Here is a 54,320-nt window from a genome sequence, read left to right as displayed (position 1 = left end):
CAGTAAATAAGTGATCAGAAATAGCGTAGGGAAAATGCTTGAGAACAAGGCGCAATTTTTCGATAAGTAGTTATTCTGCAATCAAAAATTGCGACGCAGTTATCGAGTATTTTAACAAGCTAGAATGACCAGTTATTTACTACGATTGGTATAACCTATACTCAATCTCACTAAAGCAACCAACCCCATGTGAAGCTCCACAAACAAAAGGCTGAGGAGCAGATCTTTACCCTACAAACAATGTACTAGCTATTTTGATTTTGTTAGTTCGTATGGCCTTAATATGAATGTTCAATATAACTAGGAAAACACTTGAGGACTTACTAGAAAAAGTGGGTTCGCAAAATTACCAAACGGACTCAATTAGTGATGTTTGTATAAAAACACGTACAAGAAATATAAATGATAGATACAAAAAATCCCGCAAGGGATGCGGGATTTTTACTAGTGACTAAATTGGTTTAAAGGTGACTAGCCTTGAATACCAACGATTAACCATGGCGCATTAGGCGCAGTCAAGTCACGCTCTAGGTGCCAGATATCTTCGATTTCTTCTTCAACACCTTCTACTGTGTCACGGTAACGACCGCTAAACTGCAGACTAAGCTGTGCTTTATTTGCATCGTAATCAGCACGGACGATCTCCGCATCAACGTACATTACGTCAGTATGCTGCTCACCGTCGAGCTTCGCGCGCTCTGCTTTTAGGTCTTCAAACAAGCTTGGAGAAACATATTCTTCAATAGTTTCTAGCTGGTTGTGATTCCACGCACCTTGCAGGATTCGATAGTGTTCACGAGAACCATTAATGAACGCTGCTTGGTCAAAACCCGGTGGGTAGTTATGTGGTACGTCTGTTTGAGCGCCAAAACCACCAAAGCCACCATTATTTGTGTTTGGTTGTTGCTCAAAGTTTTGCATGTTTGGTTGCTCAAACTTAGATGCGTTGCCACCAAATGCAGGCTGTTGACGATGCTGGTTCATACTGCCCTGCTTCGCACCTAGCATACCGCGCATTAGTTTAAAGATGACAAAGGCAATCAAACCAATAATTAGGATATCCATAAACTGGATACCTTCAAAAGCACCGCCAAAGAATGCAGCAAGTAGACCACCAGCAAGAAGTCCGCCTAGCAGACCACCCATAAGGCCTTTCTTACTTGAAGACTTTGTCGTCTGATCTTTGCCGACCGTATTGGTGTTTTGTTGCTGTTGTTTCGGTGCTGGTGCAGTTTTGTAGCTCTTACCGAAAGACTTACTGCCACCAAACTTCTTCGCTTCCGCGATAGGCGTTACAGCAACAGTAAACATCAATAAAGCAACAATAGAAAATAAACGTTTCATCGTTATCCTTAAAGTTAGCTATCTAAGATAGTGCCCCATTTTCAAGACGAAACAATCGTTGTTTCAAACAGTAGCACGCCAAAGATGATTTTTAAGTCATCATACTCTGTATACCGATTGATGAAAATAGCTTATAGAGGCTGACATGTATCAGAATATTGCCAAAAATGCAGACTGCTCACACTGCTTACAATTCAGCTGAAGGCGCTTGATCAATGTAAAAAAAGTATGGAATAAGTTCACTAATACTCCAGATTGTTTTACTTGAATTAGAATCAGTGACACAGCTCAGAATCCTACACCTTGAGGACACTTGGATACATTGCCTTGTTGACGGTTAATAGGTAGCTGACTATCATATTGAACGATGTTCAATAAAGTAGTTTGAGAGTATGGCGCGCAGAAACGATCACACCCGAGAAGAGTTAGTGAATTTGACGTTAACAACGGTCAAAAACTTTTTAGATGAGAATTCTTACCACGAACTCAGTCTTCGTAAAATCGCTAACATGATTGGTTACGTGCCAAGCACATTGGTAAATGTTTTTGGTAATTATAATTTGCTACTGCTTCATGTTGTCGCTCAAACTTTAGATGAGTTATCTCAAGAAGCACGCAAAGCGACTAATGACAGCAAAGACTCCCATCAAGCGCTTTTTGAACTCGCTTATTGCTACCACGATTTTGCTCAAAAACACCCATACCGTTGGCAGTTAGTGTTCGAACACAACATGAATGGAGCAGAACTTCCGGAATGGCATGCCAAACGTATCGATGGTATGACGGGAATGCTAGAGTCACTATTGGCTCAAATCGCACCACATCGTACTGAATCCGAAGTGATTCAAGCGAGTCGAGTCCTTTGGTCTGGCGTACATGGCATTACTTTACTCAGTGTTGATGATAAGTTTTTCTCTAGTGAACCGATTGATGGCAAAGAGTTGATCAGTAATCTTCTTTCTAACTATCTCACGAACTGGTAGCAAAGGATTATCCATGTCATCCGACAGACAGCCGTCGTTACTTACGCAGAGAAAGTTCCTGCCCTATTTCATTACTCAGTTTTTTGGCGCTTTCAACGACAATATTTTTAAAAACGTTTTGCTGTTGTTTGTCGCATTCGCGGGCTCCAGTGCACTGCCTATTTCGAGCAATTTGTTCATCAACCTTGCGGCAGGCTTGTTCATTCTACCGTTCTTTCTGTTCTCTGCTTCCGCTGGCGTATTAGCCGACAAATATGAAAAGTCATGGTTTATTCGTAAGGTCAAACTATTTGAAATAGCCATCATGCTGTTGGGTGCCATCGGATTCATAACCGAAAGTTATGGTGTGCTTTTATTGCTACTGTTTTTAATGGGCACACAGTCAGCATTTTTTGGCCCAGTTAAATATGCCCTTTTGCCTCAAAAGTTAAATGCTAAAGAGTTAGTGCCCGGCAACGCTCTTGTTGAAGCTGGTACCTTTATCGCCATCCTTATTGGCACCTTAGGCGCTGGGATTATAGCCTCTGCAGACAACGCAAAATACCTTGCCGCATTTTGTGTCGTGATCTTCGCATTGTTAGGCTACTTGTCGAGCCGCTCAATCCCCTTTGCTGCAGCCAGCGCGCCCAATCTCTCTTTTCGTTGGCAACCATACAAGCAAACCAAACACACGCTCTCTATCGCCAAATCCGATCGAGTTGTTTTTCAATGCATAATGGCAATAAGCTGGTTTTGGTTTTTAGGCGCCGCATATCTAACACAATTCCCGAATTTCACTAAGATTTACCTAAATGGCACCGAGAGTGCGGTGTCTTTCTTGCTCGCTCTATTTTCCATTGGTATCGCGCTAGGGTCGCTACTTTGCAATTGGATCTCAAACCATCGTATCGAAGTCGGTATTGTGCCAATTGGTGCCTTTGGCATTACGGTATTTGGGTACCTAATGGCCACTTCCATTCCCAATGATCTACCTACTTTCCATAACTTTGTAGACTTCTTTAGATATGAGCCTTTTTGGCCATTATTTTTCTACCTATTGATGATTGGCGCTTCGGGCGGTTTGTTTATCGTGCCGCTTTACGCATTAATGCAGCATCGAGCAAAGGAAACCGAACGTGCTCAAGTCATCGCAGGGCTCAACATCTTTAACTCTCTGTTTATGGTCGGCAGCGCTGTCTTAGGTATTGTGTGCCTAAGTGTAATCAAGATGACAATTCCTCAACTGTTTGCATTGTTAGCCATTTTAAATTTCTTAGTCGCCGCTTACATCTTTTTGCAAATTCCTATTTTTGTAGTTCGCTTTGTCATGTGGATGCTTACGCACACCATCTATCGAGTTAAGCATAAGAATCTACACAACCTACCCGAGCATGGTGGGGCATTGATTGTATGTAATCATGTAAGCTACATGGATGCATTGCTACTTAGTGCCGTATGCCCAAGGTTGATTCGTTTTGTGATGGAGGAAGATTACGCCAACCTACCTCCATTAAGGCGCTTTTTACGTCGAACTGGGGTAATTCCAATTTCAGCGAGTAACAGAAGCTCTATCAGACGTGCATTTAACGATGTGGAAGCTGCGCTAAGCGAAGGTCATATCGTCTGTATTTTCCCTGAAGGAAGATTAACTTCAGATGGTGAAATGAATGAATTCATGCGCGGTATTGATATAATCCTACGTCGTAGTCCAGTACCTGTCATACCTGTTGCACTTAAAGGCTTATGGGGAAGCTATTTCAGCCGCGCAAAAGGTCGCGCATGCTGTGGCTTACCGACTCGATTTTGGTCAAAGCTAGAAATAGAGGCAGGACAACCGGTGCCACCAAACGAGGCAACGGCAAAAACAATGTTCGATAAAGTGCATCAACTTAGAGGCGACTGGCGATAAATACACTTGAACACATGTTTAGGATAACTGAACATGTGTTCAAATCATTAAGACAAACTGACCACACCCAGTGCGATATACTCTCCCTTTCATTCACAACAGCGAATAAAAACCTTGAATAGAAACTACCTCCTGTTTGGATTGGCGTTACTTTTTTGTCTAACCCCTCTTGCCTCCTCTCCCATTGCTCTAGTTATCGGTTTTCTACTCGCAAGTTTTGGTTTTGTGCCTTCCGAGCTGCCCATCGCTTCTTTTACTAAAAAGCTGCTGTCTTACTCGATTATTGGCTTAGGCTTTGGCATCAACTTCGAGCAAGCGCTTACAGTCACATCGGATGGTATCGGCCTGATCATCGCCACTATTACAGGCACACTGATCATGGGCACTCTCATTGCCAGGGTGCTTAAATTGGAGCGAGTAACCGCTTACTTAATCTCATCAGGTACTGCAATTTGTGGTGGTAGCGCAATTGCTGCTGTGGCACCGGCGATTAAAGCGAAAGACGAGCAGATTGGATTAGCACTGGCAACGGTATTTGTCCTGAACTCCATTGCACTCTTTGTGTTTCCTGTGATTGGACATGCTTTAGGGCTAGATCAACACACGTTTGGCACATGGGCTGCGATTGCCATTCATGACACATCTTCTGTTGTCGGGGCTGCCTCGGCCTATGGGGAAGAAGCACTAACGACGGCAACAACATTGAAACTCGCGCGCGCTTTATGGATCATTCCTGTTGCTTTGATCAGTGCCGTCATCTTTTCAAGAGGCCAAAAAGAGAATGGAAAGAAAAAACTAGCTATCCCTTATTTCATTTTTTGGTACTGTGCAGCTATCGCGTTTAGCGACTTCTTTCCTCAATTTGAAATGGTCTATCACGGCATTTTCATTGGAGCAAAGCAAGCGTTGGTTGTATGTCTGTTCTTGATAGGTTGCAGCATTTCAATTTCAAAACTAAAGTCAGCTGGAGCTAAGCCGCTGTTGTTTGGTGTGACTCTGTGGGTGTTAATTTCGACCACTTCTCTAAGTTGGTTACTGTTTTAGATATTGGTGGTCTGCTTATCGCGTTGAGGGGACGGCATTTCCCGTTTGCTATTTTTGTATATAACGACCAACGCAATAGCGATCAAAAATGCCGTTAGCTCTGCAAGAGAGCGGGCTAGCCCTTCACTACTTATCGCGATACCAATTTGTAGTGCTACTGCCGCAATTAAAACTAGCTTTGCCATCCTGAACCTTATGCATTTTCTCTCCACTAAGAAGCATAATTATGATTCAGAGTTATAAGGATACGAAATTCTCTTTATGACTAATACATAGCAAAATTGACTAATGCTGAAGTGATGACAACAGCCACTCTTTCACGGCCTTACGTGAAATTTTGATCCCACCTTCTAGTAGAGTTTCTGGCATTACATGGTATTCCACTGGCCATTTAAACTTCTCTAACTTTGATTGCAAGTGCTGGTCATACTCCGACTTGCTGCGCAATCCATTGGTCTGAATCACAGCTACTGGTCTATGACCAAACTCCGCGTCTTCGACTGGAACCACTATACTCTGCACTACACCATCAATTTGGTTCAAAGCGGCTTCAATCTCTTCACAATGGATATTCTCACCACCAGAGATAAACTGATTGTCGGCACGGCCGATTATCTTTAATTCATTACCTTGCCACTCGCCAAGATCTTTGCTGTCAAACCAGCCTTTCTCATCCAGAAATGGGGTAACATGTCCTTGATGGAAATACCCTGCCGCTAATGTCTTACCGCCAATAAAAATGCGTTGGTCAACTAATTTTATCTTACGGTGCTTCAATACATGTCCAGCATTACTGGTGCTGTCAATTCTCTTTGCGGTAACGGTAGAGGCCGCCTCCGTCATCCCATAACCTAACCACGTCTCAATGCCTTGCCCTGATGCTCGTAGTGCCAACTCATGATCAACGTGACTGCCGCCCAGTAGCACATGTGTCAATGACAAATGTGCATCATCATCCAATAACCGTTTGAGCTGAGTCGCAACCAAAGAAGCGTGTGATACGCCCTGAACATCATCAACAAGTTTCCCTGAACCGACTTTTAGTGTTGCTCCGACATATAGCCAACGATAGACAATCGCTAATCCAGAGACGTGATACAGCGGAAGCGATAACAGCCAAGCATCTTGCTGAGTGAAAATGAACTCCTGCAACAAGCCCTCTGCAGACGCAAGATGCTGTCGATGTGTATGAACCACAGCTTTAGGCTCCCCTGTAGAGCCAGAAGTAAATACTACTGAAGCGAGCCGGTCATGATGATAGCTATCTTCAGTCAACGAATCACTCTCTTGCTGTGATACTACAGGCGATGAAAGCAATGTTGCCTTGAGTTTTTGTATATCATGTTCAGAAAAGGTCGAAGCGCACTCCTGAGAAAACCAGATAAACCGAGTTTGATCAGGCCTGTAAAGTGTAGCAAGCTTACCCTGCAACTTATCTAGTGGTTGTTCCATGGTCAGCGCAGCGAGCGCACCTAACTGTTTGGAGGCAAGATAAAACAACAGTGTTTCTACTTGGTTCTTGCCAACCAAAGTCAGCACATCCCCCCGAGTTACACCCAAGTCATTCAAATAGTGAGTGTATTGGTCAATACGCTTCGAGAGTTGTTGCCAGTTTAATACTTCTGTTGATGTCTTGAGTGCAATAGAAAAAGGGCTCGTTTGAGCCCAATATTTCCATGGTGCCTTCGCAATATTGTCTACGCAGAATGCCACACAATCTCCTGGTCTTTTAGAGGAAGAACGGGAAGTTCACACTTAGGCCAGCCCTGCTCTAGCTGAGCTTTGAGTAAGCCAATCGTATCCAAACCTGGAACTTCATCAGGCAGCTGCCATTGGGCAAAGCGCGCTAATTGAGTTAAACCGAGACTGGATTCAATGCTCGAGCTAATCACTGCTTTCATCCCCAGTGACTTCGCTTTCTCTATCAGTGTAATACAAAAATCCACTGAACCAATGAGTGTGGGTTTGATGATGATCGTTTTCACACCAGTTAGATCTTCAAGACGGAAATCTTCTCGACGAACCGCATCTTGCAATGTTTCATCCCAAGCGATAGCAATACCAGTATTAATCGCAAAAGAGAGACTATCGCCAGGAGAGCGGCACGGCTCTTCTAGAAACGTGATTCGTTGACGCAGAGACGGAGCAATGTACTTAGCGAACTGCTGCGCTTTTTCTGGTGTCCAAGCGCGATTGGCATCGAGTCGAAGCGTTAATTGAGGGATTGATTCAAGAAAAAGGTTCACAAGCATGCCATCGCGAATTGGCTCATAAAGTCCAACTTTCACCTTAGCGACTTTCTCACCTTCCATTTCGTTCAGCTTTGGAATGAGCTCATCTGGGTCGCCAGTGCATAGTGGCGCTGTTTGGTATTTACCTTGTTGTGGTAAGCCACCAGCTAATTCAAGCTGTGCCATCGATAAACCAAACGCAACCGACGGGTACATCTTGGCATAATCCACATCCAACTCTGCTACCCAACGCTCCGCCTGTTCTTGTAGCTGAACACCCGCATCTTCGGTGCTCTCTAAGCTAAAACCAGGAAGAGGAGCGACTTCTCCAAGCCCTGTTTTACCATCTTCGGAAAGCGCAACAACATAACCAACACGTTCGGTTAGCTTGTTGTCACGTAGGATGACACCACTATCCATGGGCAAGCTATAACGATAAATTTTCGCTTCACGCATAATTCAAGTCCTATGTAATGCCGTATATTTGAGCGTTCTGACGAGCAATCCCACCAGCCTCCCAGAGGGCGAGGCGCTCAGGAAAAAAGGAACAGAGGAGCTAACACGCTCCTCATTTAGACGGATTATGGGTTGCGAGGGAATTTATCGAAGTCTGGGCGACGCTTCTCGTTAAAGGCATTACGACCTTCTTGGCCTTCATCAGTCATGTAGAACATCATCGTTGCGTTACCCGCTAGCTCTTGCAGACCCGCTTGACCATCACAATCTGCGTTTAATGCAGCTTTCAGGCAGCGCAATGCCATTGGGCTGTGCTGTAGTACTTCACGACACCAACGAACGGTTTCTTTCTCTAGATCCGCTAGTGGTACAACTGTGTTTACTAGGCCCATGTCTACCGCTTCTTGAGCATTGTAGAAACGACATAGGAACCAAATTTCGCGAGCTTTCTTTTGGCCTACGATACGAGCCATATAAGATGCGCCCCAACCGCCGTCAAATGAACCCACTTTAGGGCCTGTTTGACCAAATTGAGCGTTGTCAGCTGCAATTGTTAGATCACACATCATATGCAGTACATGACCACCGCCAACAGCCCAACCAGCTACCGATGCGATCACTGGTTTTGGACAAGTACGAATATCGCGTTGGAAGTCCAATACGTTGAGGTGATGTGTGCCTTGGTCGTCTTTATAGCCGCCGTAGTCGCCACGGATCTTCTGGTCGCCGCCAGAACAGAATGCGTCTTCACCTAGACCTGTCAGAATGATCACGCCAACACCAGAGTCGTAACGCGCATCTGCCAACGCATCAATCATCTCTTTTACCGTTTGAGGACGAAACGCGTTACGCACTTGAGGACGCGCAATGGTGATTTTCGCGATACCATCTTCAGACTTATGGTAATGAATGTCCTCGTATTTCTCGCCGCAATCTTTCCATTGAACCGGAGCGTAAAGTTCTTCTTCAGAAATGCCTACTGTTTTAGCCATGGTGATTCCCATTGTTCTCGTTACTCTCACCAAAGTGAGACTGAATTATTTGCTTGGTATGTATCGCAAACTGTTTGGGCTGCTCTTGATGGACGTTATGACCAGCGCCTTCAACTTGTCGATACGCCAACCCGCTACGTTGTGCCAGTTGGCTAAATTTTTGGTCTTTCTCACCACACAAGTAATACACTGGTATGTTCTGCTTTTGCAGTGAGGGCAACAAATATGCCTGTTTGGCTAACGATGTCGCCATCAACATATTCGCCACCGCTGAGCCAAGATTATCACTTCGCTTCGCAATGAATGTTTGTCTTTGCTCATGGTTTAGTGAAGAAAACACCGCTTGTTGGTACCAATCGTTCAAAACACGTTCAAGTGGTTCAGTTTTGAAACGCATTGCCCAGCGAGCATCATTCTCTAATCTCACCTGTTTCTCTGACTCAGTTTGAAGCCCGAAGTTTCCCCCTTCAACAATCGCGCCCGCAATATTGAGATCTGGAAAGCATTGATGGGCAATACCATGCATCGCAATGCGGCCGCCCATAGAGTAACCAATCAAAATAAGTGGTTGTTGTGAGGGAAATAATAAAGATAGTGTGGAACCAAGAAGTTTGCAGCAATCATTTAAATCGCAGCAAAAAATAGATTGGCTGCGTCCGTGACCAGGAAGGTCAACCGTAACACGCTCATATTCGGGTAATGCATTTAAACACGCGAGCCAATCGGCACCGCTACCGAGTAAGCCATGCAAAAACACCAAAGTGGGCAACGTTCTACTTTGGTGTTTTTCTAATACAGGGAAACGTTCAAAGTAAAGCATTCAGACTCTTATTAAATGCCTTGAGTCTCTCAGCAGCTTGGTTAGATGGGGTTTGAACCTCGACCAGCAACGTTCCTTGGCCGTGACATAAATGCTCTTTTACAGATGATTGGAATTGCTCCAGTGTAGAAACATGCAAATACGCCAAACCAAACTGCTTTGCCGCGTGTTCAAACTGATAACCATGAGGCATTTGATAATATGTCGTTCTGCGCTCTGGTGGTACTGGCAACATATCAAAAATCGCACCGCCGTCATTATTAGTAACAACAAGTATCGCCGGCAGTTTATTGTGAGAAAATAGCGCCAGAGAATTGAGATCATAAAGTGCTGCTGTGTCACCGATATACATTAGTAACGGATTACCTCTTGCCCGTTGCACGCCTGATGCCGCAGCAAACAAACCGTCAATCCCTGACGCGCCTCGATTAGTGAAAACCTCTACACCATCCAATTTTCCGTACATATCAACAAGCCGAACAAACAAGCTATTACCCAAGAAAACATCTACGTTCTTTGTGCGCTCGTTGATGTCTGCTGCCAACGCAATTTCGTCAATGGCAGACGCTGAATCAGATAGGAAGGCTTCTTCGATACGTTGATGAACTCGCTTAACGTCATTCGCTAACCTATCAGCCCACCCAGCAAATATTGACTTCTCAAAACTAATGCGAGAAACCCACGTTTTAGGAGGCTCAACCCAGTGCATTTGCGCCAGATGATTTTGGTTATTCCGGTCCATACAAGGTGAGACATACCAATACTGAACGTCTTTACTTTGTTGATTTTTCGATACTTGTTTATCAATCCATTGGTTCAAACGTTTGGAGATGATTCGGCTACCAAATTGGATAATAAGTTCACAAGATTCAAGCTCGTTTGCAAACTCGGGAAGTTGAAGCCATACATCGTAATACGCCCAATCCGAACTGAGGCCACTTTGCGGGTCTGCAAGTACTGGCCATCCCATCTTTTGTGCAAATGCCTGCGCCGAACGCGCTTGTTCAAGCGGTAAGCTGCCAATCACAACCAAGCCTTTTTTGTCCGAAAAAGGCGGGATGTTCGCCTGTGACAAATGGCTAAAACGCTGAGTATAAGTGCCGCTTCCTTTTCGCCATCCGGCGACCGAATCTAAGTAGGTTTGATAATCCGCTTTTGCGCCGTTGGAATACAAAGGCTCTGGAAATGCACAATTAATATGAACAGCACTACCCTGCAATTGCTGAGTAAACATCACTTCGTCAACAGAGGTCAGCAACCAGTTAAGCGACGTTGCTAAATTTGGGCTTGGTAAATTCAAACTGGCCGAAACATGATGTGAAAAAATACCCAATTGATTTATCGCTTGGTTTGCACCACAGCCGACAAGTTCTACTGGACGATCTGCTGTCAGCAGCACCAGTTTTTCACCAGTAAGTTTGGCTTCGGCAACCGACGGTAATAGGTTCGCCACTGCCGTACCAGAGGTAACGATAATTGCCACTGGCTCCTGAGTAGCTTTCGCTAAACCAAGAGCCATAAAGCCCAGTCCACGCTCATCAAAATGAGTATGAATGGAAAAGTCGGACTGTTCTGCCGCTTCTAAAGTTAAAGGAGTAGAACGAGATCCGGGAGCGATACAAACATGCTTAACGCCAAATCGCTGAAGCTCAATCAATATGGTTTCTGACCAAACTCGATTGAGCACCGCTTGGTCATGACTCATGATGCGACTCCCAATGGCGGATGATCAGAAATCAGCGTAAGTAACGTCGACATTTTCTTATCAAGTTCTGCCCACTCATGTTCTGCAATGGAGCCTGGAACAATCCCTGCGCCCGCAAACAGTTGTACTTGCTCACCGAGCACAAGCGCACTTCTGATTGCGACACAAAACTCTGCTCGTTCATGGCTGATGTAACCCATTGACCCCGCGTACCAGCCGCGTGCAAAGGGCTCATTATCAAGAATAAACTGCATAGACTCTTGTCGGGGTAAGCCAGCAACCGCCGCTGTTGGCTGAAGCGCCGATAACAACTGAACACCATTTATCCCCGCTCTTAGACTAGCGTGAATATTTCGCTTAAGGTGCTGCACTTTTCGTAGTCTGACCAAACTCGGTTCAGCTTCCACTTCAACCATTTCAGAATGCGGTGATAGACGATCAATGATGTCGTCCACCACATACTGGTTTTCGTTGAGGTTCTTTTGGTCTTGGGATAACCAATTCGCCAACTCCATATCTTGAGTGGCATTGTCTCCCCGACCAATCGTACCTGCTAACGCTTCGGTATGTAGCTCATGCCCTACGCGAGAATACAAACGTTCTGGCGTAGACCCCATAAAACTGTGCTTACTGTCTAAGCTCAGCATGAAATGGAAGCTATGATGGTTATTTAAGTAACTTGCTTTAAGTAGCTGTGCAGCACTTAATGTGTTATCAAGCTGCACGGTAGAGCGACGCGCTAAAACCACTTTCTTAAAATCATCATTCTCTATACCAGTCAGAACCTTATGAACTAACTCATTCCATTGAGGCTGACTTGGCGTATGAACAATAGAGCGGATGTGAGACGAAATTGGAGCTAAGGTTGCGACCTCACAAACCAGTTTATTCAACCCAGCTAGAGTTCGCGCTTTGTCTTCTGAAATATTAACTGCGAGAGACCACTGTTGGTCAAAACGAATTAACTCAATTTGAGGCAAAAAGAAAAAAGAAGGCATACAGCGACGATTCTTCTCATGCTGTCCATCAAAAGAGCGCCCGCCCCAGACTCTTTGCCCTTCACCTAGAATGGTATAAGCAGGACCTGGCTCAACAAAAGCGTGCAATTGCCCTAGTGCAACGACCTCTTCACGTGTATCGCGGGACTGCCAATAAAACTTAGGGAAAAGTGGTTGTGCATCAAGCCAATCAATAAATGAGAAATTAGGTTTCTCGCTAAGGGGCTCGACCAGACGTGTTTGATTGCCTTCCGATTGCTGAACTCGCTCGATAATTCTCTTTACGGCTTGATGGAACTGTGACAAATCAACCTCGTTGTATGTGAGGATAAATGGTAACTGACGGCTACTCTAAGTTTAGACCCAAAGCAAATCAAGGTCGTATGCGATCTTTTGCGAAATCCTGTGATAGCAAGCGAGCAAAACTCAACCAGCAGACAGATTATTTACAGATATATATTCTAATAAAAAACAAATTATTGTATTTTAATAAAGAAATTAACGAATTTTTAGGAATTAAACAATGCAAAATATCGGGATGTCGTCAAAACTCGACAATGTCTGCTACGACATTAGGGGTCCTGTACTCAAACATGCTAAGCGCATGGAGGAAGAAGGGCATAAAATCCTAAAGCTAAACATTGGTAACCCTGCCCCATTTGGTTTTGACGCCCCTGATGAGATTTTAGTCGACGTGATTCGTAATCTGCCGACTTCTCAAGGCTATTGTGATTCCAAAGGTATTTACTCTGCTCGTAAAGCTGTGGTCCAACACTATCAGCGTAAAGGTATACGCTCGCTAGATGTCGAAGATGTGTATGTAGGTAACGGCGTGTCTGAGTTGATCGTAATGGCCATGCAAGCGCTATTAAACAATGGCGACGAAATGCTGATCCCAGCACCAGACTATCCGTTATGGACAGCTTCAGTTGCACTATCTGGTGGTAAGCCGGTTCATTATCTATGTGATGAAGAGGCTGACTGGTACCCAGACCTTGAAGACATCAAAAAGAAAATCACACCAAAGACACGTGGCATTGTTCTGATCAACCCGAACAACCCGACAGGTGCGGTATACAGCCGTGACTTCCTACTTGAAGTGATTGAGATAGCACGCAAGCACAAACTGATCATTTTCGCAGATGAGATCTACGACAAAGTGTTGTACGACGGTGCAACACATACCTCAGTCGCCACACTCACTGAAGACGTGCTAGTCATGACATTCAATGGCCTTTCAAAAGCCTACCGTGTTTGTGGTTTCCGTGGTGGCTGGATGTTCCTAACGGGGCCTAAACATCTGGCTCAAGGGTACGTGAATGGCTTGGAGCTGCTTTCATCAATGCGTTTATGTGCAAACGTACCAATGCAACATGCCATTCAAACCGCGTTAGGTGGATACCAGAGTATCAATGAACTGATTTTACCTGGCGGACGCTTATTAGAGCAGCGCAACCGAGCGTATGAATTGATCAATCAGATTCCTGGTGTTTCTTGTGTCAAACCTAAGGGTGCGATGTACCTCTTCCCGAAAATCGACACTAAAATGTACAACATCAAGAACGATCAGCAGATGGTTTTAGATTTCTTAAAACAAGAGAAGGTCTTACTGGTGCAAGGTTCTGGTTTTAACTGGCCAAAACCAGACCACTTCCGCATCGTGACACTACCGCACGTTGAAGATCTAGAAATCGCCATTGGACGTTTTGAAAGATTCCTATCAACCTACAGCCAGTAATGAATCACTGGTAGTAATTAGTGCTGATCTCTCATATGCTTAGAGGAACTCCTAGTGAGTTCCTTTTTTACACCAGAAACGGAGAAAGCCATGAAAGAAAGCCATTTTTTCGCCCACCTGGCTCGAATGAAGCTGATCCAACGCTGGCCTTTAATGCGGTCCGTCTCACCAGAAAACGTTTCAGAGCATAGCTTACAAGTTGCTTTTGTCGCTCATGCCCTTGCCCTAATTAAAAACAAAAAGTTCGGCGGCAACCTTAATCCAGAACGCATCGCGATTCTGGCCATGTACCATGACTCCAGTGAAGTATTAACGGGTGATCTTCCAACTCCAGTGAAGTATTACAACCCTGAAATTGCCAAAGAATATAAGAAGATAGAATCGGCAGCGGAACAAAAATTACTCTCAATGTTACCGGAAGAGTTCCACGATGATTTTGCCCCCTATCTTCTTTCTCACTCTGCACACGAAGAGGACGCAAAAATCGTTAAGCAAGCCGATTCCATCTGTGCCTATTTAAAATGTCTTGAAGAACTAAGCGCCGGCAACCATGAGTTCGCTCTGGCAAAAAAACGCTTAGACGTCACTTTGCAAGAACGCAGAACGCCTGAAATGGATTACTTTCTCAATACCTTTGCCCCAAGTTTCGAATTATCGTTAGATGAAATCAGTTAGCTTACGGAGATAATCGTGTCGTTTGAATTACACCCGCAATGGCAAGAGCGCCATGATGATGAGCATAAAATCCGTCGAGACGACCATCGGAGCCCGTACCAACGAGACCGAGCGCGCATTCTTCACTCGGCTGCATTTCGACGCCTACAAGCAAAAACCCAAGTACACGGCAATAGCTTGGAAGACTTTCACCGCAGTCGGTTAACGCACTCCTTAGAAGCGTCGCAACTCGGGACCGGTATCGTCGCCCAGTTAAAGAAAAAACAACCAGAGTTCCGTGAACTATTACCATCAGACAGCTTAATTGATTCATTATGTTTGGCGCACGACATCGGGCATCCTCCATACGGTCATGGGGGAGAAGTCGCTCTAAACTACGTAATGCGCGAACATGGCGGCTTCGAGGGGAACGCCCAAACCTTTCGTATCGTCACTAAGTTAGAGCCTTATACTGAGCATTTCGGAATGAATTTATCACGCCGCACACTGCTTGGTTTGATTAAGTACCCTGCCCTCATTAGTCAAACACGCTCCGTCAAGTTGCCTCAACCAGCCGAGCATCAACGTAAACTAAAAGCAAAAGATTGGAGCCCAGCTAAAGGCATTTATGATTGTGATAAAGACTTATTTGATTGGGTAATTGCACCGCTTTCTGACAACGACAAGGCATTGCTTAGTCTGATGCGTTCAACGCCAGAATCGGAGTTTGAGCACAGTAAAACGCGTTTTAAATCACTCGATTGCTCAATCATGGAGCTAGCAGATGATATCGCCTACGGTGTTCATGATTTAGAAGATGCAATCGTACTTGGTATGGTGACACGTCAGCAATGGCAAGAAGGCGCAGCAAGTCAATTAGCGGACTGTGGCGACCCGTGGTTTGAAGCTCATATCGATTCCATCGGACAGATGCTATTTAGCGGTAAGCACCATGAGCGGAAAGATGCTATCGGTGGTATGGTTAACGCGCTACTGACCAGCATTTCAATCAAAACGGTGGATGAGCCGTTTAATAACCCGTTACTGTCTTGGAATGCGTGTTTAGAACCACAGATGGCACGTGCACTTGACGTACTCAAGCACTTTGTCAGCACCTTCGTTATCCAAGTCCCGCAGGTCCAGATCGTTGAGTATAAGGGTCAGCAAATTATTATGGATATTTTTGAAGCGTTAACAGCAGACCCAGAGCGATTACTACCCGTTCATACAAGAGATCTGTGGTGTCAGGCGAAGAGCGAGAGCAATAAAATGAGGGTCATCGCCGATTATATTTCTGCAATGACCGATGGTCACGCGCAAAAGCTACACCGCCAACTTTTCTCTTCCATCGTTCTTTAGTAACACTCAACCTTTCAAGTAATTCTTTTCAAAAACGCCCGGAGGCATCTGGGCGATTTGGAATTCGATCATCTTTTCAAACGCACGCATCAGCGGTGTAAAGTCTCGCTCGGGTTCAAGCAAGCGAAGCGAATGATAACCAGCCTCGACTGTCGATAAGCTATTCTCAGAGGGCGCCTTACGAATGGTGTAGTGCCCTTGTAGTTGCTTAGGCAACTGCACGGTTGGGAGTGGATGTAAGTTGCTTGAGAGTTGCCACATTTTGTACGCTTTTTTCCACGTACCATCGAGCAAAATCAAACGTATTTTCTTAGATACACTATGACTCGCTTGAGTGATTTCAGAAATGCATCGTGACTCTTCTGATGGGTAAAGAACAAAATGTTGATATGACTCATCCGCTAATAAGTGATTTAAGGCATCATCACAAGAAAAGTCCTCTCCTATCAAACAAATACAGTTATCTAAACTCAAATTGAGAATCCGTGCCGTACCAAGCGGACGATGTTCTTCACTCGTGTGCTGAAGAATGATAAGTTCTACCTCGCTTGCCAGCGGTACAATCCATTGGCAAATACACGCTTTTTGCGATTTTCCACAACGAGAACAATAACGAGACATAGAGTGAACCTTTATACCTTGCTGAGTATTATCAGCGTGATCTGTTTGATACTTCAATTTGAACCAATGGCAAGCCTAACCGAGTGGCACAGCTACAATATACGCCATGGTGAGTGGTGGCGAATCGTAACAGGAAATCTCACACATACCAACTTTGCGCACTTAGGAATGAACCTCGCCGGATTGTGGATCATTACTTTTATTTTTCGCCCAAGCACTCGTAACTTCCTTATCGTTTTTTCAATCTTATGTGCATGTGTTGGTGCGCTGAATTTGTTTACCAACATGTCGGTATACGTGGGTTTATCCGGCGTATTACACGGATTGTTTGGATTTTGGGCGCTCAGAGAAGTCTTTGAAAGCAGAAGAAGCAGTGTGTTGTTAGTTGGAGGACTAATCGCCAAAGTAGCATGGGAGCAGGTCTATGGCCCATCCAGCAGTACTGCTGAGCTTATCGGTGCAAACGTTGCTATTGATGCTCATATGTTTGGCGCACTCGGTGGGTTAGTAATGGCTTTACTGGAAAAAGGCCTTCGCCGTCGTTTATTCGGATAAAAAATCCCGAACCACGAAAGAGGGGCTGGTTCGGGAAAGCAGTAATAGGGAAACAGATATTGTTCTGAATTCAGACTCAATATCTGCAATACATCAAGCTACAGTAAAATGCGGTCTTCGTTTTTCTTAACTGTCGCTTCACCTATGCCTTTTACGCTCTTCAAATCTGCTGCCGTTTTAAAAGGGCCATGTTCCTCGCGGTAGTCCACTATACTCTGCGCTTTCTTCTCACCTATACCTTTCAACATGGTCGCAATTTCTTCAGCAGTGGCCGTGTTGATATTTACAGTAATTTCAATTCCTTCATATTTGTCAGTGGCTGAATCCGCAGCCATGCTAAAAGGTGCAAAAACAAATAAGCACAATGTCAAAATCCATTTCATATTGAACATACAATCTCCAAAATAGTAGGCTAAAAACAGTCGTCGAGAGCGAGTCACTATCAAGTTTGCAATGGAAGCAATATGGTTATGCATTTAACAAACTGAGATGACCCGGAATTCACAACGGCCGCTATCACTTAAACGCGCACTAATTTAAGTAATGCCTATTGATGATTGAAGTTCATAAAGACAAAAATAAAACGGACCGCTTATGCGGTCCGTTTTATTCAACATACAAATTACACTAATTGTGCTTAGTTGCTCACAACAAAGTACTCAATGTCAGTATTTGCACGCAGTACGGCTAGTACAGATGATAAATCTTGCTGAGAAGATGCACGCTGCATTTGCATCGCAACTTGATCTTCTAACTCACTATCTAGCTCTGCGTTTACAGCATCAAGCTCGATGATAATGATGTTACCTTCAAGATCTTTAGACTGACCGTATACTGGTTTACCATCGACTGGTTTTGCCATCGCGAATACCGTTGTTGCTAACGGAGAACGACGATCTACTGTCTCTTGTTCACCAAAGGCAAGATTGTTTTCAGCAAGCACGTTCGTCTTACCTTCTTTCAATGCCGCAACGACTTGTGTTCCAAGTTCCATCGCTTCTTGCTCACCTTTAACACGAGATAGCTCTGCAACAACCTGATCTTTCACTTCTTCTAGTGGAAGAACTGTCTCGTCACGCGCATCTTCAACACGAACAACGATAATATGCTCAGGCGCAACTTCGATAGCTTCAGAGTTTAGGCCATCTTCTTTAACTTCAGGACTTAGGATAGCTTGCATTACCGCAGGGCTACGAAGCACTTCAGGTGCATCAACCTGAGAAATAAAGTCCGTTGTCTTCACTTCTTGGTTAACCGCTTGAGAAGCATCATACAATGAGTCTGGGTATTCAAACGCTACGCGCTCAAGCTCATTTTGCAACTCGTAGAATTGATCGATCGCTTGTTGGTCGACCATCTCTTGTTTGATTTCAGCAGCGACTTCTTCAAATGGCTTCGCCACAGAATCTTTTAGCTCTTCAAGCTTGATAATGTGATAGCCAAAGTCCGACTTTACTAGACCCGACGTATCGCCAGGATTCTTCAGTGCGAATGCCGCTTCTTCAAAAGCAGGGTCCATCACATCACGCTCAATCCAACCTAGGTCACCACCGTTTTCAGCGCTGCCAAAATCGTCAGATTTCTCTTGAGCAAGCGTCGCAAAATCTGCACCCGCGTTTAGCTCATCTAGGATAGCTTGCGCTTTTGCTTCATCGTCCCCTTCTACAAGAATGTGAGCGACACGTCGTTGCTCTTCTGAAGAGTATTTGTTTAAGTGCTCGTCGTAGTACTTTTTCACCTCAGCATCAGAAACATTAACTTGTTCCTTTAGCGCTTCAGCTGACAGTTCGATGTAAGAGACTTTAACCTGCTCTGGACGTGTAAAGTTGTCTGGGTTTGCTTTGTAGTACTCTTGAATTTCTTCGTCGGTCAATTCAATATTTTTCGCAAACTCCGCTAAGTCGATCTGAATCGTGCGAATATCACGAGTTTGAGTGAACAGCTTGCCTTCTGCTTGTACTTCACCCGGCAGAATAAATTCACTGTTTTGTAGCGCATTCAGCAGTTGCTCACGAACCAATTCACGACGCATGTACTCAGCAAAAGAGTCTGGCGAAAAGCCTGCACGACGCAAAGAAGCTTGATAGATCTCTTGATCAAACTGACCATTAGATTGGAACTGAGGCATGTCTAGAATCATGCTACGCACTTGAGTGTCGCTGATTCGCAGACCCAAAGCTTCAGCTTGTTGGTCAAGCAACACGTCATTGATCATTCGATCTAAAACGGATTTGCGGAAAGATTCAACATATGCAGGGTCAGCCAGCATTTGAGAGAAGTAGTCACCCAACTGAGCTTGCATACGGTTACGCTCATTTTGGTATGCCATCTCGAACTCACCACGAGGAATCTCAGTGTTACCGACTTTCGCTGCAGAGTTGTTGCTACCACCAACGATGTAGCTACCTACACCTGCAAATACGAAAGACAGGATGATAAGTCCAAGGATAATTTTGACCGCGATGCTATTCACGCCTTCGCGTAGTCGATCCATCATAATTTAACTGCTCTCCACAATTGAAGCCTACTGCTTCTATCTAATAGAAATAATGGCGCAATAATATCAGAAAAAGAAATGCGCATCAGTATGATGCGCATAATTTAAGAAAGTTCGGCTCGAAGTTTGTAAATTTTTGTTCGAAACTTATTGTTTGAGCAAAAGTTAAGCAAATGGCCGGTTACAGAAATAACGCCGTGATTAGTTACAAGCGTCTTTCAGTGCTTTACCAGCTTTGAAAGCTGGTACTTTTGCTTCTGCGATTTGGATTTCTTCACCAGTTTTTGGGTTACGACCAGTACGTGCAGCACGAGTACGAACGCTGAATGTACCAAAGCCAACTAGAGCGACTTGATCACCAGATTGAAGAGTTCCGCTTACTGCTTCGATGAATGCATCTAGAGCACGACCCGCTGACGCTTTAGAAATATCTGCATTTTCTGCGATTTGTTCTACTAACTGAGTTTTATTCACTGTAATTTCCCCTTTGTGTCATCTGTGATTATTTTTGTGATGACTTTCGTTCCATTGTTAAGAAAATATGCTCCACCCCTTATTCATCAAGGGCTGGCAGCTATCGAAACTAACTTAGCGCCCAAAAAAAACGCTGACAAGCCTTTTTGGGCTTATCAGCGTAAACTTTTACTTATTTTTGCTACACATCACTATTTTTGAGACTCAAACTCAACGCCCGTCGGGTCTCGCTCTAGTGCGACTTTCAGTACTTCATCAATCCACTGTACAGGGATAACTTCGAGATCCGCGATAACATTATCAGGAATCTCTTCCAAATCACGCTCGTTATCTTTTGGAATTAGCACTGTCTTAATGCCACCACGGTGTGCCGCAAGTAACTTCTCTTTTAGGCCGCCGATAGGTAGAACCTCACCACGCAGTGTGATTTCACCCGTCATCGCTACTTCTGCTTTCACAGGGTTGCCTGTTAGAGAAGAAACCAATGCTGTACACATTGCTGTACCCGCACTTGGGCCATCTTTTGGTGTCGCGCCTTCCGGGACGTGTACGTGAATATCTTTCTTCTCGTAGAAGTCAGTATTGATACCTAGCTTTTCTGCACGAGAGCGAACCACTGTCATTGCTGCTTGGATAGACTCTTGCATCACATCACCAAGAGAACCCGTTTGTGTCAGCTTACCTTTACCTGGCATTGATTGAGTTTCAATCGTTAATAGATCGCCACCCACTTCGGTCCAAGCTAGGCCAGTTACTTGACCAATTCGGTTACTTTCATCCGCTTTACCGTAATCGAAACGTTGAACACCTAAGTACTCTTTTAGGTTGTCCATCGTTACCGTTACTGACTTGATGTCCTTATCCAGCAAGATGTTCTTCACCGCTTTACGGCAGATCTTAGAAATCTCACGCTCTAAGTTACGGACACCCGCTTCACGCGTGTAGTAACGAATGATGCCAATAATCGCAGAATCTTCAATGACGATCTCATCCGCTTTCAAGCCATTACGCTTCACTTGTTTATCAACAAGGTGACGTTTTGCAATGTTCAGCTTCTCGTCTTCGGTGTAACCAGATAAACGAATAACTTCCATACGGTCTAACAATGGACCCGGGATGTTCATCGAGTTCGATGTCGCAACAAACATAACGTCAGAGAGATCGTAATCCACTTCTAGGTAGTGATCGTTGAACGAGTTATTCTGTTCAGGATCAAGTACTTCTAGTAGAGCCGATGCCGGATCACCACGCATATCGGAAGACATTTTGTCGATTTCGTCCAATAAGAACAGCGGGTTCTTCACACCAACCTTCGACATCTTCTGGATCAATTTGCCTGGTAATGAGCCGATATAAGTACGACGGTGACCACGAATTTCCGCTTCATCACGCACACCACCCAACGCCATACGAACATACTTACGGCCTGTAGCTGAAGCAATTGAACGACCAAGAGACGTTTTACCTACACCAGGAGGACCAACAAGACAAAGGATAGGACCTTTTAGCTTGTTGATACGGTTTTGAACCGCCAGGTATTCAAGGATACGTTCTTTGACGCGTTCTAGACCGTAGTGATCTTCATTAAGAACCTCTTCTGCTTTCGCTAAGTTTTTCTTAACTTTTGAGCGCTTAGCCCAAGGAACGCTGACCATCCAATCGATGTAGCTACGAACCACTGTTGCTTCAGCAGACATTGGAGACATCATCTTAAGCTTTTGCAGCTCTTGCTCTGTCTTTTCACGTGCCTCTTGAGGCATTTTTGATTCGTCAATCTTCTTCTGTAGCGTTTCGAACTCGTCTGGTGCGTCTTCCATCTCACCAAGTTCTTTCTGAATCGCTTTCATTTGCTCATTCAGATAGTACTCACGCTGAGATTTTTCCATTTGCTTTTTAACGCGACCACGAATTCGTTTTTCAACTTGCAGCAAGTCGATCTCTGATTCCATCTGGCCCATCAGGAATTCCAGACGCTCAGTGACGTCAACAATTTCAAGCACTTGCTGCTTATCCACCAACTTCAACGGCATATGAGCCGCAATGGTATCCGCTAAGCGTGCGGCTTCGTCGATACCATTAAGTGACGTTAGCACTTCTGGTGGAATCTTCTTGTTTAGCTTAATGAACCCTTCAAACTGATTAATCGCGCTGCGAACAATCACTTCTTGCTCACGCTCATCCAATTCTGGCGTAACAACAAATTCAGCTTCCGCTAGGAAGAAGTCACTCTCTTTAAAGTGATTGATTTTTGCTCGCTGCTGGCCTTCGACCAATACTTTTACTGTGCCATCCGGAAGCTTCAAGAGCTGGAGAATGGTGGCTACCGTACCTACGTCAAATAGGTCGTCAACCGTAGGCTCGTCAGTATCCGCTTGCTTTTGTGCCACAAGAAGAACTTGTTTGTTGGTTTCCATCGCCGTTTCTAGACAGCTAATCGATTTCTCACGACCAACAAACAATGGAATAACCATGTGTGGGTAGACCACTACGTCACGTAGAGGTAGTACCGGGATCTCGATACGCTCGGAACGTTCCAAGTTCATATAATTCTCTCTTCCGCTTTCACGTTTAACGTATTACTTAAGGCAGTATATGGGGGCTAATTGTTTGGATTCAATAAGAGAAATAAAAAAAGGAGGTAATTACTTACCTCCTTTTTCATTATGGCTGAATTTACTCTGCTCCAGCTGCCTGATTGTCTGCGTTACTGTAAATAAGCAGTGGCTCTGACTCGCCATTAATGACGGACTCATCAATCACGACTTTACTAACGTCTGTTGCAGATGGTAATTCGTACATGGTTTCAAGTAGCACGCCTTCAAGAATCGAGCGTAAGCCACGAGCACCTGTTTTACGCTCCATTGCTTTTTTCGCGATAGCGCGCAGCGCATCTTCACGGAATTCAAGTTCGGCGTTTTCTAGCTCAAACAATGCTGCATATTGCTTGGTCAGTGCGTTCTTCGGTTCACATAGGATCTGAATCAACGCTTCTTCATCAAGCTCAGTCAGTGTTGTTGTTACAGGTAGACGACCAATGAATTCTGGAATGAGGCCGTACTTCACTAAGTCTTCAGGTTCAACTTGAGTAAATAGCTCACCTACTGTCTTCGATTCATTCTTCGAACGAACTTCAGCACCAAAACCAATACCTGTACCTGTTGCAACACGCTGCTCAATCACTTTGTCTAAGCCAGCAAAAGCACCACCACAGATGAACAGGATCTTAGATGTGTCCACTTGTAGGAATTCTTGCTGAGGATGCTTACGACCACCTTGAGGTGGAACCGATGCAACCGTACCTTCGATAAGTTTTAGTAGCGCCTGCTGAACACCTTCACCAGATACGTCACGCGTAATAGATGGGTTTTCAGCTTTGCGTGAAATCTTATCAATTTCATCAATGTAAACAATGCCGCGTTCCGCTTTAGCTACATCGTAATCACATTTTTGCAGAAGCTTTTGGATGATGTTTTCAACGTCTTCACCTACGTAACCGGCTTCGGTTAGTGTCGTCGCGTCTGCCATTGTAAATGGCACATCCAAGAATCGAGCTAATGTCTCCGCAAGTAGTGTTTTACCGCTACCTGTAGGACCAATTAGAAGGATGTTACTCTTACCAAGCTCCACACCTTCGCTCGTTGTATCACCATTGCGTAAACGCTTGTAGTGGTTATATACCGCAACTGCGAGCACTTTTTTCGCGTAATCTTGCCCGATCACATAGTCATCAAGGTGTTCACGGATCTGTTTTGGCGTTGGTAACGCTTCAGATTCTTTCTTAGGGAGAACATCCTTGATTTCTTCGCGAATAATATCGTTACATAAGTCGACACATTCGTCGCAAATGTACACTGACGGACCTGCGATTAGCTTGCGAACTTCGTGCTGACTTTTGCCGCAGAAAGAACAGTACAGCAATTTACCGCTGCCACTTTCTTTGCTTTTATCTGTCATTCGCTAACCTCTTAGCCTTTACTCTTCATGAATGAGTGTATATCAATTTTTGCCAAAATGCGCTGGCTAATTACTCGCCACGGTGGCTTAACACTGCATCCACGATACCGTATTCCACAGCCTGCTCTGATGACATGAAGTTATCACGATCAGTATCGCGCTCAATGACTTCAAGAGGTTGGCCTGTATGTTCTGCTAACAACTTGTTTAGCTTCTGTTTAATCGTCAGGATTTCCTGAGCATGGATTTGGATATCAGAAGCTTGACCCTGGAAACCACCCAATGGTTGGTGGATCATTACACGTGAGTTAGGCAGTACGTAACGCTTACCTGGCGCACCACCTGCAAGCAGGAAGGCACCCATTGAACATGCTTGACCCATACACACAGTGCTGACATTTGGCTTAATGAACTGCATGGTATCGTAAATAGACATACCAGCTGTTACGCTGCCGCCTGGCGAGTTGATGTATAGGAAAATATCTTTATCTGGATTTTCAGATTCTAGGAAAAGTAGCTGAGCCACGACAAGGTTTGCCATGTGGTCTTCCACTTGACCCGTTAAAAAAATCACGCGCTCTTTCAGCAGACGTGAGTAGATGTCGTAAGAGCGTTCGCCTCGGGAAGTTTGTTCAACCACCATTGGTACTAGCGCGTCCATAATTGGCGACATTGCATTTTTTTCTTGGTAGCTCATATTCTTATGTCCCTAAAATAAATGGCCCGGATGATGACTATCATACGGACCATTGTTAGCAGAATAGTTAACGTTAAGTCAACCTTCTACGCAAGATATTGCTTATTAAGCAGCAGGTTGTTGTTGGTTAAGTAGCTCGTTGAAGCCTACTTCTTTCTCAGAAACCTGTGCTTTAGCGATGATCGCGTCGATTGCTTGCTCTTCTAGAGCTACGTTGCGCATGTTGTTCATCATTTCTTCGTTTTGCTCGTAGTAAGCAATAACTTCTGATGGATCTTCGTATGCAGTAGCCATTTCTTCGATTAGCGCTTTAACTTTCTCGTCGTCCGCTTTTAGCTCTTCAGATTTGATTACTTCACCTAGTAGAAGACCAACAACTACGCGACGTTTAGCTTGTTCTTCGAACAGTTCACGTGGAAGCTGAGCAGCAGCTTCTGGGTTACCACCGAAGCGTTGTGCAGCTTGTTGACGTAGAACTTGGATTTCTTGCTCGATAAGCGCTGATGGTACGTTGATGTCGTTTTGCTCAACTAGACCGTCAATCGCTTGCTCTTTGATGCGGTTCTTAACAGCTTGCTTAAGTTCGCGTTCCATGTTCTTACGAACTTCAGCTTTAAGTGCTTCAACACCACCTTCAACAACACCGAACTTAGCAACGAACTCGTCGTTTAGTTCTGGTAGTTCACGAGCTTCAACTTTGTTCACTTTGATTGCGAACTTAGCTGCTTTACCTTTTAGGTTTTCAGCGTGGTAATCTTCTGGGAAAGTCACGTCGATGTCGAATTCCATACCAGCAGTTTTACCTGCGATACCGTCTTCGAAACCAGGGATCATGCGACCAGCACCCATTTCTAGAGGGAAGTTCTCAGCTTTACCGCCTTCGAACTCTTCACCGTCGATAGAACCAACGAAGTCGATGCTTACGCGTTTGCCATCTTCTGCTGCTTCTTCAACTTCAACCCAAGTTGCTTGTTGCTTACGTAGAGTATCGATCATCTCTTCTACGTCTGCATCTTTAACTTCTGTTAATGGTTTTTCAACAGTGATGCTCTCTAGGCCTTTAAGCTCAACTTCTGGGTAAACTTCAAAAGTTGCAGTGAAAACTAGGTCTGAACCTTCTTTGTTCTCTACAGGAGCGAAAGTTGGAGCGCCAGCTGGGTTGATTTTCTCTTTAACGATAGCTTCGATGAAGTGGCGTTGCATTACTTCACCAAGAACGTCTTGACGTACTGCTTTGCCGTACATCTTAGCAACCATTTTTAGAGGCACTTTACCCTTACGGAAACCATCGAAACGACGGTTTTTAGCGATGTTGCGTAGTTCAGCTGTTACAGCGTCTTCGATGTTTGCAGCTGGAACAGTAATGTTTAGACGGCGCTCTAGGCCCTCTAGCGTTTCAACAGTAACTTGCATTATATATAAACCTCTAAAGTGGCTCGGTTTTCCGAGCGTATGAGCGAAACTCAGAGGAGCTTACGCTTCATCCTTGTGTAGTGTTCTGTCCGAACACCTAATTTAAAATCGAGTATCGATACTGGTTGTCAGTACCGGACTAATCAGTGATATCTTCGATAAAATAACCAAAGGTATCTCCTATTAGCCTCAGGACAGAATTTTTAGACGCGACATTCTAGCGATCTGTCGCAACCCTGTCGAGCCAATAGCCACTATGTGGACATTGTCTGCGCTAAATTCTCGAATGCTGACCCATTTTTTCTTCAAAAATGCGATTCAGACACCGTCTAAGCATCGCCAGCATATCTAAAATGGGGACAATAGCGACTTTTTCAAGAGAATCGACCGGTTTTTTTATCGAAAAGCCTAAAAAGAGATCTTGCTCTTGTTTTACTCCACAGAGTTGAAAACTAAATCCCTAATCCTTCCTACAAACTATTAACATTTTCTTACGTGACCAAAGGAAGTTGTAAGGAGTGTAAGGATGTCGCAAAAAAAACGGATTCTGCTGACATTTTTTACTTTCTATTTCCTGTGCGCAATTATCGGTGGCCATTGGGTTTGGCAAACCAGTTATCAATCTCTACTTGATAAACACCAATCACAGCTTGAGCAATTTTCTGGCCATATAAAAAATAAACTCGATAAGTACGCCCATATTCCAAATCTTCTCGCTAAAGATGATCCACTTTATCAAGCGCTTCTGCACCCCAACAACAGTGCGCAACTGGAAATCACTAATCGGTATTTAGAATCCGTTAATGGCGTGATTGAAGCAGCGGATACGTACTTAATCGATCAATGGGGTACAACGATCGCAGCCAGCAACTGGCGTAAAGAGCGCTCCTTTATCGGGCGAAATTTTGCATTTCGCCCTTATTTCAAACAAGCCATTGTAGGTAAACGAAGCCAATACTACGCACTGGGCTCAACATCTGGTAAACGTGGCTACTACTATTCTTATCCCATCGTATACGCTGGCGGTGTACTTGGTGTCGTCGTGGTGAAGATGGACCTAAGTAAGATAGAGGACAACTGGCAGCAACCTAACAGTGTTTTTGTCGCCAGCGACCCATACGGAATTGTTTTCATGAGTAGCCGAAGTGAATGGCTACTCAAAAGCTTACAACCACTGACAAAAAAAGAGAAAAAGCAAGTTTGGGCAAGCCAACAATATCTTGATGCGCCAATTGAAACGCTTGGATTAGTAGGTAGTTTGGACGAGGTGCATTCTGAGCTTAAACAGGGTTACCCATACAATAAAGGAACCTTGGTGGTCTCTTCGCTGCCCCTTCCCGAACTCAAACTGACAATTCGTGTGCTGTCTCCTAAACAGTCGATCGTTTGGTTCACCATGGGTTACATCTTTGTACTCACTTTAGCATTCATGGTTTTGTTTTTAATTGGTCAGCTTATCTATCACCGTCAACAGCGTCACTTGCAAATTGAACGAATTCAACAAGAAGCCAATCAAAAGTTGGAATATCAAGTCATGGCACGGACTGCCGAGTTGCAAGCTGAGATCGCACAGCGTATCGATACCGAGCAAACTTTACGCGTTACTCAAGATGAATTGGTGCAAGCAGCGAAACTCGCGGTGTTAGGACAAATGTCAGCCAGTATCAGCCATGAACTGAATAATCCACTTGCGGCAATTCGTAGCTTTGCGGAGAACGGCAAGCTGTTTCTAAAAAAAGAAAAATATGAGCGAGTGGAAGATAATCTCACTCGCATTTCTGCTCTCACTGACCGTATGGCAAATATCAGTCAGCAACTTCGCTCTTTCGCCAAAAAAACCAGTGGTGACGAGTTGGCTCAATCTCGATTGTTCCCTGTGATAGCCTCTGTAAAAGAACTGATGAAGCCCGCATTTAAATCAGGGCGCGTCACGTTAGAAACAAATTTGCCAGAGCATGATGTTGAAGTGCAGATCAATATTATTCAACTGGAGCAAGTGTTGGTCAATTTACTGACTAATGCGATAGAAGCACTCAAAGAACAACAAGACAAACAGGTAGAATTATCTGTAGAACACGATGAGCACACTGATTTAGTTTGGATTCATGTTGATGATAATGGCCCAGGACTTGGCTCTTTCTCACTTTCTGATTTATGTGAGCCGTTTCTAACCACTAAACTGAACGGTTTAGGTTTGGGTCTCTCTATCTCGCAACAAATCTTAGCCAGTATGAATGGAAAATTATGTGCCCATAATCGAGAACAAGGCGGCGCTCGATTCTCATTGTGTTTACCTATCACTTCTTACAACACTGAACCATCAAAAGGATAAGATCATGTGTCAGGTGTTTTTTATTGATGATGAGGCCGATCTCAGAATCGCTATAGAACAGACCTTTGAACTGGCGGATATCGACGCCAAGTTTTTTGTGGATGCAGAATCGGCTTTAATAGCGATGCAGCAAGGAGAAGAAGCTGGCGTCGTGGTCACTGATATCTGTTTACCGGGCATTTCTGGTATGGATATGCTAACAACTTTGACTCAACGCGATGCAAACTTACCCGTCATCATGATCACTGGACACGGTGATATTTCCATGGCAGTGCAAGCCCTTCATCAAGGCGCTTACGACTTTATTGAGAAACCTTTTGCGCCAGAGCATTTGGTTGAAACGGTTAAGCGGGCGATTGAGAAGCGCAAACTAACCAATGAAAATGAAAAACTGCGCCTGTCACTTAAAGCCAGTAAAACCCTTGGTCCACGAGTTATTGGTGAAACCTCTAGCATCCAAATATTACGAGAGACCATCACCCAAATCGCCGATACCGACGCCGATATTTTATTGTTTGGTGAAACCGGTACAGGGAAAGAGTTAATCGCTCGTTCTTTACATGAGCAAAGCTCTCGCCGGAACCAAAACTTTGTCGCCGTAAATTGTGGAGCGGTTCCAGAGAACTTAATTGAGAGTGAACTCTACGGCCATGAAAAAGGCGCATTCACTGGCGCCGAAAGCCGTCGTATCGGTAAATTTGAGTTTGCACAAGGCGGCACACTTTTCTTGGATGAGATCGAGTCGATGCCTATCCAAGCCCAAATTCGTTTATTGAGGGTATTACAAGAGCGCGTGATTGAGCGTGTCGGTTCCAATGAATTATTGCCTTTAGATATTCGAGTGATTGCCGCAACAAAGGTCGATTTAAAACACGCAGCTGAAGAAGGTACTTTCCGTCAGGACCTCTATTATCGGCTCAATGTCGTGACCTTGGATCTCCCGCCACTACGCGAACGAAAAGAAGACATTCCCGCCCTCTTTCACCACTTTCTGTTGGTAGCAGCTTCACGTTATGGCAAAAGCTCACCTAGTTTGTCACCCCAAGATCTAGCGCAACTGATGAGCCATGACTGGCCTGGTAATGTTCGAGAACTCAGAAATGCTGCAGAACGTTTTGTACTATTGGGTAAGTTAATTCAGTTGGGAGAATCGAACCCAGTTGCTAAGTCTTCCTCAAGCCTTGCAGAGCAAGTGGCGGAGTTTGAGAGAGCAGCCATTGAAGGCGCTTTATTAGAAAACAACGGTAGTATTAAACAGACAATGTGCCAATTAAATGTGCCAAGAAAAACCCTTTACGACAAGATGCAGCGTTACCAAATAAATAAAGACCTTTACAAATAAAACACGTTCAGATAATTGGCATTATATTCAACTTGAATCATAATTTTTAACAACAGGTTTATCATGGTTGTTACAGATATGAACGAAAAAGTGAGAATACCGATTGTTACAGATACCGTGCTCGTAGACGGTTGCTATCAAGAAGAGAGAAGACTCGGTGAAGAGCGTCGTAAAAATAAAAAGAGGTGGCGACACTATGAACGTCGAATTAATTCAGACCCGCGCAAAACTTGTTACAAATCAATAGATGAAGAGGTGTGAATTCTCACACCTCTTTCTACTTTCTGGCTTCCATTACTTGGTAATGATCTCCGGCCCCATCAAGGTAGTAGGCAACCAAGTCGATACCCATGGTACATATGTGACGATAATTAGGAACAAGAACATCACTCCAACCCAGGGTAATGCTGCCTTCACTACGTTCATCATCGACATTTTGGCAACACCAGCGGTCACAAATAAGTTAAGACCCACGGGCGGCGTTATCATTCCTATCTCCATATTCACCACCATCATTATGCCCAAATGAATTGGGTCTATACCTAATGCAATCGCAATTGGGAACACGAGCGGCGCAACAATGATCAACAAGCCTGATGGCTCCATGAACTGACCACCAATCAGCAACAAGACGTTCACCACAATCAAGAAAGTGATGGGTCCGAGACCAGCCGAGAGCATCGACTCGGTGATCATTTGCGGGATGCGTTCTTCCGTTAAAACATGCTTCAAAATTAAGGCATTAGCAATGATGAACAGCAGCATGATGGTGAGTTTGCCCGCTTCATACAGGGTGTGTTTCGTGTCTTTATGAACAAAGGTTTGGAAGATTTTAACGAGCGCAGGTTTAGTGTTTTTCTTGTCTGCAAATGGCCCCATGTCTTTGTATACAAAGTTAGCAATAAAGAATGAGTACACAGCAGCAACCGCAGCGGCTTCTGTCGGCGTAAAGATACCGCCATAGATACCACCAAGAATGATGACGACCAACAACAAGCCCCAGCTTGCATCCTTGGCGGCATCAAAAGTTTCTTTCCAACCGACAAAAGGTTGCTTTGGAAGGTTCTTGATTCTCGCGGCAATGTAAATCGCGATCATCAACATGACACCCGCCAGCAAACCGGGAATCACACCACCAAGGAACATACGTCCAACTGACACATCCGTTGCGGCTGCATACACCACCATCACAATCGAAGGTGGGATCAAAATCCCTAGCGTACCTGCGTTACAAATTACCCCAGAGGCAAACTCTTTTGAGTAACCGTTTTTGATCATACCTGCGATAACAATACTACCTATGGCAACAACCGTTGCAGGTGAGGAACCTGACAACGCGGCAAACATCATACACGCTACAACCGAAGCCATCGCCAAACCGCCGCGGAACCAGCCTACAATGGCAATGGCGAAACGAATGATCCGCTTTGCTACGCCACCCGTCGACATAAAGCTTGAAGCCAATATAAAGAATGGAATAGCCAATAGCGTGTAGTGGCCCGCGAATGCATTAAACAGCGTTTGAGCAACTGACGCTAAAGAGGCATCCGAATGCATTAAAAGGAAAAGAACACTGGAAAGGCCCAGCGAAATAGCAATTGGCACGCCAACCAGCATAAAGCCAATTACCATCAAAAATAGAAATAAGATATCCATGGCTTATTGCTCCTTGTTTTTAGCGTCTTGCGAGGCCTTTGGAGCCATTACGTCTTCAGCGTCACTCATCTCAGCTTTAAGAGATTCGAGCTCTTCCTCCGCTTCATGTCCTGCAATCAAGCGATCGAGCTTACCAGTAGCGATTTGCCACGTGACTTGAACAAATCTAAACGTTAGTAGCGCCATTCCAAGTGGCAAAGCGAAGTAAGGAATAAAACGTGGCAGCTTTTCATAACGCTCTCCCTCATTTAACCAGTCGGCCATGAACTGGAGTATTTCAGGCATCGGAATATCGTCCGTTTCATACCACGCTCGGTCGGTAGCGAACGGATACCAGTAGTTCCAAGCGCCAATTAACAGCAAAATAGAGAAGGCTAAGCAACACATTGCTGCAAAAAGCGCCAGGGCTTTTCGTTTACCTTCCGGAACGATGTTAATAATGACATCGACACCAATATGAAAGTGTTTTTTCACACCATAAGATGCGCCAACCAACACCATCCATGCGAACATGAAAACGGTGAGCTCAAGCGCCCAAAGAATATTGTCGTTAAAGACATAACGAAAGATGACATTGGCAAAGGTCAGCAAGGTCATGGCACCCAAGAAGAAAGCAATCAAAGTCTCTTCAATGGCATCGGTGATTCGTCCAGCCTTGGCAAAAAAAGTCTGTTCCATAATTACATCACGTCGTCTGTAGGGGGAAAGAGCCCCCTCAGTTTGAGAGGGCTAAATGTGCTAGCTGTTATTATTTTTGGTTAGACGCCAAAGCGGCTTCGATTAGGTCAGAACCAATGTCTTTTTCGAACTTCTTCCATACTGGTTGAAGTGCAGTGACCCACTCTTGGCGCTGTTCTGGCGTTAGAGTACGAACCACACCACCGGCTTCGATGATATTGTTCTTATTCGCAAGGTTTACTTTGGTTGACTCAGCATTACGCTGCGCAGTTACCTCTTGAATAATGGTATTTAACTGCTCGCGCTGATCATCTGGTAGGTTTTTCCAGAAGTCGTTTGACGTCACAACTAAGTAATCCAGAATTCCGTGGTTCGTTTCCGTAATGCCATCTTGAACTTCGAAGAATTTTTTGCCGTAAATGTTTGACCAAGTATTTTCTTGACCATCAATAACCTTAGTTTGCAAGCCGCCGTAAACTTCTTTGAACGACATTTTTTGTGGGTTAGCACCTAGCTGCTCAAACTGAGCAACGAGTACATCAGACGCTTGAACACGGAACTTAAGTCCTTCAGCATCAGTTGGAGAAATGAGCGGCTTGTTGGCTGACATTTGCTTCATGCCGTTATGCCAAAACGCAATGCCTTGTAGGCCACGACGTTTCATTGAATTTTTCAGCTTTTCACCCGCTTCCGAGTTTTGGAAACGGTCAACCGCGTCGACATCATCGAACAAGAAAGGAAGATCGAAAAGGCGGTACTTCTTGGTGAATTTCTCAAACTTAGAAAGAGAAGGAGCAGCGAGTTGAACATCACCATTCAGTAGCGCTTCCAACACTTTGTCATCATCATAAAGTGTTGAGTTAGGAAACACCTGCATACAGACTTTACCGTTCATCTCTTCGTTGACGCGCTTTTCAAGTAACGAAGCCGCGATGCCTTTAGGGTGTTTGTCCGCGTTCGTTACATGGCTAAACTTGATGACCGTTTCACCCGGGTCACAATTTGCGGCAGCATTAAAACTGGTAACAGCAAGTGCAGAGACAGATAGTAGAGTTAGAGGCTTAAACATTATTATTCTCCTTGTTGAATCACATCCCATCCCGTCCATGAGTAACTAGGTGTTAGGCGATGGGTACGGATGTTCAACAAAGAGCAATTAATGGACCATGTTAAAATTTATATTCATTTCAATAAATTAACAAAGCCCATTAACATGAATCAGAAGTGTAACGAGTGAATTCCACCCAAGAAAAAGATACAAATGGGTGGGAAATGACCCATTTATGAAGAACAGCTTATCTCCATTTTCTTCCCCCATTCCGGTGGCAATTTCGCGTAATCATCAAACTCGGGTTGCTCATCAAATGGGCGTTTTAACAGTTCGGACAATCGGTGTAATTCGCTAAAGTCCCCTTCTTCCGCTTTATCAATCGCCAACTGAGCCAAGTAGTTACGCAAGATGTATTTGGGATTGGCTTGACGCATCTGTTTGCAACGCTGTTCGGTTGAAATCAGGCCCCCTAGTTCATCAACCTCTAGCTCACACCGAGCTAAATACAGCTCAAGCCAAGCTCGCGCTGCTTCTCGGTCGAGAAATAAATCGATTACGGCTTGGGAAGGCGCATTATCAAGGTTTGAAAGTGTTCTGAAGAAGCGAGTGTAGTCCGTTTTGTTCTGGTGAAGAAGCTCAAACATAGCTTCAAACAAACGCCCGTCTTCCGCTATCTTAGTTTTTAAGCCCAACTTCTCACGCATGAGGCGGCTGAACTGCTGGCTTAAATGAACTTCAAATTGACTCAACGACGATTCTAAATCTTCTCGTTCAACGAGTGGCGATAGCGCATGCGCCAGTGCTGACAGGTTCCAAAGCGCAATTCTAGGCTGTTGATCAAATGCGTAACGACCCTGGTAGTCTGAATGATTACAAATGTATCCCGGCTCATAATCATCAAGAAAGCCAAACGGACCATAATCAAAAGTTTGCCCAAGAATTGACATGTTATCGGTATTCATCACACCATGCGCAAAACCAAAAGCTTGCCAATATGCGATCATCTCGGCTGTTTTAGTCACGATGGCGTCAAACATCGCGGCATATGGTTTCTCCGCCGATGCACAATCAGCAAAGTGCCACTCAATCACCTTATCCGCCAACAGCTTCTGCTCCGCTAACTGGTTGGTGTAAAAGAAATGCTCAAAGTGACCGAATCGAACATGGGTTTCAGCCATTCGAAGTAACAAAGCGCCCGATTCCGTTTTTTCTCGATAAACAGGTGTATCACTGACCATCATACCGAGAGCACGTGTCGTGGGAACCCCAAGGCCCGCCATGGCTTCACTGCACAAGTACTCACGGATAGTTGAGCGTAATACCGCTCGCCCATCTCCCATTCGCGAGTAAGGCGTTAGCCCTGCACCTTTGAGGTGAAGATCAAACCAAGTACCATCCTGATGCTCAATTTCTGCCAACAGTAATCCACGTCCATCGCCCAAATCTGGGTTGTAAACGCCAAACTGATGGCCTGCATATTTCATCGCAAGAGGACGAAATTGTTCGAATTCACTTAGCCCAGAAAAAACCGCCAATAACTCATCGTTTTGCTCTTCTGGTAAACCAAACTGCTGTGCAAACTCACCATTCCAAGCGACCCAGCGAGTGTTGTCCAAGGGTTGTGGCTCGACCAACGTATAGAACGCTGACGGTAATTGACTAAAGCGATGGGTGAAATTGACCCGTTGCCAAATGGACATGTAGGGTTCCTTAATAAAAAGAAGTACTGTTGTGAGTATACGTGTGAATGTCCCTGTCATTCAGCCATGAAATGGGCATGGGTATTTTGCGTGAATAACGCGAAGGCGGCAGGAAGGTATCAACCTGCCGCAGACCGTCTCCTAAACGGAGGTAGCATGTAAAAACGATCAAAGGGTTAAGCGGAAAATTCTTCACCCGTTTTTGGTGGCTGTGATGGCGTATCAAAACGAGCGCGTTCGATATCCACTACCGTTTTATAGCTCAACGATAACAATGCCAGCTGGTACGCGCCAAAAATACCATAGGCCACACCGACGAGGCTCAACATAAAGAGATTCGTAAAGTGGCTAAAGATCAGCTGACTGAGCAAGCCCGCACCCAATGGAATTAGTCCCATCAAAATGAATACTTGTTTGTTGTATGGTCTGCTCTGATTCCACGAACGACGCAAACTGCGCGGCTGATGATCCATTGCAGTCGCTGGCAACACAAATGACCATCGCGCCATTACCCAATAGCCAGGAATGCTTGCAATCGTTGTGATAATAGCCATAGCAACAAAGTCGGCTTCACCACTTTCTGCAATGTAGATAAACGACAACACAAAGATCGGGATACCAATAACGAGCATCATCATCAGTCCAAACAGTATCCACCAGCCTATGAAACGGAATTCTCGAGCTGACAAACGAAATACATCCAACGCAGAGTGCATGTAATCGCCGGCTAAATAAATTCGATGCACACGCACAGCCGCCATAGCGGCAACAAGTGGGTACAAAATAATTGTGACGAAATAAAATCCTGCGACATTACCTTCTTGAACGTTCGCTTGATCTTGCCCCGTCATTTCAGGATACATAAAAGCAAAAATTGAGTGCACGATAATCAACGGAATACAAGCAATAACAATTGCGAGTAGATTCCTTCTGACCATCACTGCCGCTTCTCGGCATATTTCCGAAACAGAAAAGCCCTCGGTAGACATATAACATCCTTAGTTCATAAAAATCGGCCCCTAGGGTAACCGCAGAGTAGAAAAATCGCTTTAAAAATAATGAGAAACACATCTCATAAGACAATGAGAACGAAACCAAAATAGATCAGATAAAAAATAAGCCACTCAATGTGAGTGGCTTATACCGCAATTCAATACCGTTTTAGACGCGACGTCGCCAGCCTAATGTTGCAAGTAACATCAAAGCCCAATAAGAAACACTGCCGCTACCTTCAGAGTTCTTGAATGTCGTTGTCTTCAAAGAAGCAACAACCGTCACGATAACTTCCCCCGTAGCAGTGGCACCATGACCGTCTGAAACCGTATATTGCAGCTTGATGCCGTCAGTAGGGCTATCCGGTGCTTGAAAACGGATTTTGCCATTCTCTACACTCGCACTTCCCACACCCGTTACGTTCTGTACACTTTCTACAACCAGTTTATCGCCGTTCACATCCGAATCATTGCTCGCTGCATCAATCAGAATACTTTCACCAACGGCAACGGTCGCCGTATCTGCAAGCGTAAGTGGCGCTGCGTTTTTCATGGTTAAATCGACGGTAGCACTGGACGTTTCATTACTAGGATCAGTCACGGTTAAACGGAATGTCAGAACCTCACCCGCTTTTGCACCTTGAGGCACCGTAAAGCTTGTGCTAACACTGGTTGCATTGCCAAGAGAAACTGAAGTGCCAGCCAACTGCTCCCATTTATAACTCAACACGTCACCATCAGCATCCGTACTATTTAACGCAGACAACGTGACTCGCTGCCCAACCGTCATGTCTTTATTATCAATATCAATCACAGCCACTGGCGCTTCGTTGCTGCCAAGCACTTCCACTTGCACATTCACGATTGAAGATGAGTACGCACCATCAACCGACAACAAACGATATTGGAAAGTGTCCAGACCAACGAAGTTAGCTTCAGGTTGGTACTGGTTGCCAGAGATGGTGCCGTGCTCAGGCTTCTGCACAATGTCCACATTGAACTGATACCCTACCGCCATGAAATCATTGTCCATCAGGTTCAGTTTGATTGGCGTATTTTTATTGGTTTGTAACGAATCAGATTTCGCTTCAACCAAGTTGCTCGCATCCACATTTAATAATGCTGCAAACGGAATATAAGAGAACCCGGCTTTTTCTAGACCAAACGTGCCAATCTCACTGTAATCACCAGTCCACATTACAGGTAGAGAGGCTTTTTCAGTTTTTAGCAAGCGACCGAAATCAAAGTTTGCATCAAATTGACCGCCTTCCAATTCAACGACCAATAAATGCTGACCCGCACTCAATTGGCTTGATTGAGGGAATAAAATTCGAGATGACTTTTGGAAGTTACCTTGCTGTAAAAGCTCAGCGTTGTTTTGATTCAATATTAATCGATAGCCAATGTTTCCAGAAAATGGGAATCGCCAAACTCGATAAGTCATGTCACTTTGAGCGCTATCTCTTTGCGCGTAAAGTTGAAGGCCATCAAGCTCTGTATCACGATTCAAGTCCAGTGACACCGCCAGAGTGTTACTCCCACTCGCGTACACATAACCTTGGTGAAGAGAGTTCAGCCATGCTGACTTATTTGGTTCGTTTGTATGTTCAAGAGAAAAACTACCACCGTTGGTGTTGCTGGCAATGTTGGAAATACGAACCCCAGTATCAAACCCTGTGATCGTTCTCAGACCCGGGGTCGATGTATCTGAAATGACATTGCCACCATTAGGGTACAAATCGTCAGCGTCACTCCTACCACCATTTTCTAACTCATTCAGACCATCAGCCTGCATGATTTGAACCTGCATCGCGCCAACATCATTAAAGCGGTTCTGGACATTGACCGACGTCGCCAGGATACCTTCAGCCGCCAATGCTCGGTCGTAACCGCTAAAGGTGCGATTTTCCAAGTAAACACGTGGGCCAAACTCTTTCAAGTACGGGTCGAGATACACCAGCTTGACATCGTCGTTGTTCACAGAAATAGGCGCTGGACTTTCATGAGTTACCGTTGGTACAACAAAACCAGCAGCGTGTTTGCTCCATGCACTCATGTTCACCGGAGTGTCACCAGCGTATGAATCTCCCGGTTTCTGCGCCCATGAACCGCCACCCATCACGCCCCAAGAGCCGATCGAGGCATCACTGTTCCTTGCGTACAAATCCGGTAATCCAAGCATTAAGTGGCCAAGCTCGTGTACGATCACGCCCAAGGTCGCTTGATGATCAACTTGATAGTCAGCGAACACACAATAGTCTGTGATCTTTTTACCATCTAGTGTGACATCATCGTGAGAGAATTTGTGCGGCCAAATAGCAGGACGGTTGAGAACCCCTGTTGAACGATCGCCCCCCGCAAAAATAAACATGACAGAGAGTTCTGACGGTTCTACGGTACCATTTTGATTGCTGTCGTAGGCCGAAAGATTAAAGTATGGATCCAGTTTTTGATAAGCCTCGGTGAAAACCGCATTCAACTTGGCGGTGCATGTCTTATCAGTAGAACTAGAGTGACAGTTAGGGTGGCTTTGTGCCACAGTCACATCTATCACACCGTCATTGGCGGTGCCGTAACTCTCAAGTGCAGGAACAACTTTGAATTTACCTTGAGAGTTTTTATCAAAGTAATCCACAACGCTTTGACCATTGGTATTAAATACGCGTTGCTCAAAATCGTGCACCATTGCTTGGTCATCAAACGAAACTTGCACAACCAATAGGGGCTGCTGCTTCACCGTTGAACTGCTCATCGCCTGGTAACCTTGCGCCGGACGCAGTAGGTTTTTTCGTGCCATCGGTTCAATGGTTTTTAGAGAAGATAATTGCGGTTTAACTTGTAAATCCGGGCGAAACCTCGCCGACTCAGGTGGCTCACTCGACTGCGTTTTCACCACACCTGTCGAGATCAATATTGGCGTGTCTGACCTGCGCTGAATCCGCGCGAAAAACCAAACGCCGTCTTCCTGAAGTAAGGCATTGCCCTGCTTATCTTCAAACCAGTGGAAATCTGCCGTTCCACGTAGAATTGCCTCACTGGAACTACCATCGCTCAACGCAATAGTATGCCAAACCGGTGATGGCGGAGTAGTTGCCATGCTCTTCCCTGCAAGAAGCGCAGTTAGCATAGCCATGGCGAGTGTGTTGAATTTCAAAGTACGACTCCATCTTTTCGATTCGTTAATTAATACCAAGCACAACAAACACAAAGTAACCCTATGGGCATAGAGTAAGACTGAGTGACTATTGACGAAGGCTGGTATCAATTCGCTCAGATAACACGACGTAGTTTGGTGTCACACTACAAAAGCGTCGGATTCCAAAACGCTGTTATGAGCGTAGCTTCTGAGAATATAAATTGAGTGAATGAATAGTATCGAAACGAAAGGAAGAAGAAATGAACTTCTACGAATTTGTAGGTAAAACTGGGCAACATTCCACATATTCTATAAATGTACGAGCACTGCTATTAATCAATGCTCGTAATGGTCGCGCGGCCATTGTTTAACGCTATATTAACCTGTAAGAACGGCGTCTTCTGGGTATTTGACCAAGGTAGGTTCAGGACGTGCCAACATGTAGGCAAGCGTGAGCGGCCCAATACGACCAATGATCATCACCACGATCATAATGTATTTACCAGGTTCAGAAAGTTCCGCAGTCAAACCGGCGGTGAGCCCCACTGTGGCAAATGCGGAAATGGTTTCAAACATAACTTTATCAAAGCTGGCCTTCTCGGTAAGCATCAATAAAAACATTGCGCTTGTCAGGATGGCTCCGCTCACAACGATAATTGCCAATGACTTAGTCACAGTTTGCCAATTTATGGTTCGCTTAAACATAACCACATGTTTCTTTTGGCGTAAAAAGGTCCACGTAGCCATAAACGCAACAGCAAATGTGGAAACTTTAATACCGCCCCCCGTTGAGGTGGAACCCGCTCCAATTAACATCAGAACAATCATGACCAGTAAGGCCGGCTGGGTAAACAACGCCAAGTCAACACTATTAAACCCTGCCGTTCGCGCACTCGCAGATTGAAAGAATGCCGCCAACCATTGCCCTGTTGCAGGTAAAGACGCCATTGTGTTTGGGTTGCTTCGCTCAAGTAACCAAAACATCATCGTTCCGACTAAGAGCAATATCGGTGTCGCAATCAGCATGATTTTGGTGTGAAGATGCAAAAAGTGGAAACCTTTGCGCCAGTTTAGCCAGATGTCACCCACAACAGTAAAACCAAGCCCGCCAAAAATGAATAGCCCCGCCAGTGTAAAGATAACCAACGGATCATTCACAAAGCTCATCATACTGTCAGAAAACAGCGCGAACCCAGCGTTGTTAAATGCAGAAATTGCATGAAACAAGGCGTAAAACATACCAGTCTTCCAGCCCATTTCAGGGCCCCAGCGGATAGAGAGAAAAACAAACCCGATCGTTTCTGCAACAAGCGCGAAAACAACAATCCGCTTTACTAGTCGGTTTAGATTGACTTGCCGATCTTGCCCTAATGCTTCTTTCGCCAGCGCTTGTTGACGCAAACTCAAACGCACGCCGAACATATAGAGTAAGACCGCCGACAAAGTCATCTGCCCCAACCCACCGATTTGCATTAAAAACATCAGCAAGATTTTACCCGCAAGCGTAAAGTGTTGCCCAGTATCGACAACACCAAGCCCTGTCACACTAATAGCGGACGTTGCGGTAAACAAAGCATCCGTTATCGACAGGCCCGTAACAGAAAAAACTGGCAAGGTTAGCAATACCGCAGAAGGCAGTAAAACACCGAGAAAACTGAGCAATATAATTCGCGGTTCATTGCCTTTCGCTTTCTCTTGTTTACCATCTGGTGCGTAAAAAACACCTTTCTGATGAAAATACGTCATAGCGATTTTAATTTATTTGCGAGCGCATCTTGAGGGCCGACCACAATAATTAGGTCACCAATTTCTAGTGTGGTATTAAGGTCAGGTGCCTTGGTAATTTCTGGGCCCCGTTTAAACCCTAGCACTTGCACGCCATCGACTTTGCACAGAGCCAAATCACTTAGTGTCTTACCCATCCAACGAGAGCCAATCACAAACTCCGTCATAGCTAAGCCACTGCCTAATGGGTGGAACTCAAGAACCCGTTTATCGAGCATTTTACGCGCGACACGTATCCCCATGTCACGCTCAGGCATGATAATGTGGTCTGCGCCAATTTTTTGCAGAACACGAGCTTGGAAGCGGTCGTTGGCTTTAACCCATACTGACTTTACTCCCGCCTCTTTAGCAATCAATGTCGTAAGAATACTGGCATTGACATCCGCTCCGATGGCAATCATCACCATGTCGTAATCATCAAGTTTGAGCTCAGCAACCGTCTCTTCGTGAGTACAGTTAGCCACAACCGCCTGACTAACAAAACTGGCGGCTTCTTTAACTCTGTCTTCGTTGATGTCAACGGCTAAAACTTGAGCGCCTGAATCTTGTAACTCTTTACACACTGCCAAACCAAATCGGCCAAGACCAATAACGGCGAATTGCTTATCACCTGTTTTCATTTGTGCCCCATCTTATGCATTCATTAGCAAGCAAAAAAGTTTGCGCCCATTCCTTACCTTGTGCAAACCTGCGGACAGATAATTGACAAAAGCTTAACGCACCTTGATTCACTTTACGTGTTAAGCGTATGACACTGATTAACTTTTTTCCTCATTACCGAATAGAAACCGTCGCGATGGCTACATAATTGGATGCCTTAAAACGCAAAAAGCCGCAAGAATGCGGCTTTTAGATCATGGGATAAACTGGCTATTTTGATTCGCGCTTATCGTGCGGTTTACGTTTATTCTTAGGCACGTAATTTAAAATTGAAATTGGTACTGGCTTTCTTGGCGCAAAACCTTCAATTTCCACTCGCTCTAGCAAGTGCCCTAAACGACTTTCAATCATGCAGAGGTTCTTAAAGTCGTCTTTTGAAACCAGTGATATCGCCTCACCTTTCGCGCCAGCACGACCTGTACGACCAATACGATGTACATACTCATCCGCCGGGTAAGGTAAATCGTAGTTGATGACAACTGGCAGATTATCAATATCAATACCGCGCGCAGCAACGCCGGTTGCGACTAAGTACTGGATTTCACCCGCTTTAAACTTTTCTATTAATTCCTGGCGAACACGCTGATTACGGCCACTGTGGAATGCTTCTGCCACAATGCCACGTTTCTCAAGTTGGCTTACCAGTTTGGCTGCGCCGTGTTTAGTTTCAATAAATACCAGTACTTGCGACCAGTCATTTTCTTTAAGCAAGTGACTTAACAGCGACGACTTCATGTCTTTATCGACGGTCGTGATCCACTGTTTAATATTTGATTTTGAGGCACTGTGCTTTGCAATCGTGATCTCTTCAGGATCAATAATCGCATTTTTCGCCAAGTCACGAACAGGGTTAGATAACGTCGCTGAGAACAGCAAACTTTGCACATGTTCTGGCATACAGTCGACGATTTTGTCGATCGCATCGATGAATCCCATATCCAACATTTTGTCGGCTTCATCAAGCACTAGCATTTCCACTTCATCAAAGTGAATCGCGCGTTGACCGTACAGATCAATCAAGCGCCCAGGCGTGCTTACCACAATATCGACACCCTCGATCAAGGCTTGTTTTTGTGGTGCATAATCCACACCACCAAACATCGCCATTGAGCGTAATGGTAAGTTTTTACCATAAGCTTCAATACTTTGATGAACCTGAAGCGCAAGTTCGCGTGTTGGCGTTAGGATAATCGCACGAGCGCGTTTTTTACGTTGCGTTTCGCCTCGACTAAGCTTTTCTAAAATTGGCAGAACAAAACTGGCCGTTTTACCTGTGCCCGTTTGCGCTGCTGCAATTAAATTGCGGCCACGCAATACGATTGGAATGGCTTTTTGTTGGATAGAAGTGGGTTTTTCATAACCTAGCGCTTTTACTGCATCAGCAATCGATGCGCTTAAACCAAGCTTAGAAAATGGCATAGAAAGGTCTCAACAGAGGAAATGGGCGCGTAGTGTATCAGAATCCCCGTGAAGTAACAGAAGGATTCATGCGCGAAAAACTAGGAACATGACACAATCTTAGCCCATGAAATTGGGCTGCAAACCTTTTTCTAATTTTTTCCTCACTTTGTAGGAAACATCATTAAGCGTGATTTTCCCCGTTTTGTGGCGGTCGATACCTGCATTCTGTCGATAGGCAATTGAGCCTTGTCTGAACAAAACGAAAGACGGCGGTTTACCAATCGCAGCAGGGTAGAGAATGGCCATGTAAGCATCTTCTAAGCTATTAATTTTATTTCGATAGGGCCAATAGTACGCTTTCACATAGTCAAGTTGTTCAAGCGCGCTCATTCTCGCAAGAGTCTTTGTGTTCACTCCTAATGATTCTGCGGTAGAGGGCATAAATTGAATTAACCCTGTAGCCCCGCTTCCGGAACCATTTTTGATGCTTGGACTGAAAGTTTCAGCAGTTTCAAATGCCATGCACGCCATAAGATGATTAGGATTGATCTTTAGCTCTTTACTAATACGGATGACTTTAGATTTGAACTCTGGAGAAACTTTACCTCCCCACGCGACCGCGTTCTCGGAATCTGCAATCGAAGAGACCGTTGATGCGTCATGTTCTTCGACAATTTTAGAAAGTAGAGGAAGCGTTTGGCGTAGTCGATGGCTCGAACTCACCAAGCGAATTGATTTGGTAAGAAACTTGTCTTTTTTTTGATGTAGTTTTTGGAACTTTACTAACTTATACAGTTGCTTATAAACCGTTTTCACAACGAAGCCGGATGTAGGGAACACTCCCAGAATGTAATCCATTTCCTACAAATTTAATATAAATATCAGCAACAGGAATTCTAGATGTGATCAATGTCACCATAAAAATTCTCAAATTCGATACACACCGATGTAAGTGGTCAATGTGTCTCCAACACGCTAGAAGTAAAAGTAAAGAGGCATTAAAAAGGTCTTACCAATTTTTTGGTAAGACCTGGGCTTACTGATTCTCGGATAAGCGAATGTATATTCTTACAGTTCAGCTTCCCGAACCAGTTCTGCAAGCGTCGACAAACGCTGCTCACTTTGTTTTACGTAAGGATTATTCGTATCCCAAGCATATCCAGCCAAAATCGCACTAATCATCTGTTTAATACGTGGGTTCGGGTTTTGATAGAAAATCACATCTTGCAACGTGCCGTTGTACCAGCCTTCCACATAAGTGCGGAATGTGTTCACTCCCACCATTAAGCGTTGCGAGTACTCTTCTTGCCAATCAACCTTTTCACCATTCAGCTGACGAACCACGCAGTCCGCTGCAAACTCTGCCGATTTCATGGCGATAGTGACACCCGATGAAAATACAGGATCAAGAAACTCACCAGCATTACCAAGCAACGCGTAGTGCTCTGTCGCTAAACGTTTGACGTTAGCAGAATAGCCACCCAACTCGCCTGCTGGATTCGGGTAATTCGCATTTCGCAACAAAGAAGCCAAACCCGGCTCTTCATTGGCTAACTGCTGCAACGCTGCAATCTTATCTTCTGGGTATTGTTCGAAAAATTCTGGCTCACCCACCACACCAAACGAACAAGTACCATTAGAGAATGGGATTAGCCAGTACCATACGTCGTGATTTTCAGGATGAACTGAAATTAAAATTTTGTTGCGATCGTATTCCGGCTCTTGGGGAGAGATATGATCTTCGATATGGGTAAAGATCGCTTTTCTAGGCGGAAGACAAGAAGGTTCTTCTAGCTCCAACAAGCGTGGCAAAACACGCCCAAAGCCACTGGCATCCAACACAAAATCTGCTTCGATTTGATAAGCCTTCTTATTTGAGTCGAGCACTTCTAATCGAGACTTTTTCCCTTCAAACACTAGGTTGAGCAGCTCATGCTGATAGCGAATCTCTACGCCTTGCTCTTCAGCGCTATCTGCCAATACTTTATCAAAGCTGGCACGTTGAACCTGAAACGTCGTGCCCGGTCCTGGCGTGTATTTGTTTGTAAAGTCGAACTGGGTGTATACGCCATTACGACGAAATGCAGCACCATCTTTATACTGGAAGCCAAACTGCTTTACTGCATTGGTCATTCCTGCTTGTTCAACAACTTCCATACATGCAGGGAGTAGGCTTTCTCCTATGGAAAAACGTGGAAAAGTCGCTTTTTCTAAGACAACAACATCTATGCCACGCGATTTTAATAAGGCAGAAACGGTTGAACCTGATGGCCCCGCTCCTACGACAACAACTTGCTTGAGCTCTGTTTTCATTCTGAATTTAGTTTGCTTGTAGTTTTAATAAGGTATGACCAAGGCCAATATTGTCGGTTCTTTCAACGACAGATAAACCTGCCGCTTCGACAATTTCTAAGAAATCATCACTGCGATAAAAGCGACTATTACCGTTAGCTAAACAGGTAAAATAAAGAGAAGTGGCATTAAGGCTATAGGAAGCTCCCGCGTATTTTTGAGCATCCCAAAACAGCTCCAATACGTAAATAGTATCTCCCTTCGTTAACTGGGCTTTAACTTTTTTAAGGATATTGAGGATCTCAATTGGGGAAAAGCAATCCAAGAACTGGCTCATCCACCATACGTCAGCATGCTCAGGCAATGTTTGTGCTTTATCAAGCATGTTTGCAGGGTATGGACGTACACGCTCGACGAACTGGTTTTCTGAAACATTCTTCATCGCTACTTCTAATTGCTGCGGTAAATCAACAATCGTCACTTGAACGTCAGGGTCATGTTTACAACACTGAATCGCCCATTTTCCCGTATTTCCGCCAATATCCACAAGATGCTTTGGCTTGCTTGCAAATACCTCTTTAAGCAGAAGTGGGAACGAGCGATCCGAATAGAAATGATCGAACTTAAACCAGCTCTGTTTGGCTTGTTCTGGTAACGTCGATAGACCTTGATAGATGGTCTCCCAATTGCCCAACTCTTTCAAACCAGACGGTTTACCTTCTTGAATTGCTTCCGTCAAATGCATCATCGCGGCGTAACAAACATCTGCCGTAAAATCCATGTTTGCATTCGTCATACCATCATGAAGAAGGTAAAAACCAAGGTTTGCAAGCGAATAGTTAGGTCGTTCCCATAAAACAATATGCGCACTAATTGCCATATCCAACAGTACTTTAACACCATATTCTGATACTCCCGTTTTCTCGGCAATATCTGTGGCACTCATGCCTTGAGCACCAGCGCTGTCTAAAGCGGCTAAAATACCTAAATCTCGAAGCGTTTTGGCGGTCTGGAACACGATTGGTGCAAAAGATAACTTCTGAGCTTCTGTCTTCGCTTCAAAAGCATTAAAAGGGTCATTATTTTGATTTAACACGGAAAAACCTAACTGCAATTAATAGTTTTATTGTTGAGATTGATTGCCCAACAATGCAATAGCTCGCTGAATATCAACATTCAAGTTGTTTACCCAACGATTGTAATTGCGGTGGATTTTGCCATCACTTGCTTTGAGATTTACTGAGTTTAGATAAATAATTGAGTAATATTTATTATTGTATGGGATTTTTACTTCTGCAGAGTGTTTACGAACGTGGATTTTTGCAATAAGAACACCAGGGCTTACTTCTTCGATCGTCCAGCCTCGGTTAGTTGCTGATTGCACTATGGCCATTTTTACTTGTTTATTTTGAAGATCATAAGCAACTGGAGTATCCTCCACATTCATTACAGGTTGTACTCGTCCACAACCAACAAGAAGCAAAGTTAATAATAACGAGACATACAGCTTAAAACGCGACATGATAATTTCCTTTTTATTGTGAATTTGGGTCAACCCCAATTTGTATCGAGCTGTAAAATAAACAATTTAACCCAATATGCCAAACTCGAAGATCAACATTTCGTTCAATATTGATGCGTGGACAGCGAATTCATTCGGTTTATCCGAATCCAATGAATGGAAACAATGGGCAACAGAGATAAAATGGCCAGAAGATGGCAAAATCAATGTTGCAAATATTCCTGCGATGATGCGCAGAAGAATGAGCCCACTCAGTAAACTGGCGGTACAAACTGCAATCGAAATGCTTAATCAACATCAAGTTGATTACCTTGTATTTTCAAGCCGTCATGGTGAACTGCATCGCAGCGTCGCACTAGTTGAAGATATAATTAATGGAGAAGAGGCGTCTCCGATGGCTTTTTCTCAATCGGTGCACAATACCGCCGCAGGGCTTGCCACTATCGCAACTAAACAACCCATTCCCCTAACTTCTATCGCTGCGGCAGAAAACACATTCCAAAGCGCAATATTAGAAGCTTGGCTGTTTTTGTCCGACAATCCTGACAAAAAAGTACTGCTTGTTGATTTTGATGAGCCTATGCCTGACTCTTATTTAGAATATGAAAACCAACAATACCAAGGGTTTGGACTTGGCTTGATACTTTCTCATGGAGACAATTTCGCGATACAAAGCTCCATAAACGCAGAATGTTCCAGTCATCCTCTTCCTCAAGGTTTAGTATTTTTGCAACAATACTTGTTAGATAAAAGCCAGTGGACTATTTTCGCTCCGCATCAAGCTTGGGAATGGCACAAAAAATGATTCGCTTAAATCAGTATTGGCGTGTGCTAGCAACAGGCTTTTGTTTTTCAGTATTTGGGTTAGGTGGTTTAGTACTGAGCTTCATTGTTATTCCGACCATTCGTATTTTTGTTTCAGACCAAACGGAACGCGAATATAAAGTTCAAGGTGCGATTCGATATTCATTCAACACATTTTGTAAATTGATGAAGTTGAGTGGCGCAATCGATTATCAAATTATTGGCGCCGATATTCTTCAACAAGATCGTAATTGTTTAATTGTTGCCAACCACCCTAGTTTAATCGATTACGTTCTCATTGCTTCACAATTAAATCGCTGCGACTGTTTAGTAAAATCGGCAATATGGTCGAATCCTTTTATGAAGCACATCGTAAAAGCAGCCGGATATATTCCCAATGAAGCACCGGATGATTTATTAGCACTTTGTGATGAACGATTTAACAAAGGCAACGTGTTGCTTATATTTCCTGAGGGAACAAGAACAACACCAGGTGTAGAGCCGAAATTACAACGCGGTGCAGCACAAATTGCGGTAAGAACAGAACGAGATTTAAGAGTTGTCCATATTACGGTAACGCCAAGTTTCCTCACAAAAGAGAAAAAATGGTATCAAGTACCGGCAACAAAGCCCTTTTTCAGGGTTGAAGTAAAGGATAAAGTTGAGATTACCCCCTTTATAAAGCAAACTACGTCGCCGACAATAGCGGCGCGACGCTTACAACAGCACCTAGCTGAAAACATTTTTCCAGAAAACTTTTATTAATAAGCAGGTCCCAGTGGAACAGTTACACAACGACATTAAGCAACTTATTATTGATGCTTTAAACCTTGAAGATTTAACCGTAGATGATATTGAAACGGATGCACCACTTTTTGGTGATGGACTTGGCTTAGATTCTATCGACGCGCTTGAGCTTGGACTCGCAATAAAAAAACAATACAACATCGTTATTGATGCCGACGACTCAAATACGCGCGAACACTTTGCGTCTGTAGCAAATCTAGCGAAATACGTTTCTTCTCAAACTAATGAATAAGTTGTAGGTATATTCATGACTGATGTAAATAAAGATCAAGTATTTGAACAAGTTAAAGATGCGCTTGTTGAGCTGTTCGAAATTGACGCAGCCGACATTCAATCAGATGCGCACTTATACCAAGATCTCGATCTTGATAGCATTGACGCCGTTGATTTGGTCGTACACCTACAGAATGTCACTGGCAAAAAAATCAAGCCAGCAGAGTTTAGTGCAGTAAGAACCGTTGACGATGTGGTTAACGCTGTAACTGAGTTATTGAAGGAAAGTTAATGCGCCAATTGCTGACTGGTCTGTCTGCAATTGTACTGTTTGCCTACCCCTTCGCCGTCTATTTCGGTATAGATAAATTTGGCTTGAACTTAGTTGGGGGCTTGTTAATTGCTGCGTTACTTTTGCGTGTTTTCGTCGCAAATAAGACCCCACTAAAAGAGTTTAAGTTCTTGGCGCTCGTTACGGGCGCTGTTGGCATTGTCCTAATTACGCTTGGCATGGTGTTTAAACAACATGGGTGGCTTCAGTTTTACCCTGTCGTTGTCAATGTATGTATGCTGTGTGTATTTGGACTGAGCTTAAAACAGCCGCAATCGATCATAGAGAGGCTTGCTCGCTTGCAAGAACCCGACCTTCCGGCTAGTGGTGTGGCTTACACTCGCAAAGTGACGATGGTTTGGTGCGCCTTTTTTACGCTCAACGCTGCCGTTGCACTCTATACCTGTTTCCTTCCAGTAAAAATATGGACGCTTTATAACGGCCTCATCAGCTACTTACTTGCTGGTGGCTTGTTCGCTGGAGAATGGATCGTGCGTCAATTTGTTCGAAAGGAACACTAATCGTATGAATACAACGTATTCGAGCTTTACCTCCCTTGCGACCTTGTTCATCGCAGAGAGGTCTGAGCAATCCCCAGTCTCTTACGATCGCGACACGGTTATCACGTGGGGTGATTTCCAGCAGCACGTCGCAACACTTGCTCAGCAGTTAGAAACCCAGCCAACGCAAAACATTGCGTTGTGTTTTGGCAACAGCTACCTGTTTGCCGTTGGCTTTTTTGCTTGTTGTTATACAGGAAAATCCATTGTATTACCTGGTAATTACCAACTAGAAGCACTCAAAGAGCTCAGTGAGCACTACGATTTGTTGCTGCATGATGCCGATGTCTCGGTTCCAGAATTGGTGAGCTCGCTTTTGATCGAAGCTCAATCATTGCTAGAAACCACCGTGATTAACGAGCCAGAGGCCAAACAACCTTATTTTTGGCGTGAATTAAACCTGGCAGAAATACCAGTAACGCTATTTACTTCGGGTTCAAGCGGCACACCAAAAGCCATTGCAAAAACGCTGAAACAGCTCGATATCGAAGTTTCTATTCTAGATAACCTATGGGGCGACACGGTTGCCAGCACACGCGTTGAAAGCACCGTTTCTCATCAACACATTTACGGCTTGCTGTTCCGCGTATTGTGGCCTTTGTGCTCAGCACGTCCATTTTCAGCACACAACCTTGAGTTCCCAGAGCAAATTGTCCATCACGCTGATGCTGACACCACGCTAGTAAGTAGCCCTGCGTTACTTAAACGACTTAGTGAAGAGCACGATCCGGTTGCGATTCGGTGTGTATTTTCTTCTGGTGGCCCCTTGCCAAACCAAGCGGCGCAGCACAGCCAGGAGTTGTTTGGGTCACTTCCTATTGAAGTGTTTGGCAGCACAGAAACCGGCGGCATCGCTTACCGTCAGCAGCACGTAGCTAGCACTCCCTGGACGTTATTCCCTGGTGTTGAAGCCGAGCTTAACCATGAAAATTGTTTAAAGCTCCGCTCGCCACACATTGATGAAAACACTTGGTACCAAACTGCGGATGAATGCTATTTCCATGATAGTATTTCTTTTGAACTGCGTGGACGCACTGACCGAATCGTCAAAGTCGAAGAAAAGCGTATTTCCCTTGTCGAAGTGGAAAAACGTTTAGAGCAATTGCCGTGGGTTCAAGAAAGCGTGGTGATCCCAATAGAAGAATCTGGTCGTTTCACATTAGTCTCAATCATCGTACTTAACGATAAAGGCGGTGATGTGCTTGATGAACTTGGTAAAGGCAAGTTTTGGCTTGAACTTCGCAAGGCACTGCGCAATTGGTTAGAACCGATCGCTATCCCGAGAAAATTCCGAGTGGTCGACGAAATTCCATTGAACAGCCAAGGCAAACGCCAAGTTGCTGAAATTGAAAAACTATTCCAATAAAGCTAGTAACATGGAAAAAAGAAAACCAACTATTCAGAATATTGAAGTGAGTGACCATACCGCGGAGCTGTCGCTGCGAGTGGATGCTGACATCTTAGATTTCCAAGGTCATTTCAATCACTTCCCTCTTTTACCCGGCGTCACTCAAATTGATTGGGCGCTGTTCTACGCCGTTCAACATTTGAATACTCCCAAGGTATTTAAAGGAATGGAAGTCATCAAATTTCAAGAGCCGATTCTGCCAAACGCCGACGTTTGCCTCTCACTCTCTTGGGACAATGAGCGCGAGAAATTGACCTTTAAGTACACATCGAAAAACGGTGAAACCTTGGTGACTCACTCTTCAGGCAAAATGAAACTGGGTGAGTCACGTGAGTGATTACCGTCCCTGCTTTTTAATTCCTTGCTACAACCACGGCAGCACAATTGCAGACGTGGTGGCATCGTTATCCTCTTTCGCTTTGCCAGTGCTGGTCGTGGACGACGGCAGCAATGAAGACACCAAACAAGCGCTTTCTGCTTTGAGTGAACAAGGGCTGATAAAACTGATTAGTTTGAGTGAAAACCAAGGCAAAGGTGGCGCGGTGATGGCAGGCCTACATCAAGCTCACCAACTTGGTTTTACGCACACCATTCAAATCGACGCAGACGGTCAACACGACCTAGAAGCATTGCCGAAATTGCTCAGCGCCAGCGAAACAAAACCAGATAACCTGATTTCGGGCCAACCGATATACGACGAGAGCGTACCTAAATCCCGTTTGTATGGTCGCTACGCTACGCACGTGTGGGTGTGGATAGAAACCTTGTCACTGTCTATCAAAGACAGCATGTGCGGTTTTCGCGCCTACCCAGTGGCGAAAACGGTCGCCGTGTTGAACAAGTACAGTATCGGCAAACGCATGGATTTTGATATCGAAATTCTAGTGCGAATGTACTGGGAAGGCGTCGACATTGATTTTGTTCCAACGCGCGTGATCTACCCTGAAGGTGGCATTTCCCACTTCGACGCATTGTGGGATAACGTCAAGATAAGCTGGATGCACACTCGCCTATTTTTTGGCATGTTGCCGCGCATTCCTTCGCTACTCGCCAGAAAGCGCCAAAACACAGATGACAGTAATGCCCACTGGTCGAAACGAAAAGAACAAGGCACGATTTTAGGCATCAAAACCTTACTCGCGGTTTACCGCTTGTTCGGCAGAAAAGCGTTTGACCTGATTTTAAAATTAGTCATGCGCTACTACCACTTCACGGGTAAATCTGCCCGTGAAGCGTCTGAGATTTACCTGCAAAACTTGCAGTACTACGCAACGCAGCAGAGCATCGCACTACCAAAACAGTTGGACAGCTATCATCATCTGCTTTCTTTTGGGCGAACCATGCTCGACAAACTGGCAGCATGGCAAGGTGACTTTAACGTCGATAACCTAACCATTCACGGCCAGCATCATTTCGAAGAGATGGCGCAGAAAAAACAAGGCGTGCTCATTTTAGGCTCGCACCTTGGCAATATCGAACTCTGCCGTGCGCTTGGTCGTCGACACTCTCATGTCAAAATCAATGCCTTGGTATTTACCCAACACGCTGAACAATTTAATGCGGTAATGAAGGCGGTAAACCCAAATTCGGAACTGAATCTGATTCAAGTCAGCTCAATGGGACCAGACACCGCGATTCTGCTTCAACAAAAAATCGAGCAAGGCGAATGGGTGGTGATCGTTGGCGATCGCACTTCCACCAGCAAAGAAAATCGTGTCGTTTGGGCAGATTTTCTTGGTAAACCTGCACCATTCCCGCAAGGCCCATTCATGCTAGCCTCGGTATTAAAAGCGCCGGTTTACTTACTCTTCGGCCTACGCGACGATGAAGCGAACACTCCGCATTTTAATGTGTACTTTGAACACTTTAGTGACCAAGTCACGCTACCACGCAAGGAGCGTCAGCAGGCACTAGAACGCGTTGTTCAACAGTACGCACAAAGATTAGAACACCACACACTGCAAGCGCCGTTACAGTGGTACAACTTTTTTAACTTCTGGACTTTAAGTAATCAGCCACATGACAAACAACAATAATCACAACATCACTTTTGGTGCCCAATCTTTAACCATCGAAGATGTCGTTGCCATTGCTCAAGGTGCAAAGGCACACATGAACACCTCGCCAGAATTTACCGCGAAAATTGATCGTGGCGTGGCGTTTCTGGAACGATTACTGAAGGAAGAAGGCGTTATTTACGGCGTGACCACGGGTTACGGCGATTCATGTACTGTGGCGATTCCACCCGCTCTTGTGGATGAACTTCCGTTGCACCTTACACGCTTCCATGGTTGTGGCTTAGGTCAAATCCTTTCTCATGAGCAAGCTCGTGCGGTGCTGGCAACACGTTTATGTTCATTGTCGCAAGGCGTATCTGGCGTGTCTCACGATCTGTTGAACCAAATCGTTACGCTTATCAACCACGACATTGCGCCGCGTATTCCACAAGAAGGCTCGGTGGGTGCAAGTGGCGATTTAACGCCTCTGTCTTACCTAGCGGCGACCTTAATTGGCGAGCGTGAAGTGCTTTACAAAGGCGATGTGCGACCAACACAAGAAGTGTTTGCAGAGCTGGGCATTGAGCCAATTCGCCTAAAACCAAAAGAAGGTTTGGCGTTAATGAACGGTACATCCGTGATGACTGCCCTCGCCTGTCTTGCCTACAAACGCGCAGAATACCTAGCGCAGCTTTGCACCAAGATTACCGCGATGGTCTCTGTGGGTATGCAAGGTAATGACTTCCACTTTGATGAAGCGTTGTTTGCGGTAAAACCTCACCCTGGTCAACAGCAAGTTGCGGCTTGGCTGCGTGATGATCTCAATGCTGAACGTCCGCCACGCAATAGCGACCGACTGCAAGATCGTTACTCGCTGCGTTGTGCGCCACACGTGATTGGCATGGTGCAAGACTCACTGCCTTGGCTACGTCAATTGATTGAGAATGAACTAAATAGTGCCAACGACAATCCAATTATCGATGGCGACAATGAGCGCGTTCTGCACGGCGGTCACTTCTACGGTGGTCATATCGCAATGGCGATGGATACGTTGAAAGTGAACATTGCCAACTTAGCTGATTTGCTGGACCGTCAGATGGCGCAACTGATGGATTACAAGTTCAATAACGGCCTGCCGTTTAACTTAACCGGTGCAGAAGGCGAGCGTAAACCGATCAACCACGGCTTTAAAGCGGTTCAGATTGGTATCTCAGCTTGGACGGCAGAGGC

The 54,320-nt window shown here is 44.7% G+C and carries 48 protein-coding genes (1 of these 48 only partly in view); 19 read left to right on the top strand and 29 right to left on the bottom strand.

Annotated elements, in window-relative coordinates; translation table 11 throughout:
• Nucleotides 1–471 precede the first annotated feature (471 nt).
• Complete coding sequence (locus tag R7Q47_RS13600) at nucleotides 472–1,344, bottom strand: Tim44 domain-containing protein (protein ID WP_005384268.1); 873 nt, start codon at nucleotides 1,342–1,344, stop codon at nucleotides 472–474.
• Nucleotides 1,345–1,736: 392 nt separating this feature from the next.
• On the opposite strand from R7Q47_RS13600, the gene R7Q47_RS13595 reads away from it, so the two are divergent.
• The 3 genes from R7Q47_RS13595 to R7Q47_RS13585 all read left to right on the top strand — a co-directional run bounded on the left by R7Q47_RS13595 (nucleotide 1,737) and on the right by R7Q47_RS13585 (nucleotide 5,259).
• Nucleotides 1,737–2,327 (top strand): TetR/AcrR family transcriptional regulator, encoded by a 591-nt coding sequence (locus R7Q47_RS13595; protein ID WP_005382308.1) that lies wholly within the window; start codon nucleotides 1,737–1,739, stop codon nucleotides 2,325–2,327.
• Between the two features lie 13 nt (nucleotides 2,328–2,340).
• Nucleotides 2,341–4,215 carry an MFS transporter gene (locus tag R7Q47_RS13590; RefSeq protein ID WP_005384269.1) on the top strand — a complete coding sequence of 625 codons (1,875 nt, stop codon included), beginning with the start codon at nucleotides 2,341–2,343 and terminating at the stop codon, nucleotides 4,213–4,215.
• Between the two features lie 114 nt (nucleotides 4,216–4,329).
• The gene (locus tag R7Q47_RS13585) at nucleotides 4,330–5,259 is read left to right on the top strand and encodes a YeiH family protein (protein WP_154204732.1); all 930 of its coding nucleotides are present in this window, start codon (nucleotides 4,330–4,332) and stop codon (nucleotides 5,257–5,259) included.
• Here the strand turns inward: R7Q47_RS13585 and R7Q47_RS13580 are convergent.
• The 7 genes from R7Q47_RS13580 to R7Q47_RS13550 all read right to left on the bottom strand — a co-directional run bounded on the left by R7Q47_RS13580 (nucleotide 5,256) and on the right by R7Q47_RS13550 (nucleotide 12,767).
• Complete coding sequence (locus R7Q47_RS13580) at nucleotides 5,256–5,444, bottom strand: hypothetical protein (protein ID WP_005382314.1); 189 nt, start codon at nucleotides 5,442–5,444, stop codon at nucleotides 5,256–5,258. The two genes, R7Q47_RS13585 and R7Q47_RS13580, sit on opposite strands and share 4 nt — an antisense overlap.
• Nucleotides 5,445–5,544: 100 nt before the next feature.
• A complete protein-coding gene (gene menE, locus R7Q47_RS13575; RefSeq protein WP_213962923.1) occupies nucleotides 5,545–6,972 on the bottom strand; it encodes an o-succinylbenzoate--CoA ligase in 1,428 nt (475 codons plus the stop codon).
• Nucleotides 6,957–7,946, bottom strand: coding sequence for an o-succinylbenzoate synthase (gene menC, locus R7Q47_RS13570; RefSeq protein ID WP_064367948.1), 990 nt, complete (start codon nucleotides 7,944–7,946; stop codon nucleotides 6,957–6,959). Before menC ends, menE begins: the two co-directional genes overlap by 16 nt.
• A gap of 125 nt (nucleotides 7,947–8,071) precedes the next feature.
• On the bottom strand, nucleotides 8,072–8,938 hold the full coding sequence (gene menB / locus R7Q47_RS13565) for a 1,4-dihydroxy-2-naphthoyl-CoA synthase (protein ID WP_005382318.1): 867 nt from the start codon (nucleotides 8,936–8,938) through the stop codon (nucleotides 8,072–8,074).
• Entirely contained in the window at nucleotides 8,931–9,758 is an 828-nt protein-coding gene (gene menH, locus R7Q47_RS13560; protein ID WP_213903581.1) for a 2-succinyl-6-hydroxy-2,4-cyclohexadiene-1-carboxylate synthase, read from the bottom strand. Before menH ends, menB begins: the two co-directional genes overlap by 8 nt.
• Nucleotides 9,745–11,463: a 2-succinyl-5-enolpyruvyl-6-hydroxy-3-cyclohexene-1-carboxylic-acid synthase gene (gene menD / locus R7Q47_RS13555; RefSeq protein WP_248487462.1), complete on the bottom strand. Its 1,719-nt coding sequence runs from the start codon at nucleotides 11,461–11,463 to the stop codon at nucleotides 9,745–9,747. Before menD ends, menH begins: the two co-directional genes overlap by 14 nt.
• Nucleotides 11,460–12,767: an isochorismate synthase MenF gene (locus tag R7Q47_RS13550; protein WP_033906881.1), complete on the bottom strand. Its 1,308-nt coding sequence runs from the start codon at nucleotides 12,765–12,767 to the stop codon at nucleotides 11,460–11,462. Before R7Q47_RS13550 ends, menD begins: the two co-directional genes overlap by 4 nt.
• 217 nt (nucleotides 12,768–12,984) lie before the next feature.
• On the opposite strand from R7Q47_RS13550, the gene R7Q47_RS13545 reads away from it, so the two are divergent.
• The 3 genes from R7Q47_RS13545 (at nucleotide 12,985) to R7Q47_RS13535 (ending at nucleotide 16,212) form a co-directional block, all read left to right on the top strand.
• The gene (locus R7Q47_RS13545; protein WP_053303263.1) at nucleotides 12,985–14,199 is read left to right on the top strand and encodes a pyridoxal phosphate-dependent aminotransferase; all 1,215 of its coding nucleotides are present in this window, start codon (nucleotides 12,985–12,987) and stop codon (nucleotides 14,197–14,199) included.
• Between the two features lie 90 nt (nucleotides 14,200–14,289).
• A complete protein-coding gene (gene yfbR, locus R7Q47_RS13540; protein WP_017634778.1) occupies nucleotides 14,290–14,874 on the top strand; it encodes a 5'-deoxynucleotidase in 585 nt (194 codons plus the stop codon).
• Nucleotides 14,875–14,889: 15 nt separating this feature from the next.
• A complete protein-coding gene (locus R7Q47_RS13535) occupies nucleotides 14,890–16,212 on the top strand; it encodes an anti-phage deoxyguanosine triphosphatase (RefSeq protein ID WP_053303264.1) in 1,323 nt (440 codons plus the stop codon).
• Nucleotides 16,213–16,218: 6 nt separating this feature from the next.
• On the opposite strand, the gene R7Q47_RS13530 is transcribed toward R7Q47_RS13535, so the two are convergent.
• Nucleotides 16,219–16,833 (bottom strand): tRNA-uridine aminocarboxypropyltransferase, encoded by a 615-nt coding sequence (locus tag R7Q47_RS13530; RefSeq protein WP_025766956.1) that lies wholly within the window; start codon nucleotides 16,831–16,833, stop codon nucleotides 16,219–16,221.
• A gap of 3 nt (nucleotides 16,834–16,836) precedes the next feature.
• On the opposite strand from R7Q47_RS13530, the gene rrtA reads away from it, so the two are divergent.
• The gene (gene rrtA, locus R7Q47_RS13525; protein WP_005382331.1) at nucleotides 16,837–17,388 is read left to right on the top strand and encodes a rhombosortase; all 552 of its coding nucleotides are present in this window, start codon (nucleotides 16,837–16,839) and stop codon (nucleotides 17,386–17,388) included.
• 98 nt (nucleotides 17,389–17,486) lie between these two features.
• Here rrtA and R7Q47_RS13520 read toward each other — a convergent pair whose 3' ends face one another.
• From R7Q47_RS13520 to tig, 7 genes are all read right to left on the bottom strand, one after another.
• Nucleotides 17,487–17,771, bottom strand: a complete 285-nt coding sequence (locus tag R7Q47_RS13520) for a ComEA family DNA-binding protein (RefSeq protein WP_031777211.1) — start codon at nucleotides 17,769–17,771, stop codon at nucleotides 17,487–17,489.
• A 254-nt stretch (nucleotides 17,772–18,025) separates the two neighbouring features.
• Nucleotides 18,026–19,885 carry a peptidylprolyl isomerase gene (gene ppiD, locus R7Q47_RS13515; RefSeq protein WP_005382334.1) on the bottom strand — a complete coding sequence of 620 codons (1,860 nt, stop codon included), beginning with the start codon at nucleotides 19,883–19,885 and terminating at the stop codon, nucleotides 18,026–18,028.
• 201 nt (nucleotides 19,886–20,086) lie between these two features.
• Nucleotides 20,087–20,359: an HU family DNA-binding protein gene (locus tag R7Q47_RS13510; RefSeq protein WP_005382341.1), complete on the bottom strand. Its 273-nt coding sequence runs from the start codon at nucleotides 20,357–20,359 to the stop codon at nucleotides 20,087–20,089.
• A 191-nt stretch (nucleotides 20,360–20,550) separates the two neighbouring features.
• On the bottom strand, nucleotides 20,551–22,902 hold the full coding sequence (lon, locus tag R7Q47_RS13505) for an endopeptidase La (RefSeq protein WP_005382343.1): 2,352 nt from the start codon (nucleotides 22,900–22,902) through the stop codon (nucleotides 20,551–20,553).
• Nucleotides 22,903–23,032: 130 nt separating this feature from the next.
• Nucleotides 23,033–24,313, bottom strand: a complete 1,281-nt coding sequence (clpX, locus tag R7Q47_RS13500) for an ATP-dependent protease ATP-binding subunit ClpX (protein ID WP_005382345.1) — start codon at nucleotides 24,311–24,313, stop codon at nucleotides 23,033–23,035.
• A gap of 70 nt (nucleotides 24,314–24,383) precedes the next feature.
• The gene (gene clpP / locus R7Q47_RS13495; RefSeq protein WP_005382347.1) at nucleotides 24,384–25,010 is read right to left on the bottom strand and encodes an ATP-dependent Clp endopeptidase proteolytic subunit ClpP; all 627 of its coding nucleotides are present in this window, start codon (nucleotides 25,008–25,010) and stop codon (nucleotides 24,384–24,386) included.
• Nucleotides 25,011–25,115: 105 nt separating this feature from the next.
• Nucleotides 25,116–26,423 (bottom strand): trigger factor, encoded by a 1,308-nt coding sequence (gene tig, locus R7Q47_RS13490; RefSeq protein ID WP_005382251.1) that lies wholly within the window; start codon nucleotides 26,421–26,423, stop codon nucleotides 25,116–25,118.
• 526 nt (nucleotides 26,424–26,949) lie between these two features.
• Here tig and R7Q47_RS13485 point away from each other — a divergent pair.
• From R7Q47_RS13485 to R7Q47_RS13475, 3 genes are all read left to right on the top strand, one after another.
• Complete coding sequence (locus tag R7Q47_RS13485; protein ID WP_318089143.1) at nucleotides 26,950–28,755, top strand: ATP-binding protein; 1,806 nt, start codon at nucleotides 26,950–26,952, stop codon at nucleotides 28,753–28,755.
• 4 nt (nucleotides 28,756–28,759) lie between these two features.
• Nucleotides 28,760–30,097, top strand: a complete 1,338-nt coding sequence (locus R7Q47_RS13480) for a sigma-54-dependent transcriptional regulator (RefSeq protein WP_005382254.1) — start codon at nucleotides 28,760–28,762, stop codon at nucleotides 30,095–30,097.
• Nucleotides 30,098–30,175: 78 nt separating this feature from the next.
• The gene (locus R7Q47_RS13475; protein ID WP_080276915.1) at nucleotides 30,176–30,358 is read left to right on the top strand and encodes a hypothetical protein; all 183 of its coding nucleotides are present in this window, start codon (nucleotides 30,176–30,178) and stop codon (nucleotides 30,356–30,358) included.
• A gap of 33 nt (nucleotides 30,359–30,391) precedes the next feature.
• Here R7Q47_RS13475 and R7Q47_RS13470 read toward each other — a convergent pair whose 3' ends face one another.
• The 13 genes from R7Q47_RS13470 to R7Q47_RS13410 form a co-directional block, all read right to left on the bottom strand.
• Nucleotides 30,392–31,753 carry a TRAP transporter large permease gene (locus R7Q47_RS13470; RefSeq protein WP_005382255.1) on the bottom strand — a complete coding sequence of 454 codons (1,362 nt, stop codon included), beginning with the start codon at nucleotides 31,751–31,753 and terminating at the stop codon, nucleotides 30,392–30,394.
• A 3-nt stretch (nucleotides 31,754–31,756) separates the two neighbouring features.
• Nucleotides 31,757–32,431 (bottom strand): TRAP transporter small permease, encoded by a 675-nt coding sequence (locus tag R7Q47_RS13465; protein ID WP_005384308.1) that lies wholly within the window; start codon nucleotides 32,429–32,431, stop codon nucleotides 31,757–31,759.
• Between the two features lie 70 nt (nucleotides 32,432–32,501).
• Nucleotides 32,502–33,500 (bottom strand): TRAP transporter substrate-binding protein, encoded by a 999-nt coding sequence (locus R7Q47_RS13460; protein WP_017634784.1) that lies wholly within the window; start codon nucleotides 33,498–33,500, stop codon nucleotides 32,502–32,504.
• Between the two features lie 212 nt (nucleotides 33,501–33,712).
• Nucleotides 33,713–35,182, bottom strand: a complete 1,470-nt coding sequence (locus R7Q47_RS13455; RefSeq protein ID WP_053350463.1) for a protein adenylyltransferase SelO — start codon at nucleotides 35,180–35,182, stop codon at nucleotides 33,713–33,715.
• A gap of 176 nt (nucleotides 35,183–35,358) precedes the next feature.
• Nucleotides 35,359–36,171, bottom strand: coding sequence for a hypothetical protein (locus R7Q47_RS13450; RefSeq protein WP_033906890.1), 813 nt, complete (start codon nucleotides 36,169–36,171; stop codon nucleotides 35,359–35,361).
• A 172-nt stretch (nucleotides 36,172–36,343) separates the two neighbouring features.
• The gene (locus tag R7Q47_RS13445; RefSeq protein ID WP_248487457.1) at nucleotides 36,344–39,328 is read right to left on the bottom strand and encodes a M6 family metalloprotease domain-containing protein; all 2,985 of its coding nucleotides are present in this window, start codon (nucleotides 39,326–39,328) and stop codon (nucleotides 36,344–36,346) included.
• 360 nt (nucleotides 39,329–39,688) lie between these two features.
• Nucleotides 39,689–41,056, bottom strand: a complete 1,368-nt coding sequence (locus R7Q47_RS13440; RefSeq protein WP_318089141.1) for a TrkH family potassium uptake protein — start codon at nucleotides 41,054–41,056, stop codon at nucleotides 39,689–39,691.
• Nucleotides 41,053–41,715: a TrkA family potassium uptake protein gene (locus R7Q47_RS13435; protein ID WP_318089139.1), complete on the bottom strand. Its 663-nt coding sequence runs from the start codon at nucleotides 41,713–41,715 to the stop codon at nucleotides 41,053–41,055. The genes R7Q47_RS13440 and R7Q47_RS13435 overlap by 4 nt, the downstream gene beginning before the upstream one ends.
• 250 nt (nucleotides 41,716–41,965) lie before the next feature.
• Nucleotides 41,966–43,174, bottom strand: a complete 1,209-nt coding sequence (locus R7Q47_RS13430) for a DEAD/DEAH box helicase (RefSeq protein ID WP_005382264.1) — start codon at nucleotides 43,172–43,174, stop codon at nucleotides 41,966–41,968.
• A gap of 99 nt (nucleotides 43,175–43,273) precedes the next feature.
• Nucleotides 43,274–44,014, bottom strand: coding sequence for a transglycosylase SLT domain-containing protein (locus tag R7Q47_RS13425; protein ID WP_318089138.1), 741 nt, complete (start codon nucleotides 44,012–44,014; stop codon nucleotides 43,274–43,276).
• A 210-nt stretch (nucleotides 44,015–44,224) separates the two neighbouring features.
• Nucleotides 44,225–45,469, bottom strand: a complete 1,245-nt coding sequence (locus R7Q47_RS13420; protein WP_154204740.1) for an NAD(P)/FAD-dependent oxidoreductase — start codon at nucleotides 45,467–45,469, stop codon at nucleotides 44,225–44,227.
• 7 nt (nucleotides 45,470–45,476) lie between these two features.
• Entirely contained in the window at nucleotides 45,477–46,544 is a 1,068-nt protein-coding gene (locus R7Q47_RS13415) for a class I SAM-dependent methyltransferase (RefSeq protein WP_053307501.1), read from the bottom strand.
• Between the two features lie 27 nt (nucleotides 46,545–46,571).
• The gene (locus R7Q47_RS13410) at nucleotides 46,572–46,970 is read right to left on the bottom strand and encodes a hypothetical protein (RefSeq protein WP_005382272.1); all 399 of its coding nucleotides are present in this window, start codon (nucleotides 46,968–46,970) and stop codon (nucleotides 46,572–46,574) included.
• A gap of 76 nt (nucleotides 46,971–47,046) precedes the next feature.
• Here R7Q47_RS13410 and R7Q47_RS13405 point away from each other — a divergent pair, with 76 nt between their 5' ends.
• The 9 genes in view from R7Q47_RS13405 to hutH are tightly spaced (at most 15 nt apart) and all read left to right on the top strand, a layout consistent with a single transcriptional unit that may run on beyond the window.
• Entirely contained in the window at nucleotides 47,047–47,775 is a 729-nt protein-coding gene (locus R7Q47_RS13405) for a beta-ketoacyl synthase chain length factor (protein ID WP_206954006.1), read from the top strand.
• Nucleotides 47,772–48,539 (top strand): lysophospholipid acyltransferase family protein, encoded by a 768-nt coding sequence (locus tag R7Q47_RS13400; RefSeq protein ID WP_053307503.1) that lies wholly within the window; start codon nucleotides 47,772–47,774, stop codon nucleotides 48,537–48,539. The genes R7Q47_RS13405 and R7Q47_RS13400 overlap by 4 nt, the downstream gene beginning before the upstream one ends.
• Before the next feature lie 13 nt (nucleotides 48,540–48,552).
• A complete protein-coding gene (locus R7Q47_RS13395) occupies nucleotides 48,553–48,813 on the top strand; it encodes a phosphopantetheine-binding protein (RefSeq protein WP_005382278.1) in 261 nt (86 codons plus the stop codon).
• 15 nt (nucleotides 48,814–48,828) lie between these two features.
• Complete coding sequence (locus R7Q47_RS13390) at nucleotides 48,829–49,086, top strand: acyl carrier protein (RefSeq protein ID WP_005382279.1); 258 nt, start codon at nucleotides 48,829–48,831, stop codon at nucleotides 49,084–49,086.
• Nucleotides 49,086–49,646, top strand: coding sequence for a hypothetical protein (locus R7Q47_RS13385; RefSeq protein ID WP_025766967.1), 561 nt, complete (start codon nucleotides 49,086–49,088; stop codon nucleotides 49,644–49,646). Before R7Q47_RS13390 ends, R7Q47_RS13385 begins: the two co-directional genes overlap by 1 nt.
• 4 nt (nucleotides 49,647–49,650) lie before the next feature.
• On the top strand, nucleotides 49,651–51,051 hold the full coding sequence (locus R7Q47_RS13380) for an AMP-binding protein (RefSeq protein ID WP_213904756.1): 1,401 nt from the start codon (nucleotides 49,651–49,653) through the stop codon (nucleotides 51,049–51,051).
• Between the two features lie 10 nt (nucleotides 51,052–51,061).
• Nucleotides 51,062–51,430 (top strand): 3-hydroxyacyl-ACP dehydratase, encoded by a 369-nt coding sequence (locus tag R7Q47_RS13375; RefSeq protein ID WP_193837661.1) that lies wholly within the window; start codon nucleotides 51,062–51,064, stop codon nucleotides 51,428–51,430.
• Nucleotides 51,423–53,129, top strand: coding sequence for a glycosyltransferase family 2 protein (locus tag R7Q47_RS13370; protein WP_161441403.1), 1,707 nt, complete (start codon nucleotides 51,423–51,425; stop codon nucleotides 53,127–53,129). Before R7Q47_RS13375 ends, R7Q47_RS13370 begins: the two co-directional genes overlap by 8 nt.
• Nucleotides 53,113–54,320, top strand: partial view of a histidine ammonia-lyase gene (gene hutH, locus R7Q47_RS13365; protein ID WP_169628622.1) — the 5' portion only. Its footprint extends 346 nt past the window's final position; the window shows 1,208 of its 1,554 coding nt (coding positions 1–1,208); the start codon lies at nucleotides 53,113–53,115; the stop codon falls past the right edge of the window. The genes R7Q47_RS13370 and hutH overlap by 17 nt, the downstream gene beginning before the upstream one ends.

This window comes from Vibrio sp. Vb0349, assembly GCF_033338975.1.
This window is presented reverse-complemented; position numbering and strand designations above follow the sequence as displayed.

What these genes read in the sequence shown, in the direction of transcription:
- R7Q47_RS13390 (WP_005382279.1), top strand. Translation starts at nt 48,829, where the DNA reads ATGACTGATGTAAATAAAGATCAAGTATTTGAACAAGTTAAAGATGCG.
- R7Q47_RS13530 (WP_025766956.1), bottom strand. Translation starts at nt 16,833, where the DNA reads ATGTCTCGTTATTGTTCTCGTTGTGGAAAATCGCAAAAAGCGTGTATT.
- R7Q47_RS13385 (WP_025766967.1), top strand. Translation starts at nt 49,086, where the DNA reads ATGCGCCAATTGCTGACTGGTCTGTCTGCAATTGTACTGTTTGCCTAC.
- R7Q47_RS13420 (WP_154204740.1), bottom strand. Translation starts at nt 45,469, where the DNA reads ATGAAAACAGAGCTCAAGCAAGTTGTTGTCGTAGGAGCGGGGCCATCA.
- R7Q47_RS13380 (WP_213904756.1), top strand. Translation starts at nt 49,651, where the DNA reads ATGAATACAACGTATTCGAGCTTTACCTCCCTTGCGACCTTGTTCATC.
- R7Q47_RS13465 (WP_005384308.1), bottom strand. Translation starts at nt 32,431, where the DNA reads ATGGAACAGACTTTTTTTGCCAAGGCTGGACGAATCACCGATGCCATT.
- R7Q47_RS13450 (WP_033906890.1), bottom strand. Translation starts at nt 36,171, where the DNA reads ATGTCTACCGAGGGCTTTTCTGTTTCGGAAATATGCCGAGAAGCGGCA.
- R7Q47_RS13440 (WP_318089141.1), bottom strand. Translation starts at nt 41,056, where the DNA reads ATGACGTATTTTCATCAGAAAGGTGTTTTTTACGCACCAGATGGTAAA.
- R7Q47_RS13595 (WP_005382308.1), top strand. Translation starts at nt 1,737, where the DNA reads ATGGCGCGCAGAAACGATCACACCCGAGAAGAGTTAGTGAATTTGACG.
- R7Q47_RS13430 (WP_005382264.1), bottom strand. Translation starts at nt 43,174, where the DNA reads ATGCCATTTTCTAAGCTTGGTTTAAGCGCATCGATTGCTGATGCAGTA.
- menB (WP_005382318.1), bottom strand. Translation starts at nt 8,938, where the DNA reads ATGGCTAAAACAGTAGGCATTTCTGAAGAAGAACTTTACGCTCCGGTT.
- R7Q47_RS13475 (WP_080276915.1), top strand. Translation starts at nt 30,176, where the DNA reads ATGAACGAAAAAGTGAGAATACCGATTGTTACAGATACCGTGCTCGTA.
- R7Q47_RS13435 (WP_318089139.1), bottom strand. Translation starts at nt 41,715, where the DNA reads ATGAAAACAGGTGATAAGCAATTCGCCGTTATTGGTCTTGGCCGATTT.
- R7Q47_RS13590 (WP_005384269.1), top strand. Translation starts at nt 2,341, where the DNA reads ATGTCATCCGACAGACAGCCGTCGTTACTTACGCAGAGAAAGTTCCTG.
- R7Q47_RS13375 (WP_193837661.1), top strand. Translation starts at nt 51,062, where the DNA reads ATGGAAAAAAGAAAACCAACTATTCAGAATATTGAAGTGAGTGACCAT.
- yfbR (WP_017634778.1), top strand. Translation starts at nt 14,290, where the DNA reads ATGAAAGAAAGCCATTTTTTCGCCCACCTGGCTCGAATGAAGCTGATC.
- tig (WP_005382251.1), bottom strand. Translation starts at nt 26,423, where the DNA reads ATGCAAGTTACTGTTGAAACGCTAGAGGGCCTAGAGCGCCGTCTAAAC.
- clpP (WP_005382347.1), bottom strand. Translation starts at nt 25,010, where the DNA reads ATGAGCTACCAAGAAAAAAATGCAATGTCGCCAATTATGGACGCGCTA.
- R7Q47_RS13545 (WP_053303263.1), top strand. Translation starts at nt 12,985, where the DNA reads ATGCAAAATATCGGGATGTCGTCAAAACTCGACAATGTCTGCTACGAC.
- menC (WP_064367948.1), bottom strand. Translation starts at nt 7,946, where the DNA reads ATGCGTGAAGCGAAAATTTATCGTTATAGCTTGCCCATGGATAGTGGT.
- R7Q47_RS13400 (WP_053307503.1), top strand. Translation starts at nt 47,772, where the DNA reads ATGATTCGCTTAAATCAGTATTGGCGTGTGCTAGCAACAGGCTTTTGT.
- R7Q47_RS13460 (WP_017634784.1), bottom strand. Translation starts at nt 33,500, where the DNA reads ATGTTTAAGCCTCTAACTCTACTATCTGTCTCTGCACTTGCTGTTACC.
- R7Q47_RS13455 (WP_053350463.1), bottom strand. Translation starts at nt 35,182, where the DNA reads ATGTCCATTTGGCAACGGGTCAATTTCACCCATCGCTTTAGTCAATTA.
- R7Q47_RS13485 (WP_318089143.1), top strand. Translation starts at nt 26,950, where the DNA reads ATGTCGCAAAAAAAACGGATTCTGCTGACATTTTTTACTTTCTATTTC.
- R7Q47_RS13480 (WP_005382254.1), top strand. Translation starts at nt 28,760, where the DNA reads ATGTGTCAGGTGTTTTTTATTGATGATGAGGCCGATCTCAGAATCGCT.
- R7Q47_RS13425 (WP_318089138.1), bottom strand. Translation starts at nt 44,014, where the DNA reads ATGGATTACATTCTGGGAGTGTTCCCTACATCCGGCTTCGTTGTGAAA.
- R7Q47_RS13580 (WP_005382314.1), bottom strand. Translation starts at nt 5,444, where the DNA reads ATGGCAAAGCTAGTTTTAATTGCGGCAGTAGCACTACAAATTGGTATC.
- R7Q47_RS13410 (WP_005382272.1), bottom strand. Translation starts at nt 46,970, where the DNA reads ATGTCGCGTTTTAAGCTGTATGTCTCGTTATTATTAACTTTGCTTCTT.
- lon (WP_005382343.1), bottom strand. Translation starts at nt 22,902, where the DNA reads ATGAACTTGGAACGTTCCGAGCGTATCGAGATCCCGGTACTACCTCTA.
- menH (WP_213903581.1), bottom strand. Translation starts at nt 9,758, where the DNA reads ATGCTTTACTTTGAACGTTTCCCTGTATTAGAAAAACACCAAAGTAGA.
- R7Q47_RS13470 (WP_005382255.1), bottom strand. Translation starts at nt 31,753, where the DNA reads ATGGATATCTTATTTCTATTTTTGATGGTAATTGGCTTTATGCTGGTT.
- R7Q47_RS13600 (WP_005384268.1), bottom strand. Translation starts at nt 1,344, where the DNA reads ATGAAACGTTTATTTTCTATTGTTGCTTTATTGATGTTTACTGTTGCT.
- R7Q47_RS13520 (WP_031777211.1), bottom strand. Translation starts at nt 17,771, where the DNA reads ATGAAATGGATTTTGACATTGTGCTTATTTGTTTTTGCACCTTTTAGC.
- clpX (WP_005382345.1), bottom strand. Translation starts at nt 24,313, where the DNA reads ATGACAGATAAAAGCAAAGAAAGTGGCAGCGGTAAATTGCTGTACTGT.
- ppiD (WP_005382334.1), bottom strand. Translation starts at nt 19,885, where the DNA reads ATGATGGATCGACTACGCGAAGGCGTGAATAGCATCGCGGTCAAAATT.
- R7Q47_RS13405 (WP_206954006.1), top strand. Translation starts at nt 47,047, where the DNA reads ATGCCAAACTCGAAGATCAACATTTCGTTCAATATTGATGCGTGGACA.
- menD (WP_248487462.1), bottom strand. Translation starts at nt 11,463, where the DNA reads ATGAGTCATGACCAAGCGGTGCTCAATCGAGTTTGGTCAGAAACCATA.